Source organism: Parasedimentitalea huanghaiensis (assembly GCF_009753675.1).
GTDB lineage: Bacteria > Pseudomonadota > Alphaproteobacteria > Rhodobacterales > Rhodobacteraceae > Parasedimentitalea > Parasedimentitalea huanghaiensis.
The window spans coordinates 1-57,671 of record NZ_WQLV01000014.1; the positions used below are offsets into that span (position 1 = coordinate 1).

Annotated in this window: 55 protein-coding genes (1 of these 55 running past the window's edge); 20 read left to right on the forward strand and 35 right to left on the reverse strand. The window is 51.2% G+C overall.

Annotated elements, in window-relative coordinates; genetic code table 11:
* Nucleotides 1-241: 241 nt before the first annotated feature.
* A complete protein-coding gene (locus tag GO984_RS18375; protein WP_157024057.1) occupies nt 242-862 on the reverse strand; it encodes a L,D-transpeptidase in 621 nt (206 codons plus the stop codon).
* 167 nt (nt 863-1,029) lie between these two features.
* On the opposite strand from GO984_RS18375, the gene dalA reads away from it, so the two are divergent.
* Nucleotides 1,030-1,527 (forward strand): divisome-associated lipoprotein DalA, encoded by a 498-nt coding sequence (dalA, locus tag GO984_RS18380; protein ID WP_157024058.1) that lies wholly within the window; start codon nt 1,030-1,032, stop codon nt 1,525-1,527.
* A 113-nt stretch (nt 1,528-1,640) separates the two neighbouring features.
* Here the strand turns inward: dalA and GO984_RS18385 are convergent, their stop codons facing one another.
* The 8 genes from GO984_RS18385 to hslO form a co-directional block, all read right to left on the reverse strand.
* On the reverse strand, nt 1,641-2,159 hold the full coding sequence (locus GO984_RS18385; protein WP_157024059.1) for a L,D-transpeptidase family protein: 519 nt from the start codon (nt 2,157-2,159) through the stop codon (nt 1,641-1,643).
* Nucleotides 2,160-2,230: 71 nt separating this feature from the next.
* A complete protein-coding gene (locus GO984_RS18390; protein ID WP_157024060.1) occupies nt 2,231-3,022 on the reverse strand; it encodes an ion transporter in 792 nt (263 codons plus the stop codon).
* A gap of 22 nt (nt 3,023-3,044) precedes the next feature.
* Entirely contained in the window at nt 3,045-4,292 is a 1,248-nt protein-coding gene (locus GO984_RS18395) for a class I SAM-dependent RNA methyltransferase (RefSeq protein WP_157024061.1), read from the reverse strand.
* Nucleotides 4,293-4,333: 41 nt separating this feature from the next.
* Nucleotides 4,334-6,178: an ABC transporter ATP-binding protein gene (locus GO984_RS18400; RefSeq protein ID WP_157024062.1), complete on the reverse strand. Its 1,845-nt coding sequence runs from the start codon at nt 6,176-6,178 to the stop codon at nt 4,334-4,336.
* Entirely contained in the window at nt 6,175-8,013 is a 1,839-nt protein-coding gene (locus GO984_RS18405) for an ABC transporter ATP-binding protein (protein ID WP_157024063.1), read from the reverse strand. The genes GO984_RS18400 and GO984_RS18405 overlap by 4 nt, the downstream gene beginning before the upstream one ends.
* A 201-nt stretch (nt 8,014-8,214) precedes the next feature.
* Nucleotides 8,215-9,369, reverse strand: coding sequence for a CCA tRNA nucleotidyltransferase (locus GO984_RS18410; protein ID WP_157024064.1), 1,155 nt, complete (start codon nt 9,367-9,369; stop codon nt 8,215-8,217).
* Nucleotides 9,369-9,962 (reverse strand): CoA pyrophosphatase, encoded by a 594-nt coding sequence (locus tag GO984_RS18415; protein WP_157024065.1) that lies wholly within the window; start codon nt 9,960-9,962, stop codon nt 9,369-9,371. Before GO984_RS18415 ends, GO984_RS18410 begins: the two co-directional genes overlap by 1 nt.
* Nucleotides 9,955-10,941, reverse strand: a complete 987-nt coding sequence (hslO, locus tag GO984_RS18420; RefSeq protein WP_157024066.1) for an Hsp33 family molecular chaperone HslO — start codon at nt 10,939-10,941, stop codon at nt 9,955-9,957. The genes GO984_RS18415 and hslO overlap by 8 nt, the downstream gene beginning before the upstream one ends.
* 77 nt (nt 10,942-11,018) lie before the next feature.
* On the opposite strand from hslO, the gene GO984_RS18425 reads away from it, so the two are divergent.
* Nucleotides 11,019-11,471: an NUDIX domain-containing protein gene (locus GO984_RS18425; protein ID WP_167740413.1), complete on the forward strand. Its 453-nt coding sequence runs from the start codon at nt 11,019-11,021 to the stop codon at nt 11,469-11,471.
* A 53-nt stretch (nt 11,472-11,524) separates the two neighbouring features.
* On the opposite strand, the gene GO984_RS18430 is transcribed toward GO984_RS18425, so the two are convergent.
* The gene (locus GO984_RS18430; protein ID WP_138163008.1) at nt 11,525-12,796 is read right to left on the reverse strand and encodes a PP2C family protein-serine/threonine phosphatase; all 1,272 of its coding nucleotides are present in this window, start codon (nt 12,794-12,796) and stop codon (nt 11,525-11,527) included.
* 172 nt (nt 12,797-12,968) lie between these two features.
* On the opposite strand from GO984_RS18430, the gene GO984_RS18435 reads away from it, so the two are divergent.
* The gene (locus tag GO984_RS18435; protein ID WP_138162730.1) at nt 12,969-13,295 is read left to right on the forward strand and encodes an Hpt domain-containing protein; all 327 of its coding nucleotides are present in this window, start codon (nt 12,969-12,971) and stop codon (nt 13,293-13,295) included.
* A gap of 87 nt (nt 13,296-13,382) precedes the next feature.
* On the opposite strand, the gene ilvA is transcribed toward GO984_RS18435, so the two are convergent.
* Both ilvA and GO984_RS18445 read right to left on the reverse strand, forming a co-directional pair.
* Nucleotides 13,383-14,609, reverse strand: coding sequence for a threonine ammonia-lyase IlvA (gene ilvA / locus GO984_RS18440; RefSeq protein WP_157024069.1), 1,227 nt, complete (start codon nt 14,607-14,609; stop codon nt 13,383-13,385).
* 71 nt (nt 14,610-14,680) lie between these two features.
* Entirely contained in the window at nt 14,681-15,466 is a 786-nt protein-coding gene (locus GO984_RS18445) for a hypothetical protein (protein WP_157024070.1), read from the reverse strand.
* 137 nt (nt 15,467-15,603) lie between these two features.
* Between GO984_RS18445 and GO984_RS18450 the strand changes: the two genes are divergently transcribed.
* The 3 genes from GO984_RS18450 (at nt 15,604) to msrA (ending at nt 18,070) form a co-directional block, all read left to right on the forward strand.
* Nucleotides 15,604-16,827 (forward strand): argininosuccinate synthase, encoded by a 1,224-nt coding sequence (locus tag GO984_RS18450; protein ID WP_157024071.1) that lies wholly within the window; start codon nt 15,604-15,606, stop codon nt 16,825-16,827.
* The gene (locus GO984_RS18455; RefSeq protein ID WP_157024072.1) at nt 16,827-17,264 is read left to right on the forward strand and encodes a DUF1810 domain-containing protein; all 438 of its coding nucleotides are present in this window, start codon (nt 16,827-16,829) and stop codon (nt 17,262-17,264) included. The genes GO984_RS18450 and GO984_RS18455 overlap by 1 nt, the downstream gene beginning before the upstream one ends.
* Nucleotides 17,265-17,404: 140 nt before the next feature.
* Nucleotides 17,405-18,070, forward strand: a complete 666-nt coding sequence (gene msrA / locus GO984_RS18460; protein ID WP_157024073.1) for a peptide-methionine (S)-S-oxide reductase MsrA — start codon at nt 17,405-17,407, stop codon at nt 18,068-18,070.
* Nucleotides 18,071-18,123: 53 nt separating this feature from the next.
* Here the strand turns inward: msrA and GO984_RS18465 are convergent, their stop codons facing one another.
* Both GO984_RS18465 and GO984_RS18470 read right to left on the reverse strand, forming a co-directional pair.
* Nucleotides 18,124-18,996 carry a ribokinase gene (locus GO984_RS18465; protein WP_157024074.1) on the reverse strand — a complete coding sequence of 291 codons (873 nt, stop codon included), beginning with the start codon at nt 18,994-18,996 and terminating at the stop codon, nt 18,124-18,126.
* Between the two features lie 5 nt (nt 18,997-19,001).
* Complete coding sequence (locus GO984_RS18470; protein ID WP_157024075.1) at nt 19,002-21,257, reverse strand: NADP-dependent malic enzyme; 2,256 nt, start codon at nt 21,255-21,257, stop codon at nt 19,002-19,004.
* Between the two features lie 170 nt (nt 21,258-21,427).
* On the opposite strand from GO984_RS18470, the gene mutS reads away from it, so the two are divergent.
* A complete protein-coding gene (gene mutS, locus GO984_RS18475; RefSeq protein ID WP_209279441.1) occupies nt 21,428-24,046 on the forward strand; it encodes a DNA mismatch repair protein MutS in 2,619 nt (872 codons plus the stop codon).
* Between the two features lie 60 nt (nt 24,047-24,106).
* Here the strand turns inward: mutS and GO984_RS18480 are convergent, their stop codons facing one another.
* Genes GO984_RS18480 through hrcA form a run of 3 tightly spaced genes read right to left on the reverse strand, consistent with a single transcriptional unit; the run spans nt 24,107 to nt 26,848 of the window.
* Nucleotides 24,107-25,159 carry a TPM domain-containing protein gene (locus tag GO984_RS18480; RefSeq protein WP_157024077.1) on the reverse strand — a complete coding sequence of 351 codons (1,053 nt, stop codon included), beginning with the start codon at nt 25,157-25,159 and terminating at the stop codon, nt 24,107-24,109.
* A gap of 54 nt (nt 25,160-25,213) precedes the next feature.
* Entirely contained in the window at nt 25,214-25,774 is a 561-nt protein-coding gene (locus GO984_RS18485) for a nucleotide exchange factor GrpE (RefSeq protein WP_138162720.1), read from the reverse strand.
* Between the two features lie 9 nt (nt 25,775-25,783).
* The gene (hrcA, locus tag GO984_RS18490; RefSeq protein ID WP_138162719.1) at nt 25,784-26,848 is read right to left on the reverse strand and encodes a heat-inducible transcriptional repressor HrcA; all 1,065 of its coding nucleotides are present in this window, start codon (nt 26,846-26,848) and stop codon (nt 25,784-25,786) included.
* Nucleotides 26,849-26,992: 144 nt separating this feature from the next.
* Here hrcA and rph point away from each other — a divergent pair, with 144 nt between their 5' ends.
* From rph to GO984_RS18510, 4 genes are read left to right on the forward strand one after another with little or no spacing between them, the layout of a single operon-like run.
* The gene (gene rph / locus GO984_RS18495) at nt 26,993-27,706 is read left to right on the forward strand and encodes a ribonuclease PH (protein WP_157024078.1); all 714 of its coding nucleotides are present in this window, start codon (nt 26,993-26,995) and stop codon (nt 27,704-27,706) included.
* Nucleotides 27,703-28,317, forward strand: coding sequence for an RdgB/HAM1 family non-canonical purine NTP pyrophosphatase (gene rdgB / locus GO984_RS18500; protein WP_157024079.1), 615 nt, complete (start codon nt 27,703-27,705; stop codon nt 28,315-28,317). Before rph ends, rdgB begins: the two co-directional genes overlap by 4 nt.
* Complete coding sequence (gene hemW, locus GO984_RS18505) at nt 28,310-29,464, forward strand: radical SAM family heme chaperone HemW (protein WP_167740421.1); 1,155 nt, start codon at nt 28,310-28,312, stop codon at nt 29,462-29,464. Before rdgB ends, hemW begins: the two co-directional genes overlap by 8 nt.
* 6 nt (nt 29,465-29,470) lie before the next feature.
* Complete coding sequence (locus GO984_RS18510) at nt 29,471-29,824, forward strand: YbaN family protein (RefSeq protein WP_157024081.1); 354 nt, start codon at nt 29,471-29,473, stop codon at nt 29,822-29,824.
* On the opposite strand, the gene GO984_RS18515 is transcribed toward GO984_RS18510, so the two are convergent.
* The 7 genes from GO984_RS18515 to GO984_RS18545 form a co-directional block, all read right to left on the reverse strand.
* The gene (locus GO984_RS18515) at nt 29,814-30,707 is read right to left on the reverse strand and encodes a ParB/RepB/Spo0J family partition protein (protein WP_157024082.1); all 894 of its coding nucleotides are present in this window, start codon (nt 30,705-30,707) and stop codon (nt 29,814-29,816) included. The genes GO984_RS18510 and GO984_RS18515 overlap by 11 nt on opposite strands.
* A gap of 17 nt (nt 30,708-30,724) precedes the next feature.
* Nucleotides 30,725-31,534 (reverse strand): AAA family ATPase, encoded by an 810-nt coding sequence (locus GO984_RS18520; RefSeq protein ID WP_167740414.1) that lies wholly within the window; start codon nt 31,532-31,534, stop codon nt 30,725-30,727.
* A complete protein-coding gene (gene rsmG, locus GO984_RS18525) occupies nt 31,527-32,144 on the reverse strand; it encodes a 16S rRNA (guanine(527)-N(7))-methyltransferase RsmG (RefSeq protein WP_425339662.1) in 618 nt (205 codons plus the stop codon). The genes GO984_RS18520 and rsmG overlap by 8 nt, the downstream gene beginning before the upstream one ends.
* Nucleotides 32,141-34,015: a tRNA uridine-5-carboxymethylaminomethyl(34) synthesis enzyme MnmG gene (gene mnmG, locus GO984_RS18530; RefSeq protein WP_167740415.1), complete on the reverse strand. Its 1,875-nt coding sequence runs from the start codon at nt 34,013-34,015 to the stop codon at nt 32,141-32,143. The genes rsmG and mnmG overlap by 4 nt, the downstream gene beginning before the upstream one ends.
* A 12-nt stretch (nt 34,016-34,027) precedes the next feature.
* Nucleotides 34,028-35,314 (reverse strand): tRNA uridine-5-carboxymethylaminomethyl(34) synthesis GTPase MnmE, encoded by a 1,287-nt coding sequence (mnmE, locus tag GO984_RS18535; RefSeq protein ID WP_157024083.1) that lies wholly within the window; start codon nt 35,312-35,314, stop codon nt 34,028-34,030.
* 28 nt (nt 35,315-35,342) lie between these two features.
* On the reverse strand, nt 35,343-36,614 hold the full coding sequence (rho, locus tag GO984_RS18540) for a transcription termination factor Rho (protein ID WP_138162710.1): 1,272 nt from the start codon (nt 36,612-36,614) through the stop codon (nt 35,343-35,345).
* 145 nt (nt 36,615-36,759) lie between these two features.
* The gene (locus tag GO984_RS18545) at nt 36,760-37,197 is read right to left on the reverse strand and encodes a CopD family protein (RefSeq protein WP_425339663.1); all 438 of its coding nucleotides are present in this window, start codon (nt 37,195-37,197) and stop codon (nt 36,760-36,762) included.
* 417 nt (nt 37,198-37,614) lie between these two features.
* Between GO984_RS18545 and GO984_RS18550 the strand changes: the two genes are divergently transcribed.
* From GO984_RS18550 to dnaQ, 4 genes are read left to right on the forward strand one after another with little or no spacing between them, the layout of a single operon-like run.
* The gene (locus GO984_RS18550) at nt 37,615-38,214 is read left to right on the forward strand and encodes a Maf family protein (protein ID WP_157024085.1); all 600 of its coding nucleotides are present in this window, start codon (nt 37,615-37,617) and stop codon (nt 38,212-38,214) included.
* Nucleotides 38,211-39,044, forward strand: a complete 834-nt coding sequence (locus tag GO984_RS18555; RefSeq protein WP_157024086.1) for a shikimate dehydrogenase — start codon at nt 38,211-38,213, stop codon at nt 39,042-39,044. Before GO984_RS18550 ends, GO984_RS18555 begins: the two co-directional genes overlap by 4 nt.
* Nucleotides 39,041-39,634, forward strand: a complete 594-nt coding sequence (gene coaE, locus GO984_RS18560) for a dephospho-CoA kinase (RefSeq protein WP_157024087.1) — start codon at nt 39,041-39,043, stop codon at nt 39,632-39,634. The genes GO984_RS18555 and coaE overlap by 4 nt, the downstream gene beginning before the upstream one ends.
* Nucleotides 39,627-40,349 (forward strand): DNA polymerase III subunit epsilon, encoded by a 723-nt coding sequence (gene dnaQ / locus GO984_RS18565; protein WP_157024088.1) that lies wholly within the window; start codon nt 39,627-39,629, stop codon nt 40,347-40,349. The genes coaE and dnaQ overlap by 8 nt, the downstream gene beginning before the upstream one ends.
* Before the next feature lie 59 nt (nt 40,350-40,408).
* On the opposite strand, the gene secB is transcribed toward dnaQ, so the two are convergent.
* Both secB and GO984_RS18575 read right to left on the reverse strand, forming a co-directional pair.
* The gene (secB, locus tag GO984_RS18570) at nt 40,409-40,900 is read right to left on the reverse strand and encodes a protein-export chaperone SecB (protein ID WP_157024089.1); all 492 of its coding nucleotides are present in this window, start codon (nt 40,898-40,900) and stop codon (nt 40,409-40,411) included.
* Nucleotides 40,901-40,968: 68 nt separating this feature from the next.
* Entirely contained in the window at nt 40,969-41,475 is a 507-nt protein-coding gene (locus GO984_RS18575) for an FxsA family protein (protein ID WP_157024090.1), read from the reverse strand.
* Between the two features lie 109 nt (nt 41,476-41,584).
* Here GO984_RS18575 and GO984_RS18580 point away from each other — a divergent pair, with 109 nt between their 5' ends.
* The 3 genes from GO984_RS18580 to GO984_RS18590 are packed head-to-tail and all read left to right on the forward strand — an operon-like array spanning nt 41,585 to nt 43,877.
* Nucleotides 41,585-42,241 (forward strand): Tim44/TimA family putative adaptor protein, encoded by a 657-nt coding sequence (locus tag GO984_RS18580; protein WP_138162702.1) that lies wholly within the window; start codon nt 41,585-41,587, stop codon nt 42,239-42,241.
* Nucleotides 42,238-43,290, forward strand: a complete 1,053-nt coding sequence (gene mltA, locus GO984_RS18585) for a murein transglycosylase A (protein ID WP_157024091.1) — start codon at nt 42,238-42,240, stop codon at nt 43,288-43,290. The genes GO984_RS18580 and mltA overlap by 4 nt, the downstream gene beginning before the upstream one ends.
* Nucleotides 43,290-43,877, forward strand: coding sequence for a Smr/MutS family protein (locus GO984_RS18590; RefSeq protein ID WP_157024092.1), 588 nt, complete (start codon nt 43,290-43,292; stop codon nt 43,875-43,877). The genes mltA and GO984_RS18590 overlap by 1 nt, the downstream gene beginning before the upstream one ends.
* An 11-nt stretch (nt 43,878-43,888) precedes the next feature.
* Here the strand turns inward: GO984_RS18590 and GO984_RS18595 are convergent, their stop codons facing one another.
* The 4 genes from GO984_RS18595 to hslV all read right to left on the reverse strand — a co-directional run bounded on the left by GO984_RS18595 (nt 43,889) and on the right by hslV (nt 48,024).
* Nucleotides 43,889-45,007: an alpha/beta hydrolase gene (locus GO984_RS18595; RefSeq protein WP_157024093.1), complete on the reverse strand. Its 1,119-nt coding sequence runs from the start codon at nt 45,005-45,007 to the stop codon at nt 43,889-43,891.
* Between the two features lie 79 nt (nt 45,008-45,086).
* Nucleotides 45,087-46,394 carry an ATP-dependent protease ATPase subunit HslU gene (gene hslU / locus GO984_RS18600; protein WP_157024094.1) on the reverse strand — a complete coding sequence of 436 codons (1,308 nt, stop codon included), beginning with the start codon at nt 46,392-46,394 and terminating at the stop codon, nt 45,087-45,089.
* An 11-nt stretch (nt 46,395-46,405) separates the two neighbouring features.
* Nucleotides 46,406-47,470 carry a hypothetical protein gene (locus tag GO984_RS18605; protein ID WP_157024095.1) on the reverse strand — a complete coding sequence of 355 codons (1,065 nt, stop codon included), beginning with the start codon at nt 47,468-47,470 and terminating at the stop codon, nt 46,406-46,408.
* Entirely contained in the window at nt 47,467-48,024 is a 558-nt protein-coding gene (gene hslV / locus GO984_RS18610; protein ID WP_157024096.1) for an ATP-dependent protease subunit HslV, read from the reverse strand. The genes GO984_RS18605 and hslV overlap by 4 nt, the downstream gene beginning before the upstream one ends.
* A gap of 98 nt (nt 48,025-48,122) precedes the next feature.
* Between hslV and GO984_RS18615 the strand changes: the two genes are divergently transcribed.
* Nucleotides 48,123-48,842, forward strand: a complete 720-nt coding sequence (locus GO984_RS18615; RefSeq protein ID WP_157024097.1) for a hypothetical protein — start codon at nt 48,123-48,125, stop codon at nt 48,840-48,842.
* 340 nt (nt 48,843-49,182) lie between these two features.
* Nucleotides 49,183-49,374, forward strand: coding sequence for a DUF1127 domain-containing protein (locus GO984_RS18620; protein WP_157024098.1), 192 nt, complete (start codon nt 49,183-49,185; stop codon nt 49,372-49,374).
* Between the two features lie 156 nt (nt 49,375-49,530).
* On the opposite strand, the gene trxA is transcribed toward GO984_RS18620, so the two are convergent.
* The 5 genes in view from trxA to GO984_RS18645 are tightly spaced (at most 60 nt apart) and all read right to left on the reverse strand, a layout consistent with a single transcriptional unit that may run on beyond the window.
* Entirely contained in the window at nt 49,531-49,851 is a 321-nt protein-coding gene (gene trxA, locus GO984_RS18625) for a thioredoxin (protein WP_138162693.1), read from the reverse strand.
* 60 nt (nt 49,852-49,911) lie between these two features.
* Nucleotides 49,912-53,280: a double-strand break repair helicase AddA gene (gene addA, locus GO984_RS18630; RefSeq protein ID WP_157024099.1), complete on the reverse strand. Its 3,369-nt coding sequence runs from the start codon at nt 53,278-53,280 to the stop codon at nt 49,912-49,914.
* Nucleotides 53,277-56,207 (reverse strand): double-strand break repair protein AddB, encoded by a 2,931-nt coding sequence (addB, locus tag GO984_RS18635; RefSeq protein WP_157024100.1) that lies wholly within the window; start codon nt 56,205-56,207, stop codon nt 53,277-53,279. The genes addA and addB overlap by 4 nt, the downstream gene beginning before the upstream one ends.
* Nucleotides 56,200-56,895 (reverse strand): nucleotidyltransferase family protein, encoded by a 696-nt coding sequence (locus GO984_RS18640; RefSeq protein WP_245231172.1) that lies wholly within the window; start codon nt 56,893-56,895, stop codon nt 56,200-56,202. Before GO984_RS18640 ends, addB begins: the two co-directional genes overlap by 8 nt.
* Nucleotides 56,892-57,671: the 3' portion of an aminoglycoside phosphotransferase family protein gene (locus tag GO984_RS18645; RefSeq protein ID WP_157024101.1), read on the reverse strand. Its footprint extends 210 nt past the window's final position; only the last 780 of its 990 coding nucleotides appear in the window; its start codon lies off the right edge, out of view; its stop codon occupies nt 56,892-56,894. Before GO984_RS18645 ends, GO984_RS18640 begins: the two co-directional genes overlap by 4 nt.

Below are 57,671 nucleotides of genomic sequence, written 5' to 3' on the forward strand. Positions count from 1 at the left end.
TCGATGATTACGGGTGGCTCAACGATGGGCTCAGCGTAGCTACCCGCAAATGCGGTCGAAGCAGCAGCGGACAGAGCAGCGGCGAGAACGAGTTTTTTCATATTAACCTCCAGAAAAAGGCGCGACCATTCAAATATGGTCTACGCAGCCAAGACATACCTCGTGTTTTTTTCTAACCAGTAAAAACCCGAGATTGCAAACGCTTGTTGAGAGAAACCGGCTTAGCCGGGAGACAATGTGGTCAAATAAGCAACACTTGGGTGCCTATCTTAGCCATCCCGAAAAGCTGCGCAATATGTTCATTATAAAGGCCAATACAGCCATTGGAAGACTTTCGTCCAATTTTACGCGTATCATGGGTTCCGTGAATCCGATAATACTTCCAGCTGAGATACAATGCATGGCTTCCCAAGGGATTGTCCGGACCCGGTGGAACATAAGACGGCCACTCTGGATTGCGTTTTCGCATATTGGGCGTAGGCGACCAAGACGGGCCTTCGACTTTACGTATAATGCTAGTGCGGCCACGGCGGGTCAAATCATCAGACACAGGCACTGACGATGGGAACAGTTTGTAAGTTGCCCCATCTGCGGACCAGTAATGTAATGCGCGACTGTCGATGTCGACCAAAATCGCGCCACCTTTCAGGTTGTCGAAATAAGGCTGCCAGCTCTTGGCCCGAAACGCAGAAATGTTGCGGCGCACAGGGGCTTCTGCTTCTGCGGCTGGCCGCAATGGATCGATAACGGGTTCAGCATCGGGGTCGGCAGTGACTTGCGCCAAAGCTGGGGCCCCCAGAAGTGCCGCTGAGCCGGTTAAAAACAACCTGCGGGACGGAGTTTGGAATGGCTTAGAAGACATGAACGTCATTACCTGCACAAATGGAATCTATCATGGCGCATATTATGGCGTGAATGCCTCAGTCGCAAATCAATCCCTTGTCACCACGAGCATTTTACCGCCAGCACGTTTGCGCCAATGCCACACTAAGGCTAAGTGCTGTAGCTAGATATTAGACAAGGTGCAAAATGAAGCGTGTATTATTGATTGTTGTCGCAGCCGTGCTGACCCTAGCTGTCGCCTGTACCCCAGTGCCCAATGGCGGTTCAAGTGGTAGTGGCAAGGCATATCGAATCCGCAATGCAGACAAGGTTCAGTTCCGCATGCTTGATTCGGTAAATGCGTTGCGACAGGCCTCTGGCAACCCAGTGGTGCAGCTGAACGGTCAGCTAAACGCTGCGGCCGCTACACATTCTCGTGACATGTCCGTGCAGAACAGACCGTGGCATTTTGGATCTGACGGGTCTTCGCCTTTGGACCGTGTTGCCCGTACCGGATACACTGGCACCATGCTTGGAGAAGCCATTTCTGAAACCTATGAAGGCGAATTGGAAACTCTTTCAGCCTGGATGGAAGACCCCGGTACCCGCGCAGTCATCATGGATCCCAAGGCAGTCAATTTGGGTTTCTCTTGGTTTCAGGAAAGTAACGGCAAAATTTGGTGGACGCTGGTTATGGGCGGGTAATTCTACAGACCAGCAAGCACCTACAAAGGCGGCCCTGAGCCGCCTTTAGTTGTTTCTGGCAATGTGAAATTCTGAGATTTTAAACCGCAAACATTTGTTGTTTGCCGCCAGACTTACAGCCGCAGGGTAATCGTGGTGCCATTGCCGACCATGGAATAGATCTCTTCGATCTCATCGTTTGACACGGCAATACAGCCTGCAGTCCAATCATCCACCCGTGCAGCTCTTCGACGAGCCTTTGCGTCATTGGGTTGTCCGTGAATGAAAATCTCACCACCGGGCCGTTTGCCCAGAGCATTGGCTTCAGCAACGTCTTGACTATTGGGATACGAGATACCTACTGACAAATGATAGGAACTATTGGGATTGCGGCGGTCAATCACATAAGTACCTTCAGGCGTTTTCCCATCGCCCTCTATCGTTTTGGCCCCTGAAGGCGCAAAACCCAAATCGACTTTATATTCACGCAGCACTTCTTCATTGTGCAACAGGTACATTTTGCGTGCACCCTTGTTGATCACCACTGAGGTAACTTCGGGGCCATGGTAACTTTTGAATTTGTTGGATGCATTGCCACAGCCAGCTACGGATAATGTAGCAGCTGCGCCCAACCCAAATGCTCGTCTGTTCATTTTGATAGCTCTGGTTTCTGCTCGTTTTTGGCTTTTTGCCAGAATACCCCTAAACACTTCGTTAACCAAAATCACTTCTTAGCAATTTGTTCATTTTGCGCGGGCAACCGCCGCTCGATAGCTTCGAGCCGGGCCAGAACCTGATCACGATAGGCGTCAGTACGTACGGTGTCCTCGACGCTGTGGGCGTCTTGCATCGAATTCACAATCAGACCCACGAGCAAGTTCACTACCGCAAAGGTGGTGACCATGATGAAGGGCACAAAGAACACCCAAGCATAGGGGAACACCACCATTACCGGCCGTACAATCCCCATTGACCAGCTTTCTAGCGTCATGATTTGGAACAAGGAGTAGGCGCTGTGCCCTAACGTACCAAACCATTCTGGAAACGTTCCGCCAAACAGTTTGGTCGCAATCACCGAGCCAATATAGAAAATGATCGCCATCAATAAAAACACCGAGCCCATTCCGGGCAAGGCCGTAATAAATCCTTCGACAACCCGGCGCAGGCTGGGCGCAACTGAAATCACGCGTAGTACCCGAAGGATTCGCAAGGCACGCAAAACTGAAAGTCCCTGTGCGCCAGGCACCAACGCTATTCCAACAATGATAAAATCAAATATATTCCAGCCACTAAAAAAGAATCTGTGTCGCCGCACCATTAGTTTAGCCAAAATTTCGAGAACAAAAATAGCCAGACACATCTCGTCGATCAGTGTAATGACACCACCGGCTCGTGCCATAATGGATGGAGCGGTCTCCAAACCCAATGTCACTGCATTCACCAGAATGACCGCGGTAATGAAGTGGCCAAACCGTGCGCTATCCAGGATGACCGTAAGGCGTTGAATAATATTCATAATGGGGTTTCCGGATTTGGAATCAATCGGCAAGGGTGAAGGATGCAACCAGTTCGGTATGGGATGACCAGCGAAACTGGTCAACAACCTGAACCCAGTTCAGCTGATAGCCGGCCTCGACCAATACCTTAGCATCACGTGCAAAACTGACCGGATTACATGACACATAGGCGATGGTCTTGGTACGGGCCTCAATCAGCTCAGCCACCTGTGCCTCGGCACCGGCGCGGGGTGGATCGAGAACTGCGGCCTCGTAAAAGGCTCCAAAAGGATTCAGCTCATCCGGCATCATTGGACGGCGGTACAAGTCTCGAGCAACCGCTTTGACCAGTTTCAAACCCTTGGCCTGACGCCATCCGGCCTCTAGTGCCTGGATCATTTCCGGGTCGCCTTCAACTGCTAGCACCTCAGCCTGCTCTGCCAAAGGCAGCGCAAAGGTGCCACAGCCTGCGAACAAATCAACAATGCGCTTAGCGCCCTGAACGATGTCTTGCACTGCTGCAAGCAGTGCCGCTTCACCATCGCGGGTGGCCTGCAAAAAGCTACCCGGTGGCGGACAGACCTTTGCATTGCCAAATGTTTGGGTGGGCGGCTGGGTCATTGCGATCTGTTCATCATCCCAAGTCAAACGGGTAATACCCAGTTTTTCAACAGATTGAGCCAGCGACAATCGCAATGGGCCATCCAAGGGTTTGCCGTTTTTGACCAGCACATCCAAACCAATGTCAGACAGGGTCACGGTGACCGCCAGTGGTGTTTTGCGACTGGCACCGATCAATGCCAAATTTTCAGCCATCGGAATCGCGGCCAACAGGTCTGGATCCAATAAGTGACAATCCGGGATTTGTGTAATCACGCCTGAGGCACGGCCGTGAAATCCTGCCATTGCACCTTTTTTAGTACGTCGCACCGCCAGTGTCGCGCGGCGGCGAGAGTGCGGCGGAGAGGTATGAATAGGGCGAAACTCAGTTTCCAACCCCTGCGCCGTCAATGCATTGTACACGATGCCCTGTTTCCACTCAGCCACGAACCCATCATCCGCGTGTTGCAACTGGCAACCGCCACAGGATTTATAGTGGCGACAAGGCGCCTGCACCCGGTGATCCGACGGCGTTTCAATACGAATGTCGCCCAGCGCACTGCCATCGACAGTGCCAGTAATCACCTCACCCGGCAGGGTACGAGGGGCAAATAGCGGACCTTCGGCGACTCCGTCACCTTGGTGTCCGAGACGAGTGATGCTGGCGGTGGTTCTGGCTGATGTACTCATAAGCGCCCTGATACAGTCCGCAGAGCGCTTTGGCAAAAGCCTTATTCCGCTGCCTCGGCCTCTGTCTCAGTTCGAATGAACCCACCCGACTGTCGGGCCCAAAATTGCGCATACAAACCACCCTCGGCCAGTAGCTGATCGTGGCTACCACTTTCCGCAATGCGGCCCTGATCCATTACAACGATGCGATCCATTTCGCTGAGCGTCGACAATCGGTGTGCAATTGCCAAAACGGTTTTACCCTCCATCACCCGGTGCAGGGCGGATTGGATCGCTGCCTCGACTTCGGAATCCAGGGCCGAAGTAGCTTCGTCCAACACGAGAATTGGGGCATCTTTTAGGATTGCGCGGGCAAGAGCAATACGCTGACGCTGCCCACCAGACAGCTTAACACCGCGTTCACCCAGATGGGCATCATATCCCTGCCGCCCCTGGCCATCCTGCAGCAAGGCAATGAAATCGTCCGCTTCAGCTTTACTGGCCGCATCAATCAGTTCGGCTTCGCTGGCATTCGGGCTTCCATACAAGATGTTATCGCGTGCTGAGCGGTTGAACATCGCGGTTTCCTGCGTGACCATGCCAATCTGACGACGCAAAGAGTTTTGGCAAACATTTGAGATATCTTGACCGTCAATCAAAATACGGCCCGATTCGCCGTCATAGAGCCGCATGAGCAGTGAAACCAAGGTGGATTTCCCAGCACCCGAAGCGCCAACGATGCCTAGTTTTTCGCCTGGCTTGATCGTCAGAGAAATGCCTTGAATGCCCCCAATATCACGACCGTAAGCAAATCCGGCATTGTCAAAAACAATCTCACCACGGGGGACAACAAGATCCACCGCATCATTTGCATCTTCGACACGATTTCGCACGGTCAGTGTTTTCATACCGTTTTCGATTTCACCGATGTTGGAATAGATCCCCATCAAGGTGAAGCTAACCCAACCGGTCATCTGAGCAATCCGGATCGACACCGCACCTGCTGCAACAATATCGCCTTCGGTCGCTTGCCCCGACTGCCAGAGTAGCAGTGTCGCTCCGATCAGCAGTACCGGTAGCAACCCAGCCAGTGTCATCAGGGCGAACCGAAAACCCGCCGCAAGATAGCCAAAGCTCAGCGCCTTAGTTCGGAAATCACCCATAGCATCTTGAGCAGTCTTTTCCTCATGATCAGCATGGGCAAACAGCTTAACCGTTTTGATGTTGGTGATCGAATCCACAACCTGCCCAGTAACCATCGCTTTGGCCCCGGCCCGTGTACCGGCCCGTATACGCACCCGTGGCAAGAACCAGCTAATCACCGCAAAATAGCCAACCAACCAGACGAGAAACAGTACCGTAATACGCAGATCAATTGCGCCAAGCAGCGCCATTGTGCCAATCATCGAGGCCAGAGCAAATGCTACAACATTGATGACCTCTGACGCGACAGAGGTCACCGCACTGGCAGTTTGCATTTGTTTTTGCGCAATGCGACCGGCAAAATCGTCATCAAAAAAGCTAACCGACTGCCCTAAGACCCATCGATTCAACCGGGACAGAACCATTGGGTTTACGTTTGGCTGCACGATGATCGAATTCGACACCGCAGACAAAGTGAACAGAACTGGGCGAATGATCAGAAAGAAACCGATAGCTCCGGCTATTATCAGTAGGTTTTGAGGTGTGAAAAATACCTGTGGACCGCTGGACACGGCAGTATCAATGACAAGACCAAGGATATAAGCGGTTCCAGCCTCCATCCCGCCTGCCAATGCCGAAAACAAAGCTGCCAAGATCAACATTGGCCAAGCCCCGGACAGGCTCCAGCGCAAGAAAGGCCAAAGAGTTTGCGGCGGCGGCCCTACTGCAGGGCGAAATGCGTCGATCCAATTTCCAATATTCATTCTGCTGCCTCGATATTCAGGAAACCACCCGACTGCCGCGCCCAAAATTGGGCATATTGCCCCTGCGCAGCCAGTAGATCATCGTGACTACCTTGTTCCACTATCCGACCCTGGTCCAGCACCAGAATTCGATCCATCTGTGCGATGGTGGACAGCCTATGTGCAATCGCGATCACGGTCTTGCCCTCCATCATGCCATACAAGGTTTTCTGGATCACCGCTTCCACCTCGCTGTCCAGCGCACTTGTCGCCTCGTCCAACAACAGGATTGGTGCGTTTTTGAGTATAACACGGGCCAAAGTGACACGCTGACGCTGGCCGCCCGACAGTTTCACACCTCGTTCACCAACGTGTGCATCATACCCTTTGCGCCCTTGCGGGTCTTCGAGATCCAGAATGAAATCATGAGCTTCAGCTTGCTTGGCCGCTTTGATCATTTGCTCTTCGGTTGCATCTGGGCGCCCATACAACAAGTTATCACGCACCGAGCGATGCAGCAGTGAGCTGTCTTGTTGTACCATACCGATATTGCTGCGCAGGCTATCCTGAGACACCGAGCGAATATCCTGACCATCAATCAAAATTTGCCCGCGTTCAGTGTCGTAAAACCGCAAGAGCAACTTAACCAAAGATGATTTGCCCGCACCGGAACGGCCAATCAAACCAATTTTTTCACCCGGCCGAATGGTAAGATTCACTTTATCAAGACCACCGGTTTCTCGCCCGTAGTGATGCGATAGGTTCTTAAGTTGAATCTGACCACTGGTTAGTTGCAAAGGGGCCGCATTGGCGGCATCCACCAGATCAATCGGCTGAGCAATCGTTTGCATGCCTTCGGAAACCACACCCAATTCACGGAAGAACGAATTCAAAGCCCACATAATCCAGCCAGTCATCGCATTTAGACGCAAGGTTAGCGTGGTCGCTGCCGCGACGACACCAACTGAAGCCTGATCCAATGACCAAAGATACATAGCCCAGCCCACCACTCCAACGATCAGCACGCCATTCAATGTAACCAAGACGCCATCAACAATGGTGAAAATCCGCATCTCTGCCTGAAAGGTCTTGCGCGTTTTCTCAATCACACCCTTGGCAACCGCCATTTCGTGGTTGTGATGTGCAAACATCTTGACCGAATGAATATTGGAATAGCTGTCCACTACGGCTCCGGTCACTGCCGAACGCGCGTCAGATGAAGCCTGAGATGCTGGGCCAACCCGCTTGATCATCCAGCGCACCAACAAACCGTATAATGCAAACCAAATAATCAGGGGCAACAGTAAGCGTGGATCAGCTGCCATCAGTAAAATGGCAGCGCCAATCAGGTAAGCAAGCGAGAAAGAAATCGCGTCGAAGACCTGAAATACCACTTCACCTGCGGCTGGTGGTGTCTGCATGATCCGGTTGGCAATACGGCCCGCAAAATCGTTTTCAAACCAGCCAACCGATTGACGTAAAACATGTTTATGAGCCCGCCAGCGGATCAACGTGCCAAAATTGGGAAGAACCGCATTATTCAAAATCAGTACATCCACCAACTGAAGTGCGGGACGGATCAATAAGATAAAGGCAGCAACAAGAATCAGTTCAGTACCGTGGTTCTCCCACAAGTGGGCAGGTCCATTGCCCAACAGGTCCACAATCCGACCCATATAATAAATGAGTCCAATTTCAATCGTTGCTACGATGACGGACATGACAGCTGCCCAAAAGAATATTCTTTTAAACGGCTGGGAGTAGCTACGCATAAACGGCCACAACCGCGTTGGTGGCGTATCCTGTTCCGCATAGTCGCAATAAGGGTCTACAAGATTTTCAAAGTATCGAAACATGGGGGGGTGCTCCAGTTGAGCAATAGCAATTACAAATGCAGACAACGGTGCCAAGGCACCCTAGTCAATCAGACAGGATATCGGTTTTAAATGAACCAGATCCCACGATACATTTGTATTCCTCCGTCATTTGACAGGTTATTGATGGCCTACAGTTAGGACAGATTTTTATCTTTGTCACGCGCTTTGGTTGTGCTGTCGCTATTTTCGATTGGCCAACAGCGCCTCACGGGTCAGCGTAAACCCTGAGGTGATCCAGTCAGACTCAAGTTGTTTCAACGTTTCTCCCAATTGTTTACCCGTAATTTCTGGCATCAAATCACGCGCCGACAGTGGAAATTTCGCAGATCCACCAAAGGCAATTTCAGTCTCTAAATTGGGAAAAAGGGGTTGTTCCAACAATGCTGATCTCAATAGCAGCACATCCCTCGCCTTGGTGACGCCAAACCTATATCCCAGTTCAGATGGAGATGTCGTTCCCTCAGCCTGATCGCGCAAAGTGATCCAATTGACAACCTGCGCCTTGCTTAGCCGCAAGTGTTCCCCAATATCTGCACCGCCCAGCGCGGCCAATCGACGTATAGGATCAGGTGCATGCCCTGCTTCAAGACAGATCAGTGGCGCCAGCGCACGGTCATCCGCTCCGGGGAGCAAGCGCAAAAGCACGCCTGACTGCCGCATTGCTGCGACTGCCGGGGCCGGATCATCAGCTGACAGAAGCTTAAGAAACTCAGCGCCAACCCTTTCACGCGACAATTGATCCAGACCATCCAGATTGCCTGCAATCGCCGCCAAAGCATCGGGGTCAAACCCAGCATCGGGGTCACCATACCAAGCATGAAATCGGAAATACCGCAGTGATCGCAGATAGTCCTCGCGAATGCGGTTTTGTGCCGTACCAATAAATCGCACCTGACGAGCCTTCAGGTCTGCCATGCCGCCCAGAGGATCAACCACTGTTCCATCAGGACGTGCATACAGGGCGTTCATCGTGAAATCGCGCCGAGCAGCATCATCAGCGATGTCACTGGAAAATGCCACAGTAGCGCGGCGACCATCAGTCGCTACATCCTTGCGAAAGGTGGTGATTTCAAAGGGTGTACCACCACCAACGAGCGTAACGGTCCCATGATCAATCCCAGTTGGAATCGCCTTGATCCCTGCCCGTTTGGCCAATTTCATTACCGTTTCAGGCTGTGCATCCGTAGCCAAATCCAGATCCGAAACCGCGACACCCAAAAGCGCATTGCGGACACATCCGCCAACAAAGAGCAGCTGCGCCCCATCGGCACAGATGGCATCACAAACCGTTTGAGTGTTGGGATCACTTAGCCAAGGTTGATCAATTCGGGTCATCATTGCATCCGATCTGCTAGCCCACGCAGCATTCGTGCAGTGGCACCCCATATATAGTAGGGACCATAAGGAACCGTAAAATAGAGCCGCCGTTCGCGCCGCCAATACCTTGATTCAACGACATAGTTTTCGGGGTTTAGCAGGTGGTTGAGAGGAACGGAAAACACCTCGTCGACCTCGCCCGGTTCGGGCTGTAACTGAAAATCACGGTCAATTATTGCTACGACGGGTGTGACCCGGAATCCAGTAACGGTTTCATGTTCGGGTAATTGGCCGATAACCTGTGGAAGATCACTCGGCAGACCGACTTCCTCCCAGGCCTCGCGCAGGGCAGCAGCGGTAACATCGGCATCGCCTTCATCCTGCTTGCCGCCCGGAAATGCGATTTGGCCCGGGTGATGCTTCAGTGCCGATGACCGCTTGGTGAGAATTACATGTGGTTCGCCACTAGTGGTAGAAATAGGCACCAATACGCCAGCAGGACGCAACTTGCGCCCTGCTGCCAGTTCAATATTCGGGTTCAAATCAAAATCCGACGAACCCGTTCCGGATCGCTCCAAAGCCGTTCGAAGGGTTTCGATCAGGTCAGGCATTCGGCGGATTTTCCGCGTCAAACCCAACCGTTTTAGGGTCTAGGTCATAATGGGAACTGCAAAACTGGCAGTCAGCAGTAATACGCCCGTCATCGGTGGTCATTTTTTGGAGGTCCTGAGCGGAATAGATAGACAGGCTTTGACGCACACGCTCTTCAGAACATGTACAGCCAAATGTGACGCTCTGTGGATCGAACACGCGTGGCTCTTCTTCATGGAAGAGGCGCAGCAAGAGGTCGGTTGGAGGAACCGAGGGGCCAATCAATTCAAGGTCCTCGACTGTGTCCAGCAGGATATTGACCCGATTCCAATTTTCGCCCTCTTCACCATCCACTAGATCAGCAGCGGTTAAGATCTCACCGTCACCTTCAGCTTGGGCGACAAAAGGGGATGCCTTGGGCATATGCTGCAACATGATACCGCCCGCCCGCCAATGCTCCGCACTTCCGGGTGTTGAGGATTTACCAAAACTGAGGCTAAACCGGGTTGGTAATTGTTCAGATTGAGCAAAATAGGCTTCGGCACAGGCCGACAGAGATTCGCCATCCAGCGAGGTGATACCCTGATATGGTGTGTTACCTTCACCCTGATCTATCAGAACTGCGAAATATCCATCACCCACCTGATCAAATGGCGTGCGATCATCCAGCCGGTCAGCGTCATAGCTGGCATAAGCACGAATTCTAGCCGGTTCGCCCTCAACCTGTGGCGCATAATAGTCGGTTGCTATCATCCGAACCGGGCCTTTGGATTGTACCTGCAGTGACAGTTTCCAGCGCAATTTGATGGTCTGGCCGATCAACGCGGTCAACAATGCCATTTCGGCCACTAGGGCTTCGACTTGTGGCGGGTATTCATGTTGTTTCAGGATACCATCCAACACGCCATCCAGCCGCGCCACGCGGCCACGCATGTCGACAACATCAAGTTGAAATGGCAGGACTGTATCGTCCCAAGCGATTTGTGTTCCAAGAGTCATGGGGTTTCCTTACACGCCCGAGGTTGGCATATCGAGCCTATATAGGTGTATCACATTTGGATGAAAGGGGTTGCAGCGTGATCAGACGATTTGGAGAGCCACCAGAGCCGGGTCGCCACTATCACCGCAGGCCTGGTGTTTATGCGTTATTGCCTCGAAATGGTCAATTCCTACTCACCTGCCAATATGATCCTGACCCTGACATTCAATTGCCCGGTGGAGGCATTGACCCGGGTGAATCTCCTCTCCCAGCGCTGCACCGTGAGGTTCATGAGGAAACTGGTTGGAGTATTTCCACTCCGCAAAAATTTGGAATTTTCCGACGGTTTGTTTATATGCCAGAGTACGATTTGTGGGCAGAAAAACTATGCCACATATACGTTGCTCGTCCAGTGCAACGCATTGCTCCACCTAGGGAAAAAAACCATGAAGCCATTTGGACGGACGCATCAGATGCTGTCAGTCAGCTAGGCAATCCCGGAGACCGGTTTTTTGCTGCTCAATTGAATAGATTAAAACAGCATCGTTGAGAAATATCATTCTGAGGTCATCCCCTCACGCCCAACAATGGCAGATCTACAAATCACGGTCCATTGTACTCAAACACAGTGGCTGAAACGTCATCTTCCAGACCAAATTCTGGCGACATCACTTGTGTAAGGTGCCAATATAGATCGTCCAAAAATTCCTGACCACTTTGTCGGGAATCACACTTTTCAATCAGATCTAACAGTCCTTCAGGTTCTAGCATCTCGCCATTCACCAGCCGTGCTTCGGTAAAACCATCCGAATAGAGCAGTAGTCTATCACCCGGCTCCATCACCGTTTCCACCTGCGTATAGGGGATATCAGGTATCAATCCTACGGGTACACCGCCTTCACCCAAGAACTCTGTCGACCCATCTTTGCGTAAGACCAATGGGTGTGGATGACCCGCCTGGACCAGTTTGAGAATGCCGCTGCGTAGATCCACAATGCAGTAAGCCATAGTGAAGTATTCTTCGATTCCTGTATCAGCAATCAATCGAGCGTTCAGTAGGCTGGCCACTTCCTCGGGCTGGCGCAATGCATAGAACCGATTAAAGCGTTTTTCCATCGCGACGTTCTGATCAAAATAGTTTGTCGACAAATAGCCACCCAGACGGGCCGTCATCATTGCCGACGTGATACCATGGCCAGACACATCTATCGAATAGAACCCCAACCGGTTCACACCTGGCGAGAACATCCCAACAAGATCCCCACCAATATGACCGCAGGGCTTTAGCAGCAAGCTGACTGAAGACGACCCAAATTTGCGCGACAGTTCCGGCACCAGAGATTGTTGGATTTTTCGTGCTTGAACCAAGTCTTTGTCAATTGCGTCATAGACACGCTGCAGTTCACCCAAAGTATCGGAAACAATACGATTTTTTTCGGACAGTTCACGCTGCATTCGCAGAATACGTTCACCCGCCGAAATACGGGCTCGCAGCTCATTCGAACTTACGGGCTTAGTTAGAAAATCGTCAGCGCCAGCATCGAGACCTTCCGCGACTTCGTTCTTTTCACTTTTTGAAGTCAGCAGGATAAAATAGCTGTAGCTTTCCTTGGAATACTCACGAAATGCCCGGCAGAAATCTAAGCCACTCATTCCAGGCATCATCCAGTCACTGAGAATCAAGTCCGGCGGGTCCAAACTGCAAATTTCCATTGCAGCCTCACCGCTTTCAGCTTCGGTAACCTCGAATCCCCACTTTTTCAGCGACGCCACAAGAATGCGCCTCTGGAGCCGACTGTCGTCCACGACCAGAACCCGTCGAATCGACCCATTGTCGATTTGCTCGTCCTTATCAAATGTACTGTCTGGCAACACCGAATGCACCTCGTTAATGTCAGCCGAAAATCTAGTAACCGGTGGCAATATCACTCCTGCCACTTAACAAGCCATGAACCTTAAAATTTAACGTATACTTCCTCATTCATCATAATTTTACGGTTTCAGCGTACATGTAGCAGAATTAAGAACGAGTAACAGGATTTCCGCCATGATTGACTGGCCTAGAGTAAAAGAATTGCGTGAAGAAGTAGGCGCCGAAGACTTTGGGGAAGTTGTCGATCTGTTTCTAGAAGAAGTAGAAGAAGTTATTGGCAAGCTCAGCAAACTCTCTGATCGTACGCAGCTGGAGCAAGATTTACATTTTCTGAAGGGTAGCGCTTTGAGCCTAGGGTTTCAGGGGTTTTCTTCACTGTGCCAAGATGGGGAACGGAAATCCGCACAGGGTAGTGCAGACACTGTAGATGTTCCGGCGATCATCGCGACGTATCAATCTTCTAAAGCCACGTTCATCAACGAATTGCCCAATCGGTTTTGAGAAAAGCCTGATCTATCCATAGTTTTAACGCTCCCAATGTCCGAGTTGCATTCCTCAGGTGAATGCAATCCCCGAATGGTTCCGACTCTAAATCACAAATTGCGCCAAAGTTTCATCACTGGTTATGTCACTGTAAGTGAACCCTGCTTCGTCGAGTCGGGAAAATAGCTTTGGAAAATTCTCTGGTCGCTTGGTTTCAATGCCAATCAAAACCGAACCAAAGTTGCGAGCAGATTTTTTCATATACTCAAACCGGGCAATGTCATCTTCTGGTCCCAGAATGCCCAGGAACTCTTTCAACGCTCCGGGACGTTGTGGGAGTCGTAGCAGGAAGTATTTTTTTACGCCCGAGTAACGTTGCGCACGTTCCTTGACCTCTGGCAGGCGTTCGAAGTCAAAATTTCCGCCTGAGGTGATACAAACAACCGTCTTTCCCCGTATCCACGAGCGAACATCGCCCAGCGCTTCCACTGCAAGCGCGCCGGCTGGCTCCAAAACGATGCCTTCGACGTTCAACATCTCGATCATCGTTGTACAGATCCGGTCCTCAGAAATAGTCAGCACATCAGGCAGTGGAACATGTTGCAACAAAGCAAATGGTTGCACCCCAATACGCCCAACAGCGGCACCATCGACAAAAGTATCAACACGATCAAGAGAAACCGGATGCCCTGCTTTTAGCGCCGCTTTCAGACAGGCCCCACCCTCAGGCTCAACAAACAAACAATGAATCTGATCACCAAACCAACTTGCCACCCCAGAGGACATTCCTCCTCCGCCTACAGGCAGGATCACGTGATCAGGGACTTTACCCAGTTGCGCCTCGATCTCGACCGCAATTGAGCTTTGACCTTCAATTACATCCGCATCATCAAATGGCGACAAAAAATGGCCGCCTTCACGCTGACACCATTCCTGTGCCGCTGTCAGAGTGTCATCAAAATAGTCGCCGACAAGATGGACCTCGATCTGGTCACCACCAAACATCCGGGTTTTCTGGATTTTTTGCTGTGGCGTGGTCACAGGCATAAAAATCACGCCTTTAACCCCCATGTGACTGCACATATAGGCAACGCCTTGGGCATGATTGCCAGCGCTGGCGCAGACAAACAGATCCTGATCCGGTTGTTTACGCATCGCGTTGAATGCACCGCGAATTTTGTAAGATCGCACTGGGCTCAGATCTTCTCGCTTGAGATAAATCTCGGCACCAAAACGCTCTGACAGATGCGCATTGCGCTGCAGCGGTGTGGCTGGGAATACATCGCGCATAGCGGCTTCGGAGGCACGGGCCTGGGTCTGAAAATCAGTCATGCCTTATTGAGTGGCCTATGCCTGCCCTCAAGGCAAGGGGCAGGCAAATATTCATGGAAGTCCGAAGGAGATCAATCAATCTCGCGCTCTTCGACATAGTGGCCGTAGATTGTTGTCAAAATACTGACATTTACCAAGGACATCACCAGGGCAATCAATAATTGAAAAGCTATTCCGAACGGAGGGAACACCACCATAGACAATCCGGCAACATACTGGAGCAAAAACTGAACAACCGCAGTCGAAATACCGGTAACCAGCAAGGGACCGCTTGCCCCTGCTGTAAAGACCCAAGCTTCTCCTAGCTTTAGGGAATCTCCAACTGCAGCCGCGGGCAGAACTGGCGAAAGTCGATAAAAAATGAGATATGCAAGCGTCATTGTGACCAAAGGAATAAACTGTGCAACCATTGGCAAGGCCGATGAAAAGCCTGCAGCGGCAACACCAACAATCATTCCAAGCGGAAGCATGGACACAACAACAACGAGTCCAATTAGCAGGCCGCTGCCAAAGTAGGCCACGATCCGGTCAATACGAAATTCAGGTATCCAGCCACTTGGGTACTCCTCGAGCAAAATAAAACGGTGCCAAGAAACAAAAATCCACAGTTGGATAACTACGAACAAAATCAAAAACGATAAGATCGGCAAGAGCCGAGCTCCAACACCAACATCTCGGACCAATAACTCGACCGAACCTTGAGTGTTGAACGTATCAAAAGTTAATCCGGTTATCAGCAGTAACGCAGCAAACAAACCAAACCCGATCAACACAGGCACCAGTGCAATCTTCATGGCTTCGGACAAATTGCGCGTCACCATCCCCACTGAATGAGCAAATATGCTCCAACCTTTCATAATTCGTCCTTCCAAATACCAAATCAAATTTGCTGCGGACCCTAGACGGAGCTAGTCATCGCGAAAACCCCAGAAATCCTTGCTCTCTCTCGCGAAAAGCGATATCGGCCAATCGTTCTGCTGAAGAGGAAATTCCAATGTCCGCGCCCAAAAAAGTTGTTCTGGCCTATTCCGGTGGCCTTGATACCTCGATCATCCTGAAATGGCTGCAGACCGAGTACGGTTGTGAGGTTGTCACCTTTACCGCCGATCTGGGTCAGGGCGAAGAGCTGGAGCCCGCCCGCGCCAAAGCGGAACTGCTGGGAATTGCACCGGAAAACATCTTTATCGAAGATGTTCGTGAAGAATTTGTCCGCGACTTTGTTTTCCCGATGTTCCGCGCCAACGCGGTATACGAAGGCTTGTATCTGCTGGGTACTTCAATTGCCCGCCCGCTGATCTCCAAACGTCTTGTTGAGATCGCAGAAGCTACCGGCGCTGACGCTGTTGCACACGGTGCTACCGGCAAAGGCAACGACCAGGTTCGGTTCGAACTGGCCGCATACGCATTGAACCCCGACATCAAGGTAATTGCACCTTGGCGTGAGTGGGATCTGACCTCACGTACTCGTCTGCTGGAGTTTGCTGAAGCCAACCAAATCCCGGTTGCCAAGGACAAACGTGGCGAGGCCCCCTTCTCGGTTGACGCCAACCTGCTGCACACCTCGTCCGAGGGCAAAGTGCTGGAAGATCCCGCTGTTATGGCACCCGATTACGTCTATCAGCGCACTGTTCACCCCGAAGACGCACCGAATGAGCCTGAGTTCATCGAAATCGGTTTTGATAAAGGCGATGCAGTTTCGATCAATGGCGAATCAATGTCGCCAGCCACTATCCTCACCAAGCTCAACGAGTTGGGTGGCAAGCATGGCTGTGGCCGTCTCGACCTTGTTGAGGGTCGCTTTGTTGGCATGAAATCGCGTGGCATCTACGAAACACCGGGCGGCACACTGCTGCTAGAAGCACACCGTGGTATCGAATCGATCACCATGGACCGCGGCGCGATGCACCTCAAAGATGAGCTGATGCCAAAATATGCAGAGCTGATCTACAACGGGTTCTGGTATTCGCCTGAGCGTGAAATGCTGCAAGCCGCCATCGACGCGAGCCAAACCCATGTCACCGGCACCGTACGTTTAAAACTGTATAAAGGATCTGCCACCTGTGTTGGCCGCTGGTCCGAGCATTCGTTGTATTCCGAAGAGCACGTCACATTTGAAGATGACGCCGGCGCATACGATCAAAAAGACGCGGCTGGATTTATTCAGTTGCAAGCCCTACGTTTGAAATTGATCGCGATGCGCAACAAACGGGTTAAGTAATGGAAGATGAAGACTTCTCTGATGAGTTAGAGATGTTTGTCGAGGCTCAGGACACCGTGTGGAACGATGTCCTGAGTGAACTCGCTGCCGGGCAAAAGAACAGCCACTGGATGTGGTTTGTTTTTCCGCAACTGGCCGAACTGGGTAAATCCCATATGGCCCAGCTCTACGGCATCGAGGATTTGACAGAAGCAACTGCCTATTTGAATCACACTGAGCTAAGTAGTCGATTGATCGAAGTCAGCCGTCTTATGCTGACTCATACATCCATTCCTGCTGATCAGATTCTTGGGCCAGTTGACGCTAAAAAGCTCCGTTCTAGCATGACCTTGTTTAGCGCAGTCCCCAACGCTCCAGTTGAATTTCAACAGATTTTGGGACAGTTTTTTGAAAACGACCCCTGTCCCCTAACCAAGGCAGCGTTGATTGGAAACTGACCCTTACTGGCGCAGAGCGCTAGTAAGGGAACTTCGACTTCTCCTAGGCTATAAAGTTCCCTCACCTCTCTGTGACAAATGATGTCAGCATATTGAGGCGAATTAAGACGCACGTCAGGGTAAGGGAAATGGAGGTAACTATGCGCCTAATTGACAACCTGAAGCCCGTTGCGTTGACCGTACTGATGTTGGTAGTGGCACTGTTACGTGGCCATGAAGCCCATGCTGAAACACGCGAAGTTCTGGTAGTTGCAGGAGGCTGCTTTTGGTGTGTCGAAAGTGATTTTGAATCTGTTCCGGGAGTGTCCAACGCGGTTTCAGGATACATCGGCGGCACCAGCAAACATCCGACCTATAAACAAGTCAGCAAGGGTGGAACCGGACACTACGAAGCAGTCCAGATCTTTTTTGATTCTGAAAAAGTCAGCCGCGAAACTCTGCTAATGATGTTTTTTCGCTCAGTAGATCCAACCGATGCTGGAGGGCAATTTTGCGATCGTGGTGACAGCTACCGTACAGCCCTATTCGTCTCTAACACGGGCGAAAGGACACTAGCAGAACAGGTCAAGGTGGAAGCGCAAATGGCATTGCAGCAAACGATTGTAACCCCGATACTGGAAATGACTCCGTTTTATCCAGCAGAAGCCTATCACCAAGATTACTACAAAGGTCGAAACCTGGTATTCACTCGGTTTGGTCCCAAACGACAGGCCGAGGCTTATAAACGTTATCGCCAAGCCTGCGGCCGAGATGAACGAGTAGCAGAGCTATGGGGGGATGCAGCGCCGTTTGCCAACAAGCATTAAGGGCGAAGGAACTCCGCCCTATCTGTATCCCCAACCAAATACCCAAATTGACGCTAGAACTGAGCGTCTTGGGTTTCTTTTAGATCAGGGATGACATCAGCTGTACCTGGCCGCGTGACCATCAGTGCGGCCGCGCGTGTCGCAAGCATCATTGCTTGCGGCATAGGCAGTCCCCGATCAAGTCCCGAAAGAACATAGCCAGTAAAAGTGTCGCCAGCGCCCGTTGTATCGACGGCTGTAACAGGTAATGCAGGAATGTCCAAAATCTCTCCCGTTCCCATACTAAAATGGCGCGCGCCTTTAGCTCCCAAAGTGATAATCACATCTGAGACGCCTAATTCGGTGGCGGGCTTTCCTGTTGCATGCTCCAACTGCTGAGCTTCAACCTCGTTTAGGAACAACAGATCTAGAAATGGCAAAACCGCCTGCACAGCTTCGGCATCGAACGGTGCAGCCGCGTAGCAAACTCGTAAGCCCAGTTCGCGACCCATTTTTGCAGCCTCCCCCTGCATATTCGTTTCGTTCTGCAAAACGAGAATATCGCCCGACCCAGCCTGTGACACAGCCAGCCCCAGTTGATCATTGGTCAACTCTCTATTGGCCCCGGGGAACAAGATGATTTGGTTTTCACCCTGGCGATCAACAGCGATGATCGCGTGGCCGGTTGGCGTGTCAATCTGGTCAATATAGCGGGTGTCTACGCCATATTCCATCAACCTATCGACTGCCCATTTTCCATCAGGGCCCACCGCACCAATGTGACAGACATGCGAGCCGGCACGAGCGGCAGCGACCGACATATTGGCCCCCTTGCCGCCCAGAAATTGCTGCAAATCCAGCGCCGCCAGTGTTTCACCAGGCGTCGGCAAATGCGGTAGCGCATAAACCATATCAGCGTTGATAGAGCCGAGATTCCATATTGCCATGGTATTTACCCGATGTCGCAGGCAGCCAGCACTGCCATGTTTAGAATGTCATTGGCGGTTGCTGTCGTTGAACAAATCTGAATCGGTTTATCTACTCCACTCAGAATTGGGCCAACCACAGTGGCGCCCCCCATTTCCTGCATCAGTTTCACCGAGATCGAGGCTGAGTGACGGGCAGGAACGATCAGGATATTGGCTGGGCCAGTCAGGCGTGAGAAGGGATAGGCGTCTTGCGACGCTGCATTCAAAGCTACGTCAACCGTCATTTCGCCCTCATATTCAAAGGAGACGCCGCGTTGGTCCAGCACTGCCGGCGCCAGATGCATTTTCTCTGCACGTTCTGACACTGGGTACCCAAATGTGGAAAAGCTGACAAAGGCAACGCGTGGATCCAGTCCCATGTGACGGGCAACACCAGCGGCACGTTCGGCAATGTTTGCCAGATCGTTTTCATCTGGCCACTCATGTACCAGAGTATCACCAATCAGAACAATCCGCCCTTTGTGCAACAACGCCGTGACCCCTGCCGCACCGTGCGCAGCATCGGCGTCAAATACATGGTTAACACGATCCAGCACATGCGCAGATTTGCGGGTGGCACCTGTAACAAGACCATCACCGTGCCCATGGGCCAGCATCAAAGAGGAAAATACATGCCGATCGCGCGCGGCCAACCGGTGTACATCCTTGAGATCAAACCCTTTGCGCTGCAGGCGTGAATAAAGGAAATCTTTGTAAGTATCCAAATGTGGAGTGATGGCAGCGTTGATCACTTCCAATTCGCCAACCGCATCACCAAGGCCGGCCTCTTCTAGCTTTTGCTTCACGTCGTCCTGACGGCCAACAACAAGTGCCTTACCAAAACCCGAGCGCTGATAGGTAACCGCAGCGCGCAATACACGCTGGTCGTCGCCTTCGGCAAAAATCATCCGGCTCTGCGCTGTACGCGCGCGCGCATTCAGGCCTCGCAAGATCGACGCAGTAGGATCCATACGGCTTTTTAGGCTCAGTTCGTAGGTTTCCATGTCAATAATTGGCCGTCGCGCAGCACCAGTATCCATGCCTGCTTTGGCCACTGCCACTGGAATCCGGTGGATCAAACGAGGATCAAACGGTGTCGGAATGATGTAATCACGACCAAATGACAGGCTTTTGCCATAGGCCAGCGCAACCTCATCCGGGACATCCTCACGTGCGAGTGCAGCCAGTGCATGGGCACACGCAATTTTCATTTCATCGTTGATAGCGCGTGCATGAATATCAAGCGCACCGCGGAATAGATAAGGAAAGCCCAGCACGTTATTGACCTGGTTCGGATAATCCGAACGACCAGTAGCAACGATGGCGTCTTCCCGAACCTCATGGGCCTCTTCCGGCGTGATTTCTGGATCAGGGTTCGCCATAGCAAAAATCACCGGATTGGGTGCCATCGCTAAAACCATGTCCTGAGTCACTGCACCCTTGGCAGAAACACCAAGGAACACATCAGCACCCTTCATAGCTTCTTCCAATGTGCGCAGATCAGTAGGCACGGCATGAGCTGATTTCCACTGGTTCATACCCGCGGAACGACCTTGATAAATCACACCCTTAGTATCACAAATAATGCAATGTTCGTGTCGCGCACCCATAGCTTTCAGCAACTCGATACAGGCAATTCCTGCAGCGCCGGCGCCGTTTAGAACAATTTTTACATCTTCGATTTTTTTACCAGAAATATGCAGCGCATTGATCAAACCTGCTGCACAAATCACCGCAGTGCCGTGCTGGTCGTCATGGAATACAGGAATGTCCATTTCTTCCTTCAGGCGTTGCTCAATAATGAAACATTCCGGTGCCTTGATATCTTCAAGGTTGATCCCACCAAAGGTTGGCTCCATCAACTTTACCGCGTTGATAAAGGCCTCAGGGTCTTCGGTGTCCAGCTCGATATCAATCGAGTTGACGTCCGCAAAGCGTTTGAACAGAACCGCTTTGCCCTCCATGACCGGCTTAGACCCAAGCGCACCCAAATTGCCCAAACCCAAAACCGCGGTCCCGTTCGAGATGACAGCAACCAGATTGCCCTTGTTGGTATAGTCATAGGCCAGTGCAGGGTTTTCAGCGATCGCCTCGCAGGGGACTGCAACGCCCGGCGAATAGGCAAGTGACAGATCACGCTGAGTGGTCATCGGTACCGTGGCCGCGATCTCAAATTTGCCGGGTGTTGGCTCTAAATGAAAGGCCAGGGCTTCTTCATTGGTGATTTTAGCTTTGGTCATTGCGTCTGTTTCCTGATCGGTGCCTCTTGGCGTCATATCGCAGGCAGCGCATGTTCTCAACGCTTATACGTTTTGACCTTTCGCCACAGGCGGCTGGTTTGTAAGGTCGCGCCGACTTGACCCCACCAGAATACAGACACGGAGACCTGACTTTGGCCACTGTCACGCCCATGATGGCGCAATATCTCGACATCAAGGCGCAATACCCCGACGCGCTGCTGTTCTACCGTATGGGCGATTTCTACGAGATGTTCTTTGATGATGCGGTCGCAGCAGCCGAAGCACTGGACATATCGTTAACCAAACGTGGCAAGCACAATGGCAATGACATTCCAATGTGCGGAGTGCCGTTTCACGCCGCCGAAGGCTATCTGCTGACATTGATCCGCAAGGGATTTCGGGTTGCTGTGGGTGAACAGTTGGAAACCCCTGCAGAGGCCAAGAAACGTGGTGGCAAAACAGTCGTCAAACGGGATGTGGTACGCTTGGTTACACCCGGCACCCTGACCGAAGACTCCCTTCTTGAAGCTCGCCGCCACAATTTTTTAGTTTCCTATTCTGAGATGCGCGAACAAGCGGCCTTGGCATGGGCGGACATTTCAACGGGTGCATTTCATGTGAAGCCAGTGGCGCGCGTTCGATTGTCGCCAGAGCTGGCACGCCTAGGTCCATCTGAATTGATCGTCGCAGATGGACCGGCTTTTGATCATATCCGGCCCTTGGCTGAAGAGTATAAATTCCCACTGACACCACTGGGCAAAGCCAGCTTTGACAGCACAGCCGCAGAAAAACGCCTGTGCACTCAATTCAAAGTTGCGGCACTCGATGGGTTCGGCACATTTTCACGCGCCGAAATTTCAGCAATGGGCGCTTTGATCGATTACCTTGAAATCACGCAAAAGGGAAAACTTCCCTTGCTGCAGGTGCCCGAGCAGGAAGCCGAAAACCGAGTTATGCAGATTGATGCAGCGACACGGCGAAATCTGGAGCTAACCCGGTCTTTGTCCGGTGATCGCTCTGGCTCCCTGCTAGCTGTTATTGATCGCACCGTCACCCCAGGCGGTGGCCGTCTGTTGGAGCAACGTCTATCCAACCCTTCCCGCAGTCTGGACGTCATTCATTCACGCCTGACGGCGCTAGATTTTTCTTTTGACCACAGTCAACTCTCCGAACAATTACGTGATGCCCTGCGTCGAACTCCAGATCTGGACCGGGCACTGTCCCGATTGGCTTTGGAACGAGGTGGGCCACGCGACCTTGCCGCCATCCGAAACGGACTAGCGGAAGCGGAGGCCATTGCCGAATTGTGCAAGGATCTCGACCTGCCGGAGCTGACCGCACTGGCAGTCACCAGTTTGCAGGGGTTTGATGACCTGCTGGAGCTGCTGGATGCGGCTCTGGTAGCCGAGCCTCCGTTGCTGGCCCGTGACGGTAGTTTTATCGCGTCGGGCTATAACAGCGAACTGGATGAAGCACGCACCCTACGCGACGAAGGCAGAACGGTTATTGCTGCCATGCAAAAGCAATACGCTGAGCACACCGGTATCAACTCGCTGAAGATCAAGCATAACAACGTGCTTGGATACTTCATTGAAACCACCGCGACACATGCCGAGAAAATGCTGTCTGCGCCCTTATCCGAAAGCTACATTCACCGACAGACAACCGCCAATCAAGTGAGGTTCACCACGGTTGAACTAAGCGAAATCGAAACCAAAATCCTGAATGCAGGAAATCAGGCGCTTGAGATCGAAAAGCGGCTCTATTTAGACCTTTCAGCCTCTATTATGGCTGTATCTGCCAAGCTCAGCAGTGCCGCACGGGGTTTGGCTGAGCTGGACCTGATAACTGCCCTGGCAGATCTGGCCAAGGGTGAAAACTGGAACCGCCCACAAGTCGATGCCAGCCGCGCTTTTGAGATCAGTGGCGGCCGTCATCCTGTGGTAGAACAGGCGTTGCGTAGACAGGGTGGCGAGATATTCGTCGCCAACGACTGTGACCTGACTGCAAGCGATGGCGCAGCAGTTTGGTTACTCACCGGCCCCAACATGGCCGGTAAATCAACATTCCTTCGGCAAAATGCATTGATTGCGCTACTCGCACAGATTGGCAGCTACGTACCAGCTGACAGTGCACATATCGGCGTGGTCAGCCAACTGTTCAGTCGCGTTGGCGCCTCTGACGATTTGGCCCGTGGCCGATCAACATTTATGGTCGAAATGGTCGAAACAGCAGCTATTCTAAATCAGGCTGACGACCGTGCACTGGTTATCTTAGATGAAATTGGCCGTGGTACGGCCACCTACGACGGGTTGTCCATTGCCTGGGCAACCCTGGAACACCTTCACGAAACTAATAGATCCCGCGCGTTATTTGCGACCCATTATCACGAACTTACCCAACTGGCTGCAACACTGGCCGGTGTTGATAATGCAACTGTCACGGTCAAGGAATGGGAGGGCGAAGTAATTTTCCTCCACGAAGTGCGCAAAGGAGCTGCAGATCGGTCTTATGGAGTGCAGGTCGCACAGCTGGCCGGTCTTCCTGCCACTGTTGTGGCGCGTGCACGTGACGTGCTGGATATGCTGGAAAAAAGCAGCCGTAACGGTGGGGGTGGAAGCATCCAGATTGATGATCTTCCATTGTTTGCCGCAGCGCCTCCACCGCAAGCTGCTGCCCCAAAAGGCCCTTCACCTCTTGAGGAGTTACTGGCCAGTGTCCATCCAGACGACCTATCTCCACGTGAAGCGCTCGAGATGCTGTATCGTCTGAAGGACGCAGGTCAATAACATCAAAAAGTGGCTCTTCACAAAGCCACTTCTTACTCCAGATTACTTCGCTTTGAGGATCTACCAACTCCCGCTGGCACCACCGCCAGAAGACGATCCACCACCAAAAGAGCTGCTGGAAGAAGAGCTACTGGATTTCTTTGGAATTGTTTTTGTCGCCGAATATTTGTCAGCGCAATGATGACAGTGATAATCAATCCGCTTGAGGCCGGTCGAAGAGGTCGTTGCATGTATGAGGATAGTGGTGTCACCTTGTAAGGTTTTGTAACCGCAGCTTCGACAGCCTCCCATACGTGAAAACCAGCCTCGGTAGCCCTCGATGGTTACATGATTGCAGTTAGGGCAATCCCACACGTCGTAATCTTTGCTCTTCAACCTTTCTTCGGTCTGTTGACCATCGTCCAAATGTGCATCTTCCAGTTGCTCGGTTAGACGGATCATTTTGTTCCTGTCAACCGGACAGTAACGAGGGCGATTTCGGAACCACCATCGACCCGCCGATACCAGAAACAGCCCGACCCCAGAAATGGCTACCAATACCGCAATCACATTTCGTTCTGCAAACCTCTCCAGCTTCTTCCACGCGCGTCCCAGCGCATTGCTGTCACTTTCATTTGGGTAAGCCCCGGTGAGTTCGTTGATCACCTCATCCACACCCTTGAGGATACCCGCAGCATAATTGTCCTTGCGGAATTCGGGCAGTATTACATCTTGGATGATCTCAGCCATTGCAGCGTTTTTGCTGGTTCCATAACCTGAACCGACTTCGATCCGCATCTTCCGATCATAGCGTGCAACAAGTAGCATTACCCCGTCATCGCGTACTACATTCCCAACTCCCCAATGATTGAAAAGACCTGTGGCAAAGGGTTCGATCGGACCGCTATGCCCATAATCCGACATTCTATTGATGGTGACGGTGGTAAACTCGATATCATGTACAGCACGCAATGTTTGTAGCTTACTTCTAAGCCTCTGTGTTTCCTCTGTAGAAAGGATCCCAACATAGTCGTTGACGAATACTTCTTGGTAATTTGGATAAGACTGAGCGTGTGCAGAATTTCCTGCCGCCATCACCGCAACAGCCAGAATAAGTAATTTTAAGATTTTCAAAACAAAAAAGCTCCCAATATTAGGGAGCTTTCTAACAGCAATCAGGCTGTTTGTTTAGGCAGGCGTCGAAGACACGCCAACTTGGGCTGGGCGCAACAAGCGGTCATGCAACATAAATCCTTCAGCTGATACCTGAATGATATCGCCGGCGCGCGTACCTGGAAGTGGTGCTTCAAACATCGCTTCGTGCATCTGCGGGTCAAATCGGTCACCAACTTGCGGTGCAATATTTTGAATACCGTGTTTGCTGAACACGCCCAACAGTGCACGCATAGTCAGCTCAATCCCTTCGATCATCGCTGCTGAGGCTGCTTTCTGCTCATCGGTTACGCTGTCCAACGCACGCTTCATGTTGTCGTAGACAGGCAACATATCACGGGCGAGTTTAGAGCCACCATATTGTTCAGCATCGCGGCGTGCGCGGTCACCCCGTTTACGGGAGTTTTCAGCATCAGCCAGAGCGCGCATAAACCGGTCTTTCAACTGATCCCGCTCGGCCCGAAGCTCGTCCAGCTCCATCGCTTCATCATCGATCTCAGCGAATTCCTCCGCTAACTCTTCCGCTTCAGCGGTATCAATATCATCCAGAAAATCTTCGTTCTTCGGCTCTGCCATGTTTCACCTCTAACTCCGATCAGAAATCAGCTTTCCAACCAGTTGTGCCGTGTAGTCCACAATCGGCACAATCCGTCCGTAGTTCAGCCGGGTGGGGCCAATCACCCCAACCGCGCCAATGATCTTTCGATCCGAGTTCATATAGGGAGACACCACCAAAGAGGAACCCGAAAGTGAGAAAAGTTTGTTCTCGGAACCAATAAAAATGCGCACACCGTCGCCGTCTTCTGTCAGTTGCAAAAATTCGGCAATGTCTCGCTTACGTTCCAGGTCGTCAAACAGGCTTCGAATACGGTCCAGCCCCTCATCTGGCTCACCGCCTTCCAAAAGATTCGCCCGCCCGCGTACGATCAACCGCGCCGAATCCTCGCCTTCATCCTGCCAAAGTGCCAAGCCGCTTTCGATCATATCCTGTGCTAAAAGATCGATCTCCTGACGCCGGCTTGCAATTTCAGTCTGAATAACCCCACGCAGCTGGGATAGCGTTTTTCCTTCGATCAAAGCATTCAAGAAGTTTGCCGCCTCGCGCATAGAGCTGGGTGTCTGTCCGGGTGGCGGTGTGAATACGCGATTTTCAACCTGTCCATCAGAAAACACCAGAACCACCAACGCCCTGTCAGGAGCGAGCGAAACAAACTCGATATGCCGGATTTCAGCCTCGTGTTTTGGTGTAAGAACCAGGGATGCGCCTTGGGTCACCCCTGACAGTGCAGACCCAACCCGGTCAAGCATTCCGCCAACATCAGCCGAAGTGTCGCCCAACGTTGCATCTATCTTTTCTCTGTCTCCGGCGTTGAGATCTTCGACCTCTAGTAACCCATCAACAAACATCCGCAGGCCCAACTGCGTAGGCACCCGGCCGGCGCTAATATGCGGGCTGTCAAGCAGGCCCAAATGTTCCAGATCCTGCATCACGTTTCTGATCGTTGCTGCGCTGACCTTTTCGCTCAGGCTGCGTGTCAGGGTCCGGCTGCCCACAGGGCCGCCACGGTCCATGTAGTTTTCGACCACAGCGCGGAATACCTCGCGTGAGCGGTTATTCATGTCTTTTAGGATATTGCTTGCGTCGCTCATCTGGTTCCCGGCAATCTTAGACCCCATATCAATCGTAACCGGGGTTGGTACGCCATTAAATCGGCTCTGAGCAAAAGGTCAATCAGGCTTGCATCACAACGGTGCCGGCGGCTATCCCAAGGCCAACAAACAAAGGACACTCCCATGCGACCTTCCGGACGAGAACTGAACCAAATGCGCCCTGTCTCTATCGAGACTGGATTCACCAAGCACGCCGAGGGCTCTTGCCTAATCAAAATGGGTGAAACCCACGTACTGTGCACTGCTTCGATTGAGCCACGCGTGCCGTCGTTTATCAAGGGATCTGGTTTGGGTTGGGTCACAGCAGAGTATGGCATGCTGCCCCGTGCCACAAATACACGGATGCGTCGCGAAGCTGCCTCCGGCAAGCAAGGTGGCCGTACAGTTGAAATTCAGCGTTTGATCGGTCGCGCACTGCGGGCCGGTGTGGATCGCGTAGCATTGGGTGAACGTCAGATCACAGTTGATTGCGACGTGTTGCAAGCCGATGGAGGCACCCGTTGTGCCTCTATTACCGGCGGTTGGGTCGCTCTTCGCTTGGCCGTTAACAAGTTGATGAAGGCCGGCGATGTGAAGATGGATCCCTTGGTTGATCCCGTGGCAGCTATTTCATGTGGTATCTATGCTGGGCAAGTCGTGCTTGATCTAGACTATCCAGAAGATTCCGAAGCCGGCGTTGACGGGAATTTCATTATGACAGGTTCGGGTAAACTGATCGAAGTTCAGATGTCAGCCGAAGGTTCAGTATTTTCACGCGATCAGATGAACCAATTGATGGATCTCGCTGAAAAGGGAACATCCGAGTTGGCTGCAATGCAAAAGGCAGCCTGCGCATGACCCGTAAATTCGCCGGCGGCAAACTGCTGCTCGCCACTCATAACAAGGGTAAACTGGAGGAGATGACTCATCTCCTCGGCCCTTATGGTGTCACTGTGGTTAGTGCTGGTGAAATGGATCTGCCAGAACCCGATGAAACCGAAGACACATTTGTCGGCAACGCCCGCATCAAGGCGCATGCTGCCGCCAAGGCCACAGGATTGCCGGCATTGTCGGATGACTCCGGCATTACAATTGATGCATTGGACGGCGCACCTGGTGTCTACACTGCTGACTGGGCAGAAACTGGAAATGGCCGTGATTTCATGATGGCCATGACACGGGCAAACACTGAACTTGATGCCATCAACGCCCCTGCCCCACGTAGAGCACAGTTTCGCTGTACTTTGGTTTTGGCTTGGCCCGATGGCCACGATGAAGTGTTTGAGGGCGTGATGCCCGGTCAACTCGTCTGGCCAATTCGCGGAGAAAATGGATTTGGCTACGACCCAATGTTCCAACCTGAGGGTTTGGACATAACCTGCGCACAGATGTTGCCGGTAGAGAAACACAAGATAAGTCACCGTGGTCAGGCAGTTTCTCAATTTGTCCAGGCTTGTTTCGGTGGATGATTGGCGCAATGGGGGCTTTGGTCTGTATGTCCATTGGCCATTTTGCCAGGCCAAGTGCCCCTACTGCGATTTTAACAGCCATGTAACATCAAAAATTGATCAAAAAGAATGGGTTAAGGCTTATTTGAGTGAGCTAAAGAGACACTCTGAATTGGTGCCAAACCGAGTACTAAACGCGATATTTTTTGGTGGCGGAACTCCCTCGCTTATGTTGCCGGAAACAGTCGCAGCAGTGATAGAAGAAGCCCGCCAAATTTGGCCTTTTGCCAACGACATTGAAATCACGCTGGAGGCTAATCCCGGATCGGTTGAAGCCGGCCGGTTTGCTGGGTATCGCGATGTCGGCGTCAATCGTATTTCAATGGGCATTCAGGCACTGAACGACGAAGACCTTCGACGTCTTGGCCGAATTCACACCGTGGCAGAGGCCCAAGCCGCCTTTGACGTAGCCCGCAACTGTTTTGACCGTGTTAGCTTCGACCTCATCTATGCGCGACAAGGACAAACGTTAGCTGATTGGCAAGATGAACTAAATCGGGCCTTATCAATGGCAATCGATCACTTGTCATTATATCAGCTAACCATCGAAGAGGGCACCGCCTTTGGTGACCGCTATGCACGCGGAAAGCTCCGTAACCTACCTACTGATGACACAGCCGCCGATATGTATCAGGCAACGCAGGATATCTGTGAAAATCATGGGATGCCAGCGTACGAAGTTTCCAACCACGCCCGTATTGGTGCTGAATCCCGTCACAACCTTATCTATTGGCGTTATGGCGACTATGTCGGCATTGGCCCCGGTGCGCATGGCCGTCTATCCCTGAACGGTGGACGTTTCGCCACCGAAAGTATTCGGGCTCCGGGTGCTTGGTTAAAAGCCGTCTCTAAAGGATCAGGAGATTGCGTCAACAGTCGCTTGACTGCCGAAGAATTTAGCGCAGAACATCTGATGATGGGAATGCGGCTTGTGGAGGGAATTGATATGGCGCGCTTTCAGCAGTTAGCTGGCCACCCCCTACCCCAAGATAAAATATGCGACTTGATACAGTTGGGCATGGTATCGAGATCTGGATCTATCTTGCAGGCCACAGATCAGGGTCGTGCTGTTCTAAATGCAGTGTTACGTGAACTATTAGCGGATTAGCTTCGAATGAGATTTTTGTATGCAGGTTTAGGGCTACTCTGTGTGGCATTTGCGGTTATCGGCGTTGTTCTACCATTACTCCCCACAGTTCCATTCTTACTGCTGGCCGCCTTCTTCTTTGCCAATTCCTCCGAAAGGCTCCACAACTGGATTCTAGCCCATAACCTATTTGGGCCGATGATACAGGATTGGAATGATAACCGCGCCATTCGTCCAGGCGCGAAAAAGGCAGCAACCGTATCGATTGCCGCCGTATTTTCGTTGTCTCTTATTCTTGGCGCCCCAGGTCACATTTTGGTTATTCAATCTCTGGTCCTTAGCTGCGTCCTTATTTTCATATGGACACGCTCTAACGGCTAAGCACACCGCACAACTCATCCAATTGGTCTAGGGTATCATAAGAAATCGTCACAGAACCGGATTCACCTCCTGTTCTGTGGTCAATTGATATCGACATACGCAATATTGCTGACAGGTCATTCTCCAAAGCCCGAGTGTCAGCATCTTTTTCAACCAGAGTTTTGGGTACACGCGGAGCTCGTGGCTGATCTCCCGCCGCGTCCTTCTTTACGAGCACTTCAGTAGCCCGAACGGATAGACCACCTTTAACAATTTTCTTGGCTAGTTCCGACGCATTATCGGATGTGATCAGGGCGCGCGCGTGGCCAGCAGATAGTTTTCGCTCCTGAACAAGAACTTGGACGTCGTCAGGAAGATGCAACAAACGTACCAGATTAGCGATGTGGCTGCGGCTCTTACCCAGTGCCTCAGCCATTTTTTCCTGTGTATGGCCAAATTTTTCCATAAGAAGCTTATAGCTCTGCGCTTCTTCCAACGCATTTAGATCTGCTCTCTGGATGTTCTCAATCAGCGCAACTTCCATAACTTCAACGTCAGAGTAATCACGCACAAGAACTGGAACTTCATGCAGCTGAGCTGCTTGAGAAGCACGCCAACGTCGCTCACCAGCAACAATTTCAAATAGCCCGCCGTCTCTGGGTCGTACGATTAACGGCTGAAGAACACCCTTTTCCTTAATTGAAGCAGTCAGGTCATCCAAATCAACCTGCACAAACTGGCGTCGTGGTTGGTCTGGATTTGCGATAACCTTTTCAATTGGAACCATAACTTCAGCGTTACGAGGTGTCTTTCCACCCGTTCCTACAGGTTCAGCACTGACATCTGCCATTAGGGCAGATAACCCACGTCCCAGGCCGCGAGGTTTAGTCTTTTTGTTCGCCATATTCTATTCTCCCCTGGTTACGCTGCAAGTCGTTGGTGTTTGTTGACCAATTCGTTTGCCAAGGCGCGGTAAGCAATCGCCCCCTGAGAATTGGGATCGTATTGGATTACTGGTAATGCATAGGACGGCGCTTCGCTGACCCGCACATTACGCGGAATTTTGGTTTCAAACACCAAGTCACCCAGATTATCGCGTGCATCCTGTTCCACTTGTTGCGAAAGATTGTTTCGCTTGTCATACATGGTCAAAACGATGCCCTCTATTCTCAGATCAGCATTTGCAGTTTGTCGCACCTCTCGGATCGTCATCATCAACTGGGATACTCCTTCTAAAGCAAAAAATTCACTTTGGAGTGGGATCAGCACCGAGTGAGAGGCAATCATTGCATTCACCGTCAACAGATTGAGAGAGGGTGGACAGTCGATTAGCACATAATCCCAGTCATATTCATCCATCTCCGTCTGTCGGAGCGCATCGTGCAAAAGAAAACTACGTCGTTCGTTGGCAATCAATTCTATATCAGCTGAGCTTAGATCAACCGTTGCAGGGACGATGCCCAAATCCTCAATTTCTGTAGCGCGGATGACGTCCTGCAAGGCGGTTTCACCAATCAGTAAGTCATAAGTCGTAAATACACGGTCCGACGCTTCGATGCCCAGTCCCGTTGACGCATTTCCCTGAGGATCAAGATCAACAACCAAAACTCGTAGACCCGTTTCAACCAGCGCTGATGCCAAATTGATTGTGGTGGTTGTTTTACCAACCCCCCCTTTTTGGTTAGCAACAGCAATAATTCGAGGTCCACTTGGGCGAGACAAATCAGACACGGGCCACTCCCTGTAGTTTTAAGATGACAGCATCAGGTTCAGTCAAACTTGAAATTGGTTCAGCTTCAAAATGCCAACTCTGACATGCATCTTCCACTTCTTTTTTCCATGTCACGCCTTTCGGAAGCAAGACCGTACCATTTGTGCCAAGATGCCGATGTACATAACCTAACAAAACATTAAGATCCGCCAACGCTCGTGCCGACACAATATTTGCATTTTGCGGTTCTACTTTTTCAATCCGATCGCTGATTACTTGTACCCTAACACCGCATTCCCGTGCCGCTGTTCTTAAGAAAGCTGATTTTCTCTGATCGCTTTCGATCAAAGTAACAGCCAACTCTGGGGCCTCATCTGCAGCAAGTAGGGCAACAATGAGCCCTGGAAATCCACCCCCACTACCAATGTCGACCCAAGTCTTTGCAGAGGGTGCGCTCCGGTAAACTTGAATTGAATCTATTATGTGTCGTGTCCAGAGGAATTTTAGACTGTTCTTCGATACCAAGTTGATCTTAGGGTTCCATTTTCGAATAACTTCCGAAAACACTTCTAGTCGTTTCATTGTTTCACGTGAAACATTCAACTGGTCCAACAGCTCACGTTCCATCATGCTTCTCGCGTTTTATGGTTGGTATCTCTTCGCAAACGTGCCAACAGCAAAGCCAAAGCCGCAGGAGTCATACCGTCAATCCGCGCTGCTTGAGCTAAATCGTGTGGTCGAGTATCGAAAAGTTTGGACTGAAGTTCATTGGAAAGGCCCGAAATGCTGGCAAAATCCAGGTCAGCTGGGATCAAATGCCCTTCATCACGCTTCATCGCCTCGATCTCTCGATTTTGCCGCTCGATATAGGTGGCATATAGGGCATCTCTCTCTACCTGACGCCTGATTTCGACCGTCGTTTGCTCGAGAACTGGAACCAGAGTAAGTAGATCTTCGAAGCCAACATCAGGAAATGCCAAGACATCCATTCCGGTGCGACGATTTCCATCTTGGCTAACTTGGATACCAGCTGATAGAAGTTGCTTTGGCGTATACTTGGAATTCTCCAACACAGTCTTCGTGGATTCCATCTGCTCCATTTTTGAAAGAAATATCTTCTGACGTGCCTGACTACAACACCCAATCGAGATCGAGATCGGAGTTAGACGTTGATCTGCATTGTCAGCGCGAAGGGACAGTCTAAATTCCGCCCTGGAAGTAAACATTCGGTAGGGTTCGGTTACTCCGTTGGTAGTAAGATCATCGATCATCACACCAATGTAGCTATTCGAGCGACTAAAAATCACTGGTTCCTTGTCAAGACAGCTAGCGGCAGCATTTAGACCTGCGACCATCCCTTGCGCAGCAGCCTCCTCATAGCCAGTCGTGCCATTAATTTGCCCAGCTAAATACAGCCCCTCAACCCCCCTAAGTGACAAATCTAGCGATAACGACCTAGGATCAACATAGTCGTACTCAATTGCATATCCTGGTTGGAGAATCACAGCATTTTCGAGCCCGAATATGGAATGTACGTAGTCTGCTTGTACATCCTCCGGCAGACTGGTGGATATCCCATTTGGGTAGATAGTATGATCCTTGGCGCCCTCAGGTTCCAGGAAAATTTGATGAGACGATTTGTCGGAAAATCGAACCACTTTATCCTCAATTGATGGGCAGTACCGTGGGCCCACCCCATCAATTTGGCCCCCATACATCGCCGATCGAAATAGATTTTTTTGGATGATATCATGGGTTCGTTCGTTGGTGTGGGTAATGCCACAGGATACTTGTGGGGCAGATGTCCGACTATTCAAAAACGAAAATAGGGTCGGATCATCATCGCCTGGCTGCAATTCTAACCCTGACCAGTCTATTGTTCTGCCATCCAAACGAGGAGGTGTTCCAGTTTTCAATCTACCAAAAGGTACCTCGAATTCATCCATTCGTTCCGCCAGTTTGACAGAAGGTCTATCGCCCATGCGTCCGCCGGGCCGTGATATATCCCCAATGTGGATCACACCGCGCAAGAAGGTTCCCGAAGTCAAAATTACTTTACGTCCTTGGACCTCAGCTCCGTCAGACAACACAACGCCACTGATGCAATTGTTGTTCATCAAGAAGTCTACTGCTTCGCCTTCCACGATTTGAAGATTTTCCTGGGCTTCTGTCAGTTTGAGCATTTCAGTGCGATAGATGGATCGATCGGCTTGCGCCCTAGGACCTTGTACTGCTGGACCCTTGCGCCGATTGAGAAGCCGAAACTGGATACCAGCTTTATCAGCTACTCGTCCCATAACTCCATCGAGCGCATCAATTTCGCGCACCAAATGACCTTTTCCGAGGCCACCTATAGCTGGGTTGCAGGACATGACTCCGATGTCACGGCGGTGTAGGGTTAGTAACGCTGTTTTGACACCCATGCGCGCTGCAGCATGGGCTGCTTCTGTTCCCGCATGGCCACCGCCAACAACAATTACATCAAACATCGAATGTTTCACGTGAAACACTCCTCATTTTCCAAGGCAAAAACTTGAGAAGATTTCATCTAACAGATCTTCAACACCAACTCGACCCACTAACATCTCAAGCGATCGAATGGCCGAACGCATTTCTTCAGTAGCAATATCATAGAACTCTGGGCCTTGCAGGAGAATAGTTTGAGCGCTTTTAAGACGATTGTTGGCCGAAATTAGCGTTTCTCTATGCCGAGCATGGGACGCGACTCCAGCACCCGCAGACCGATCCCGAAGTACACCGGTGATGTGAGATATAAGATAGTCGACCCCCTGCCCTGTTTTTCCAGACACAGAAATCTCGTCATCTTCTCGTACGTCTGCCTTTGGTAATAAACGAATATCACCATCTCGCATATCAATTGTCAGGTTTTCATCGTTTTCTACCAGAAATACACGCAGGTCAGCACATTCTGCCCGTTTCCGAGCTAACGAAATCCCGATATTTTCGACGTGGTCATCGGTGTCACGCAGGCCTGCGGTATCAAGAAGAGTTACTGGTAAACCAGCTAGATCCATACGGACTTCGATTACATCGCGTGTTGTTCCCGCATATTCAGATGTAATCGCCGCTTCACGACCAGCCAGCATGTTAAGCAACGTTGATTTTCCAACATTTGGGGCCCCAACAATGGCAACCTCGAATCCATGCCGGATCCTTTCGGCAATACCAACGCCCTCTGCTTCTCTCTGCAAATCCGTTTGAATTCCCGATAAAAGGCTAGAAACTTCTGGTGTGACGTCTACCGGAACATCTTCATCCGCAAAGTCTATTGTAACTTCAATTAGTGAGGCAGCTCGAATTAGATCTCGTCGCCAACGTTCTGCAAGAACTCCTAGCCCACCACTAAGCAGCGCCTGAGCCTGTTTCCGTTGAGCTTCAGTTTCAGCATCAATCAGATCAGCCAAACCTTCTACTTGTGCAAGGTCTAGCTTACCATTTTCCAGCGCGCGTCTTGTAAATTCACCTGGCTCTGCAATTCGTAACCCATCGATCTCAGACAACGATTGCAATACAGCAGAAACAACAGCTATGCTTCCATGTACTTGAAATTCAACGGTATTTTCTCCAGTGAAACTATGTGGACCGGAAAATAAAAGTACCAAAGCCTCATCAAGTGGATTGCCCAATTGGTCTTTAAGAATACGTAACGTTGTTCCCTGCTTTGGCAGAGAGCTTCCAGACAGTTGCAATGCCGCCTGGTGTGCTTGTGGTCCTGATACGCGAATAACCGCGACCCCAGCCTTGCCCTGCGCAGAGGCCAACGCAAAGATTGTATCCATGGGTCGGACTCTCCTACTGCCAGCCTAGTCAGGTGTTCATTGAGTCGAAGAAGTCGCCGTTTGTTTTAGTCTGCTTCAGTTTCGACAATAGGAACTCGATTGCATCAGTAGGTCCCATTGGATTTAGAATTCGACGCAGAACAAACGTCTTAGTCAAATCTACTTTGTCGACTAACAGCTCTTCTTTACGAGTACCGGATTTGAGGATGTCGATGGCTGGATACACACGTTTGTCAGCAATTTTACGATCCAGAACAATTTCGGAGTTACCAGTACCCTTGAATTCTTCAAAGATCACTTCATCCATACGGGAACCAGTGTCGATCAGGGCGGTAGCGATAATAGTCAGCGAACCACCTTCTTCGATGTTTCTAGCGGCACCAAAGAAGCGCTTAGGGCGTTGTAGCGCATTAGCGTCAACACCACCTGTAAGGACTTTACCGGAAGATGGAACAACGGTGTTAAATGCGCGGCCAAGACGGGTGATTGAGTCGAGAAGGATAATGACATCCCGTTTATGTTCGACCAGGCGTTTGGCCTTTTCAATGACCATTTCTGCCACGGCAACGTGACGGGTGGCGGGTTCATCAAAAGTAGATGATACGACTTCACCCTTCACCGAGCGCTGCATGTCTGTAACTTCTTCTGGGCGTTCGTCGATCAACAAAACGATCAAGTAACACTCAGGGTGGTTTTTCTCGATCGAGTGCGCAATATTCTTTAGAATCACGGTCTTACCGGTTCTAGGAGGCGCGACAATTAGGGATCTCTGACCTTTACCAATCGGTGCAACCAAGTCGATAACTCGGGCTGACCTATCCTTACCAACGGGCTCTTCAACTTCCATTTTCAAACGCTCATCCGGATACAGTGGAGTAAGGTTGTCGAATGCGATTTTATGACGAGCCTTTTCCGGCACTTCAAAGTTGATCAAGGTAACTTCTGTTAGAGCAAAGTAGCGTTCGGTATCTTGTGGTGCCTTCATTACGCCGTCGATGCTATCGCCGGTGCGTAGAGAATGCTTACGAATCATTTCGGGCGAAACATAGATATCATCTGGACCCGGCAAATAGTTGGCTTCAGGCGAACGCAGAAAGCCAAACCCATCTTGCAGTAATTCTAAAACGCCATCGCCAGAGATTTCCCAACCTTCGTCTGCGCGTTCACGCAGAATTTGGAACATCATCTCGCCTTTGCGCATGGTCGAGGCGTTTTCGATCTCAAGCTCTTCGGCCATTGCCAACAATGATTTAGGGCTTTTTGCCTTTAAGTTAGCAAGACTTAGAGTTTCGACGGTCATATTGATACAGCCCTTTTGCATCCAAATCTGGATGCGGTGTCACTGAAGAATGGAAAATACGATGACCCGGACGGGTCCGCTTATTGGGTTACATATGGGTTAGGGCAGGGAGAGTCAATTATTGCCTCAGAACTTAAATATTGCCTCAGAACTTAAAAACCACCGAAACAATGATCACGACCATCAAAAGGGTCGGAACCTCATTCATGAGGCGATATTGGCGCCCTGAGAGGGTATTCTGATCCCTGGAGAAGGCTTTGTGACGGATTAGTAGCCAATGATGAAATACGGTCATTGCAATCACAGACGCCCCCTTGGTCCATGGCCAGACATAAGACCAGTCTACAATGCCTGGTGTCAGCACCATAAACAATCCAGCTACCCAGGTTACAATCATTGCTGGACGCATAATTAGGCGAAGTAGCTTGTCTTCCATAGTTAGGAAGATTGGTATGATCTCCCGAACCTTCTCTGCTTGCTCCACGTGATAGACATACAGTCGTGGCAAGTAGAATAATCCCGCCATCCAGCTAAGCACTGCCATGATGTGCAATGCCTTTGCGTATGGGTAAAGCGTGAACATTAGGTCCATCAGGTTTTCCTCAGGTTAGCTTAGTCTCTCTAATAAATAGAATATTTATAAGAAAGGATGATGTTTTTGTAGGGCATCATGATTCTGGTGGATAAGTGAGTCATTCATGTGCTTATCCACACTATGGATAATTTTCGATCTTAGTGGTGCACTGCTGTGAGGGAAATGACGAAGCCCATATTTTTAAGATCATTAAGACTTTGTTTACCAAAGTTACTAAGTGGATAACATCGGGATAAATGTAGGATGGTGGTGATATCCCGTTTTTCAAAGTTATCCTTATCCTGAGAGTACGAATCGTCGAGTATCTTGGCGAAATGTTGGGATTACCCCCAGTGCTTGCTTTGCAGCTAGATTCCATACAAACCATCCCAAAAGGATCAGAAACTTTTCCATGGGGTTTTCCACATGCCTGCCCACATTGTTTTAGCATCAGGATCGATCATTCGGGCTCAATTATTGCGCCAGGCTGGCATTGATTTCGAAGTTGCGCACCCGCGTGTTGATGAGACCGCAGTCAAATCCGCATTGCTGGGCGAGGGGGCTTCACCGCGAGATATCGCAGATACCCTTGCTGAACAAAAGGCTAGGAAAATAAGCAATAAACATCCCGGTTCTCTGGTTTTGGGTTGTGATCAGGTCTTGGACTTTCAAGGCCAGTTGTTGTCAAAACCACAAAATACTGAACAGGCAGTCGAACAATTGTCTGCGATGCGCGGTAAGCGGCATATGTTATTGTCGGCGGCCGTTATCTGTCGTGACGGTGAGCCAATCTGGCGACATATTGGGCAGGTTCGTCTGCGTATGCGGGACAGTTCAGACGCCTATTTGAGTAGCTATGTCAGTCGAAACTGGGACAGTATTAAACACTCCGTCGGTGGATATAAGTTAGAAGAAGAGGGTGTGCGTTTGTTCTCAGATATTGACGGCGACTACTTTAACGTTTTGGGATTGCCCCTATTGGAACTTATTAACTATTTGGCACTGCAGGGGACAATCGAACAATGAGTGAAGAAAAAATTCCGTTGGCAGCAGTGATTGGCTGTCCGGTAGCCCATTCGAAATCACCTAAGTTGCAGCGTCATTGGTTGAATACATACGGAATTTCAGGGCATTATGTCCCGATGCATGTGGAGACGGTTGATCTGGCTGAGGTGATCCGGTCGTTGCCTAAAATGGGTTTCGTTGGAGCAAATGTGACCATCCCACATAAAGAGGCGGTGATGACCATTGCCGATCAGGTTACCGACCGTGCCTCACTAATTGGTGCGGCCAATACACTGATCTTTAGAAAAGACGGTACAATTTTAGCTGACAACACAGACGGCTATGGATTTATCACCAATCTACATCAATCTGCGCCTGATTGGGTTCCTAAATCAGGCGCAGCTGTGGTGCTTGGGGCAGGGGGCGCTTGTCGCGCCGTGGTTGCTTCGTTGCTCGAGGCGGGGGTACCGGAGGTGATGTTGTCCAATCGCACACGATCCCGCGCTGATCAGTTGAGAAAAGAATTTGGAGCCCGCATTCGTGTGGTGGAGTGGGTGCAGGCAGGGAATGTGATCGAAGAGGCCACGCTATTGGTCAACACCACATCTCTAGGCATGGTAGGGAAACCGCGGTTACGGGTTCCATTGGACGGGTTACGACCAGAAACAGTGGTGACCGACCTTATTTATGCGCCTTTGAAAACAGAGTTGTTGAAATATGCCGACGAAATTGGTTGCACCACTGTGGATGGCCTAGGGATGCTCTTGCATCAGGCAGTGCCCGGATTTGAGCGATGGTTTGGTCGACGTCCAGAAGTGGATGGCGACACTCGTGCTGCGGTATTGAAATGACATTTAGTCTTGGGCTTACCGGTTCGATTGGGATGGGCAAAAGCACCACCGCAGCACTATTTTTGGAGGCAGGCTGTGCTGTTTGGGATGCGGACGCAGCTGTTCACCGGTTGTATGACAAGGGTGGGGCTGCTGTTGCAGCGATACAGTCAGTCTATCCTGGTGCGGTTCTAGATGGTCAGGTGAGCCGGGAGGCCTTGAAACAAATCATTGGTAAGGACCCTAAGGCCTTATCTATGATTGAGGCCATTGTTCATCCACTGGTGTCGCAAGACCGCTCCAAATTCCGCTCCGAGGCGAAAAACGACATATTGGTCTTTGATATCCCGCTATTGTTTGAAACTGGTAGCGACAGCGAAATGGATGCAGTTGCCTGTGTTATGATCGATGCAGAAACCCAGAAAGACCGGGTGTTGGCACGTGAAACTATGACTGTGGAGCAATTCTCTCAAATCTTGGGTAAGCAGTTGCCCATTGAAGAAAAATCGGCACGTTCTGACTATGTGATAGTCACTGATACCGTTGACCATGCACGGGCACAGGTGGATGTGATCCTTGCAGATATCAAAGGGAAGATGGCAAATGCGTGAAATCGTTTTGGACACCGAAACCACTGGTTTTGACCCGGAAAGTGGTGACCGAATTGTCGAAATTGGTGCGATTGAGCTGTTTAATCACATGCCAACCGGCAAAACTTTTCACGAATATATCAACCCTGAAAGATCAATGCCTGAAGGAGCATTTGGGGTGCATGGAATTGGGCCAGATCTGCTCGAGCCACCTCAGGAGCCAAAGCCGGGTGCTGTGACGCTGAAAGACAAACAGGTATTTGCGCGCGTTGGGCAAAAATTTCTGAATTTTGTTGGGGATTCCGTAATGGTCATTCACAACGCGTCGTTTGATATGAAGTTTTTGAATGCTGAATTGCGTTGGATGGGGTTGCCACAACTTCCGATGAGCCAGGCAATCGATACTTTGGCGATGGCAAGAAAGAAATTTCCGGGTTCTCCTGCTACTTTGGATGCCCTGTGCCGTCGGTTCTACATCGATAATTCGTCACGTACCCTTCATGGGGCTTTGCTCGATTCGGAAATACTGGCCGAAGTATATCTGGAACTGATCGGTGGGAGGCAACCAGACTTTGGCTTGGCAACCGTAGCCACCTCGGGCTCGGGTAATGCTACTGATGACTGGCGACCAGCCCCGCGTTCCAATCCATTACCCAACCGGTTGACTGATGATGAACAGGCGGCCCACGACGCGTTTGTCAAAAAAATGGGTGATGATGCGTTGTGGAATAGCTAGCCCAAAAAAACGCCGCTGTTTGATCAGCGGCGTTTTGTAGCTTTGTAGCGAATGTAAAATTACTGGGTCGGTTGCGAAGCTGGGGCTTCGGCCTGCCGACGGGCCAGTTCGTTGCGATAGATCGCAACAAAATCAATGTTATCCAGGTTAAGTGGTGGGAAACCACCATCGCGAGTTACATCAGATACGATACGACGCAGGAACGGGAACAACATCCGTGGGCATTCGATCAGTAGGAACGGGTGAAGTTGATCTTCTGGCACACCTGCGATGTTGAAAATACCCACATATTCCAGCTCAAAAACAAACAGTACATCGCCGGTTTCTTTGACTTTGGACTCGATAATCAGCTTGGTCAGAACTTCGTACTGATTTTCAGTGGAACGTTTCTTGGCATCAAGGTTCACCTGAACGCTGACATCGGGCTGCGCGTCGCTGCCTGTGCCTTTTTGCGCCATCACGTTTTCGAACGACATGTCGCGGATAAACTGGCCCAGAACATTCATCTGGATTTGCGGTTGTCCGCCTTCGGTCGCGCCGTTTTCGGCCATGGAACTACTCCTGAAATAAAATTTGTGCCGTGCATATCAGCTTGGCACTTGCACCTCAACGGGTCAGGTCAACCTTGATCGGGCCCATCAACCCAACCGGACGGTTTATTTGGAGTTTGTCGGGGAGAAACCTCTTCAAATTCACCGTCGATAATGTCGCTTTGGCGACTTTGGCTGTTGGGGTGGCTGCGTGACGCTGTGGAATTCGGACCCATATGGAACTGCGCCACGCTAACGCGTGCACGTAGAAATCGATAAACCGCCATTCTTACCGGAGGCATTAGCAAAGAAAATCCAACGGCGTCAGTAAAGAAGCCCGGCGTTAACAACAACGCTCCAGCAACCAGGATCATCGCACCGTGGGCTAGTGGCTCAGTTGGGTCGTCCAGTTTCTGAAATGAATTTTGCAATTGCCCTAACGCAATTCGTCCCTGAGACTTAACCAACCAGGTTCCCAGAACCGCAGTCAAAACCACAATGGTCAAAGTTGGCCACAGACCAATAAGCCCACCGACCTGAATAAACAGGGCAATTTCGACAATTGGCACCAATAGAAAGGCCAGAAGCAGGTACATGAATGGTTTCCTTGTTACATTTGTGGAACGGTGGACTTGATCCCGCCCGTCACCTACATAAGTGCTGAGAGCTTTGGTTTCAAAGCCTAGTCTTTAATAAGAGGTCCAAATGGAGTCCCCCTTGATCCAGCTTCTGGTACTAGCCGGCATCGCCGTCTTTTTGATCCTTCGCCTGAAAAATGTGCTGGGCACCCGCGAGGGCTTTGAAAAGCCACCACTTCCTAAATCGAACGGGCGCGCAGACCGTGCCGGTTTCGAAGTAATCGAGGGCGGTCCAGATCAGGACATAACTGATCACGTAGACGAAAGCAGTCCGCAGGCAAAAGCGTTGAGTGCGATGAAACGTGTAGAGCAGTCGTTTTCAGTCAGCGATTTCGTACAGGGCTCGCGCGGCGCTTATGAAATGATTCTGATGGGTTTTGAAAAAGGTGAATTGGATAATATCCAGCCGTTTATGTCGGAAGAAATATTCGACAGTTTTGTTGATGCAGTCGCACATCGTGAAGACCAGGGATTGACCATCGAGGCCGAGTTTATCGGCGTTCGTGAAACAACTGTTGTTGATGCCCAATTTGACGAAGCGCAAAGCCGCGCCGAGATCACAATGCGTTTTGTCGCTGAACTGACGTCGGTCGTTCGGGATCGCGGTGGGGATATTGTCGAAGGTGATGCTAAAAAGGTTAAACGTCAGAAAGACACATGGACCTTTGCGCGCAATATGGGCACCGATGATCCGAACTGGCATCTCGTCGCCACAGACGCATGATAGCGGCACTTCGGTGGGCTTTTGGCGTTGCTTGCCTGATAGGGATCGCCATGAGCGCAACCGGAGCGCAATCAGAAACCAACTACAAAATGTTGGACTTTTCCCAGCTTGACGGCTGGGACGCGGATGATCATTCCGCTGCTTTAGAAGTCTTTCTAGGGACGTGCAGAGATTTCGATGACTCAGATTGGCAGTCTTTGTGTGCAGTGGCGCAGCAGCAAAAGCCCGGTTCCGCTCGTGCATTTTTTGAACTTTTGTTCCGTCCCATATTGATCGAAGATGGGAACGAAGGGCTGTTTACCGGTTACTTCGAACCTGAACTTGATGGCTCGAGATATCGCAGTGCGCGTTTCAAGTACCCGATCTATAAGATGCCACCTGAGGCTCGTAGCGCTAATCAGTGGCTGTCCAGACGTGATATACTAACCAGCGGCGTTATGGATGGCAGGGGTCTCGAGATTGCCTGGGTGGATGACTCGGTTGAATTGTTTTTCCTACAAATTCAAGGATCTGGACGAGTGAAATTGCCTGATGGTTCGTTTTTGCGGGTCGGCTATGGTGGTGCAAACGGTCATAACTACCGCTCGATCGGTACAGAATTGGTGCGACGCGGTATATACAATGCGCATCAGGTCAGCGCTCAAGTGATAAAAAACTGGGTGAGACGCAACCCGTCAGATGGTCGTGAGTTGCTACTGCATAATCCGTCGTATGTATTTTTCCGAGAGGTTAGCAAAGTACCATCGTCAGCGGGCCCTTTAGGGGCGATGAACCGTTCTGTTACGGCGCTCCGTAGCCTTGCTGTGGACCCTAGATATACTCCGCTGGGCGCGCCAGTTTGGCTTGAAAAAGATGGTGCAGGAAAAATGCGTCGTCTGATGGTTGCACAGGACACTGGCTCGGCTATCAAGGGCGCACAGCGAGCAGACATCTTCTATGGTACGGGCGACGAAGCAGGGCAGGCGGCAGGGCGGTTGCGTGATCCGGGGAGGATGGTTGTGTTGTTGCCAATCCAACGGGCCTATGCGTTGTTACCGGAAGACATCTAATGACACGGCGTAAATTAACGGCAGATGAAATCGACCTCTGGCAAGAGGTTGTGAAAAAGGCCGAGCGTCTGCATCCTGGCACTCATAGCACGCCACCGGCACTACCATTGCCAAAACCGAAACCGACAAAGCAGATCATTCCGCGGATCGATAGTTTTGAACTCGGTAGCCGAGCGCGCAAAAAACCTACCAAGCATGATTTGAAGCCTGCGATCTCGGATAGGCTATTTAGCACGCCCGTGCAGATGGACCAAAAAGCTTTTACTCGCATGAAGCGCGGTAAGCTGCGGCCTGAGGGAAAGCTGGACCTGCATGGCATGCGAATAGATTCAGCCCACCCGGCGTTGATCCGCTTTATCCTGACGGCACAAGCGTCGGGAAAGCGGTTGGTATTGGTGGTAACCGGTAAGGGTAAGGACCGTGATGAGCCGGGACCAATACCAACGCCGCGTGGAGTGTTGCGTCATCAAGTGCCCCAATGGTTGCTCTTGGCGCCGCTGGCTCAGGCTGTTCTACAGGTGACACCTGCTCATGTTAGCCATGGAGGTGGAGGTGCGTATTATGTCTATCTTCGTCGAACCCGCTGATCCTCCCACTTTTACCTGACCTCAGAGGGAGTATTCAGCAAACTGATCTCGGTCGTGCCATTGGAGGTAGTAATCCGTCCTGGCAGCAGATTTCCAATTTGAGCAGAATCCTTTCCAAAAGCATCAGCTGTTTTGCGAGCGGCATTCAACATCGCAATTAAGGCTGGCGAGGTTCCGGCGACTAGATGTGCAGAGGCGGCATCATCCGAAAACGCTGTAGTGTCAACAATCCGGATCGGCAGACCGGAAACCGCGTCCAAAGAGGAAATACTCCCTAGCCGTTCACTGCTGTGAGTACCACGTAAGCGGCTAGATATATTCAATAATTTGTCTTTGCTGGATACAAAAACGATGAAGGGTTGTGGAACATTTTCAATCCGCCGCATTTGACTTCGAAATACTTCTACATCCAGATCCGGAGACATCAGAACCACGCCATTTAAGTTGGCTGCCGACCAACCGGGAGTTTGTATTTCGATTTGACGTAGGGTCTCCATGACCAGTTGGGACCCCATTGAGTGAGCAACCAAAACTATACGACCCACACCGGCCGAGCGAATTTGCCGTAACATCCGCTCTAACCCATCGCGCGCAAACAACACGCTGTCGCCATCGTATGCATAGCCTAGTGGATTACCCTGGCTGGGCCACGAGTAGATCATCGTTGCCCCTGGCAACTGAATATCTTGCGCCAATTGTGCAGCTCGAAACGCTGTTTCGGATTGGGTAGAATTGAACCCATGTACAAAAACAGTCACTTCCTGTTCGGTCCCGGGAATATTTCTGACTTCTTCTTTTAACCGTGCCTTGAATTCAGTTGGGCCATCTAGAAGCTGCCGATTAGCCATGGTGAATTGAGTTTGTGGGTCGGGATTGGCATAGCCAAAATTCAATTCCCCTGGACGATGGCTTGGCGGAATTGAAACGGTCAACTCGAGCAGGTTGTAGTTGTCTGACCTGCCTGGACCAAAACTACCGTCTGGCTCGGGTTCTCTAATTGTGGCGGCAAAAATGGTTTTTGGGGTGCCGACCAGCAACGCCTCAGGCATGACTGGAGTGTATGAACGGTCGGTACAGGCAGTCAATCCAACCACAACCAATCCCAAGACAGCTCGTACGAGTATATGCATTACCGCAGTGACCTTGTTTATTTTTGGCGAGTAAACAAGGCCACTGGCATTGTCTTGCGAAAGGATACCTGAAGAGTCGTCACAGGACGTAACGGCTGATATCGGCAGACTTGGTCAAAGCGCCAAGGTTTGACTCAACAAACTCAGCATCGACAGTGACTTCATCACCCTGACGGTCCGGCGCGGTGAATGACAGTTCCTCGAACACGCGTTCCATCACAGTGTATAGCCGTCTTGCACCGATGTTTTCGACGGTATGATTGACCTCGGCGGCGATCTTGGCCAATGCAGCGATCCCGTCCTTGGTAAAGGTGACTGTGACCTCTTCCGTGCCCATAAGCGCTGTGTATTGCAGCGTCAGGGCATTGTCAGTTTCGGTCAAAATCCGAACAAAGTCGTTTTCGGTCAGCGCGCGCAGTTCTACCCGTATGGGCAGGCGGCCCTGTAGTTCAGGTAATAAGTCGGATGGCTTGGCAATGTGAAAAGCGCCTGAAGCAATGAAAAGAATATGGTCAGTTTTGATCGGCCCATGTTTGGTCGATACAGTGGTTCCTTCGATCAACGGAAGTAGGTCACGCTGAACACCTTCACGGCTGACATCACCGCCGCGTGCATCGCTACGGGCGCAGACTTTGTCGATCTCATCCAGAAACACGATGCCATTTTGTTCAACTGAATCCAGTGCAGTACGGGCTACGGTTTCATCATCAAGAAGTTTGTCCGCTTCTTCACCGATCAAAATTTCATAGCTTTCCGAGACAGTCATTTTGCGTCGTACGCTGCGTCCACCCATTGCCTTACCGAACAGATCGCCAAGGTTCATCATCCCCATGTTCGATCCAGGCTGTCCTGGAATTTCAAATGACCCCATTGGGTTAGAGGTGTCTGCTAGATCCAGTTCAATCTCTGTGTCGTCGAGCTCACCTGACTTCAGTTTCTTACGAAACATCTCACGGGTGGCATCTCGCGCGTCTTCTCCGACTATCGCCGCAAGAACCCGTTCTTCAGCTGCGTGGTGAGCCTTGGCCTTGACATCTTCTCGCATCAGCTCGCGCGTTTGTAAGATCGCAGCGTCAGCAAGATCACGAATGATTTGTTCCACATCGCGCCCAACGTAACCAACTTCGGTAAACTTGGTGGCTTCAACTTTGATGAACGGGGCGCGCGCCAGTTTTGCCAACCGACGAGATATTTCGGTTTTACCTACACCTGTGGGGCCAATCATAAGGATATTCTTTGGATACACCTCATCACGCAAATCATCAGCTAACTGCTTGCGCCGCCAGCGGTTACGCAGGGCCACCGCAACGGCGCGCTTCGCGTCGTTTTGGCCGATGATGAAACGATCCAGTTCGGAAACGATCTCGCGTGGTGTTAGGTCTGTCATGGGTCGTCCGATCAGTGGGATGGTGGTAGAAGATGCAGGGGCAGGATGCCGGAAAGAGGTTCTAAAAGGGCCGCACGGATACGCGCCCAGAAGGCCCCCAGCACCACAAGAAAGATACCAAGTACAAAAACAACGATCGCGGTGTTTTCACCGTCAAAAACCGTTCCTGCCAATGTCACGATATAGCCAATAGCAGCTATCAGAAAAGACCGGCGGTCGATGACGATTGCGACAATCGCAAACAAAAGCAAGACGGCGAGCAATATCGCATAGGCGAGTTCGGTTTCGCTGGTGAGTAAAGTTAATGCGATGGTATTCACAAGGGCAGGGGCCGCAACCACATGTAGCCAAAATCCCTGAGCAGACCGACGAGTGACGCGATGCGGGTCCGACATATCAAAAAACATGGCCACAGCAAACACCGCGAGACCAACTGCCAGTGTGATAAAAGCAAATGGCCCATCCGCGGAAAGCAGGAACAGGTCGCTGAAATTATTGGGCGTTCCAGCTTGATTTGCTCCGACCATAATTGTCAAAGAAAACAAACCGAGAGCAATTAGAGCCATAGAAAACGGTACGCGAAAGCGAAACCAGAACAACGCTATGGTTAGCGTGGTCAAGGCGAGGGGTAATGGAAGGCTAGACAGGTCTTCTTGTGCAAGCATAAAAGGTTGGGCAAAATATGCCGTAATACCAGACCCGGCGTTAGCAGTCCAAAGCAGTGACAAAGCGATAGCGGGGGCTATCATCCGACGGCGGCGGATGAAGTATTCCGCCAGGATCCAGATGGCGACTGCAGAGAAAACCGACGTGGAAGCAATTTTCAGTTGGTAGTTGGTGATTTCACCCATCATGGTGATGCCGGCGATTGCAACCCAGCCCGAGGCCAGGATCAAAAGGCCAATAACGATGAAAATCTCATTGAAGCCCTTGAATAGTTCAAAAGGCTCGTCTCCAGGGGCTAGGTTTTCACGAGCGCCGCGACGACTGTCAGCTAAGGCGGCCAAAGACGCAGCCTGAGCTTCTCCGATCAAACCCGATCCGACTGCAGCGCGGAGATCATCGCGGTCGATCATGGCGAAATACTCTCCACAGTTAGGCGTCCATTTGTATAGACACAAATATCAGCAGCGATCGCCATGGCATCGCGGGCGACTTGTTCAGCAGATTTATCGCTGTCCATCATTGCCCGGGCGGCCGCGAGAGCAAAATTACCACCAGAACCGATGGCTGCAACTTCGTGCTCGGGTTCCAATACATCGCCAGCGCCAGTGATCACCAACAGATCGGTACCGTCAGTGACAATCAGCATAGCCTCAAGCTTTTGCAGATACTTATCAGTACGCCAGTCCTTGGCTAATTCAACGCTCGCGCGAGCCAACTGGCCGGGAGTTGCTTCCAACTTGGCCTCAAGCCGCTCCAGCAGGGTAAAGGCATCGGCAGTTGAACCTGCAAACCCCGCAACAACATCATAACCACCAGCAGACAGGCGTCGCACTTTACGAGCAGTACCTTTGATTACGGTTTGGCCCAATGAAACCTGCCCGTCACCCGCAATCACAACTTCATCATCTTTTTTGACGCCAATGATGGTAGTGCCGTGCCAACCAGGGAATTGATTGTCTGCCATGAATGCCTCCATTTAGTTGCCCTATATATGGAAGTATCTTTCCTAACGTACAAGGGAGGTTACTTGATCTTGGACGGCACAATAACTACCGTCAACATATGCCTGAGACACCAATTTTGACCTTCTATTTACACAGACAATTGCGCAAACGCGCAGAAACTGGAAACCATAATTTTATAAATAAGATCAGATGTGTAGTTGAAGAGTCTGGGTTTGAAGTTGCTTTTGAAAATCAGGATGACAGCAGTCTTCGCAAATCAGCGTCTCGGCCAGGATATGCGATGTTTCATATGGGCGATCCATTCCATCAACGCGCTTTGACGATGCGTAGGGCCTATCAATATCCATTTTGGGCTATCGAAAATACATCCAAGCGGTGGGATTGGGACGTTGCGAGAACCAAGTTTTCAGTTTGCGAGGTAAATCGCGAAGAGGCGGAAGGGTTTTACAAATTTTGGCGTAAACGACAATTTGGAGAGGCGGCGGCGAAGGCAAGTCGACAAGGATTTGTATACCTTCCATTACAAGGAAAGTTACAAGACCATCGTTCTTTTCAAACCTGTTCACCGCTTCAAATGGTGGAGCACGTTTTGGAAAATGATCCAATACGTCCTGTTATTGTTAGCCTCCATCCCAGCGAGAGCTATACCTCCTCCGAGCTATCAGCGTTGGAAGAACTTGCCTCCCGATATCCACGCATTTCAATCCGAATGGGGGGGATGGCCGACCTTCTGGCAACTTGCGATTACGTTGTTACGCAGAATTCGTCAGTGGCCTACTTTGGATATTTTTTTGCCAAACCTTCGGTGCTTTTTTGACAGATAGATTTCCATCATATCTCGGCTAATGTTATCGAATTAGGTGTGAAAAATGCAATGGCAATGGGCCCTCAATTAGAGCCGGACTATTCTGGTTACGTGCATTGGTTTTGGCAAAAAATGTGTATCAATGGCGGCCGTGAGGATGCCACGGATAAAATACGCTCAAAGCTACTTGCTGCTGGTTGGCCACTCTGACGTCTTTCACTGATCGTTCACTTGCTATGCACTGGGTGCAAATCGGGGCTGTCGAAAGGGCAATTGTGAGACTCACTTGCTGCGCCTACATCAAGGTCAACAACCGACGCAGTGTCGGCTGATAGATCAAAGGAAGCGTACCATGGCATATGTAGCCTCAAACACCCAAGCTCCTCTGGGAGCAGTCGCCACCCTCCGCGTAGTGGATAGTATATACAACCTGAAGAACTCGGTCGTGGCTTGGAATGAAGCCCGTGTGACACGTAAACTTCTGTCGCGTCTGAGCAACGAGCAATTGCAGGACATCGGCCTGACCCGCGCTGATCTATTCTGATCACACCACATCTTTCAAAGTTTAAGGCCGCTCCTTACGGGGCGGCTTTTCTTTTGGAATGTTGGTTTAAAACCAACACAGTGGCCAACTTCCGTGCAAAATAAAAAGGGCGTCCAATAGAGACGCCCTTTTAAAAACCTTAGTGATCTAAACGGATCAGAGCGCTTCGTCGATCCAGCTTTGCAATGCTGCCTTAGGAGCGGCACCGGCACGGTTCGAAACAACCTGGCCGTCTTTGAAAAGAAACAGGGCTGGAATGCCACGAACACCCATCGCGGCAGCCGCGTTAGGGTTGCTGTCGACATCGACCTTAGCAATTTTAATCTTGCCACCATATTCAGCCGCCAGCTCTTCCAGAGCGGGGCCGATTTGTTTGCAGGGGCCGCACCATTCGGCCCAGAAATCCACCACTACGGGGACATCGGAATTTTTGACTTCGGCGTCGAAAGTGGCATCGGTGACGGCTACGGTGGACATATGAATGTCTCCATGAGTGTGGCAACAGGAGTGAGAACCTATGAACGGATTGCTAACTCGTCAAGGCGCGAGACGTCGCATTAGCGCAGTGGACACAAGATCGTGTGGTAGTGGCATCAGGGTCGCTGTTCGCGTCCAGATCAACGCGGTCTCTATCTGACGATCTGGATAGATTTGCGCCAACGCATGCGCGTAAGCCCCCATTTGGCGCAGTAAACCCTCTGGGCAGTTTTCTGCACTTGTCGGCACGGTTGCATTTGACTTGAAGTCCACGGCCAGCACCTTGTCTTGAGTTACAACCAGTCGATCAATGATCCCATGCAAACGGTCATCTTGCACCTGTGCCGTGATCGAAACTTCAGCAAGCGTTTCAGGGGCGAATATATCTGAGAAGTCTGGATTTTTCAGCACCGCGCTCGCTTCGGCCAATAATTCGTCGAGGTCAGCCGCGCCCTGTAACAAATTTTGTGCAGTTTTTGACCAGTTTGATGGCGATTCTTGCGGTAGGTGTTCTAATAGAAGGTGCAAGCGAGCACCGCGGGCCATCGCAGCTTCTTCATCCAAACCTTGATCCCCCGGTAATGCTTTTGCTCCACCCAGTTCTGACGGGCTAAGTGTTGACTTTGGCGGGATATAGGGAGCTGCTGGGAAAGAAAAAACTTTGGGTAACGCGGATTTTTCCCGAGTCTTTATCTCGTGGTTGTTAAATTCCAATCCATCCCAATCCCCATGTTCCAGTCGCAGTCCCGGGCCGCCTGCGGTTTCTAGGGTCACCGCGCCGGCTTCCCCCAGTGCTGTTTCCACTCTTTGGTACCAGCTATCTCCTTCCTTAGATAGATCACCAGCAGCGGCTACAATCAGCCACTTTTCAGCACGGGTCAGGGCTACGTATAGCAATCGTAGCCTCTCGTTTTGCTGTTTTTCCTGCGCGGCTTCACGGGCAGCCAGCATCGGTGCAGGCATTTGCGCCGTCGGAAGTTTCCAAATTGGGGTGCCATCGGCCAACATAATTTCATCATCGCGGGGCGGTTGCCGTTTGGCTGTGTCGGGTAGGATCACAATCGGTGCTTCCAACCCCTTGGAACCGTGCACCGACATGACTCTGATCATACTTCCGGCTGCACCCATCTGGCGTTTGATTTCCAAATCGTCGGTCTGCATCCAAACCAAAAAGCCAGTCAAACTGGGGATATCGGTGCGTTCATAAGCTAACGATTGGCTGAGTAGCGCATTAATCCCATCCTCAGCTTCTGGACCCAATCTTCCTAGCAAATTTTGCCTGCCAGAATGGCGGGTTAAAATTCGCTCAATTAGATCAAAGGGACGCAGGAAATCGGTCTGATTGCGCAGGTCATTGAGCATCGCCATAGTTTCGGGAAATTCCTCACTCCGGTCGCGCAACGCTTGCCAAAGGAATGGTCGCTCCCGTCTATGCGAAAGGTCGAACAACATTTGTTCAGTCCAGCCAAACAACGGAGACTTTAGTGCACATGCCAGCGAGAGAGAATCTTCGGGCGTGGAGAGGAATGACAAAAGGGCCGCAAGATCTTTTACCGCCAACTCTGCCCCAACTTTAAGCCTGTCGGCACCGGCGATGGGCAGGCGTGCAGTTTTGCAAGCGCGAATTATTTCGGAAAACAGATCTGAGCGACGTTGAACCAAGATAAGGAAATCACCCGCATGCACTGGACGGCGCACAAAGCTACCTCGTGTTGGGCCGTCCTCTGGGATTGTAGCACCGCTGTCGATCATATCCTTGATTGATTGTGCTATGCGTTCGGCCAGAATCACATTGTGATGACGTGCACCTGGCCGGTCCAGCGGGTCGGTCCAGTCTCGATCGTCTTTGTCGTCGACTTTTTCTACTAGCGGCCACAAATCGACCCTACCCGGAAGATCGGATTTGAAGGCGCGGTGAAGAGATTCCTTATGGAATCCAGCGCGAGGCATGTCCTGGAACACCAAGTCGACCAAGCCCAGTATCGCCGCAGATGAACGGAAAGAAAAATCAAGAGACGCATCCTGAAGTGCGCTGCCGGTGTCGTGCAGGCGATTTCCAAACTCCGCTCGCATTCGATCAAAGGCATCTGGGTCAGCACCCTGAAACGAGTAGATCGACTGTTTCTTATCGCCAACCACAAAAATTGTGCGTTCGACATCAGAGCGCGCGCCTTCGCCTGAAGTGAATTCTTGCGCCAGCTTTTCAATCACGTCCCATTGAACCGGGCTGGTGTCCTGCGCTTCGTCGACCAGAATGTGATCAATACCACCGTCCAGCCTGTACAAAACCCAAGCGGCCACCGAAGGATCATTTAGCAATTGTCGTGCTTTGAGGATCAGGTCGTCAAAATCGAGCCATCCACGCAGTTGTTTGCGACGGGCATATTCGGGCAAGAAAGCTGCCGCAAATCGATGCAGGTCATGTGACTTTCGTGCTGCCACCAGCCCTAGCCTTTTGGCGCGCGCATCTTCAATCCGCAACATCAAGGGCTCTAGCTGGTCCATCAACGAAAGATGAGATTCGCGTAGTTTTTTGGTTGGGAAAGATCCTATTTTGGCAGTGAATGGTTCTTTGGCGCCGGCTCCTGTTAGCAATACACTTTCAAGTGCAGGCAGGTCGGAAAGAGTAGGTTGGATTATACCACGTAATTTCTGGGCCGCTTTTTGATCGTTGCTTCCGCCAGTTTCCAGCATATCCCGGGTACGTTGCAGAAGTTCTTTTTCACCACCCAGAAATACAGATGTTTCAAGTGTAACATCGTCAAATTCAAGGGGAAGACCGAATAACTGCAGTAAGTCTTGCCAATCCAAAGGAACTTCGAAACCGGCTCGACGGCGGCTGATTGCGGCGGTCAGATTGTCAAAATCACTATCGGTAACATATCTGGTTAATGCTTCGACCATTGGAGCGTGATAGTCCTGCGCCATGTCCTCGACCACTTCGGCGCGCAGCAATGCGGCGGCGCGGTCTTCCATTTCGGAAAACTGGGGACTGACACCAGCCTCGAGTGGGAAACGCCTTAGCAACGAGGAACAGAACGAGTGAATGGTCTGAATTTTTAGGCCACCAGGGGTTTCCAGCGCGCGGGCAAAAAGGGTGCGTGCCTGTGTTAGACCTTCGTCTGAGATAACGTCCTCTGCGCCCAATTCGGTCAGTGCAGCGATTAGCGGCTTGTCATGCAACATCGCCCATTCACCAAGGCGTTTGAACAATCGGTTTTGCATCTCGCTAGCAGCGGCTTTGGTATAGGTCAGGCATAGGATGTGCTGTGGTTGCACACCTTTGAGCAGCAACCGCGCCACACGATCAGTCAGAACTTTGGTTTTGCCCGACCCAGCATTGGCCGCTAGCCAAGTTGAGGCATCAGGACGGGCCGCGCGAAATTGTGCCTCGGACGCGGCATCGCGCTTGATCTGTCCGTTGCTCATGTCAGATCCTCGGGTTCGGGAGTTGCACTGCGATCCCATTCGCCAAAGCGAGAGAGGTGGTCATAGTCACTATGGTCACTGTCGAGATGCAACATGCGACGACTTGAATACCCTTGATTAGGGTCGAAATAGGCCTCGATTAGCTGTCGAAGTTCGTCCCAGATTTTGGCTGGATACTCAGTACCCAGAGGGGCCTGAACTTCCTTCATTGACGTACCCAAACCAATGAATAGGGCTCGAGCAACTTCGGTTGGCCCAATGTCTTTGAACGCACCCTGTTCAGCCATAGCCGCTTCAATCAACAGTTGTTTATCGAATTTCTTTTGCTGCGCTTCAGAAGGGGGCGCTCCAGTTTTGTAATCGTACAGATGTAGATAACCACGGTCATCAACGTCAATCCGATCGGCGCGGCAGGCAATGGTGAAATCAAGCGGATCAAGTCTGGCCTCGCCCTTGGCTTCAAATGCAATGGGGCGGGCAGTTTGGCGCCGGTTTTGTTCTGCCAATATGAAATCGGAGGCAATGCGATTTATGCGTGACAACCACAAACACCGGGCCACGGGCCACGGTACATGTTCCGTTAATAGCTCGCGAGTTTTTTCCAGCAATATTTCACGGCTCAGCAGTTCGGGCTTATCCAATGACTGCTTGATGAAGTGCTCGAATACTTCATGCACTACAATTCCACGCAACAGCGCATCTGGAATCCTTACAAGCGGGTTCAGTGGCTTTAATCGCAAGACGTGCTTGGCGTAAATCGCGTAGGGGTCTCGGATTAGCCGTGGGATTTCCGTAATAGTCAATCGGCGTGGCCGGGAGGAAACCGGCGGTCGCGGGGAAGGGCGCAGGGCAGGGCGAGCTGCGATCGGTGCTTCCAGCGCTTCAGCCCAATCAAGCCAGGTTTGGCCACGTTCGCGCATTCCAGCCAACACGTCTGGCCCGTTTTTGTCCGGTAACCCGTCCAGCAGATTGCAAAGTCTGTTTAACCAACGCGAAGCAACAGTATCGGAATCATCCGAGCGCACCGCACGGGTGATCCAAACTTTGGGAGCGGCAATGGCTTGCTGAAAATCGTGCGCAGACAATCCGATGCGACGTTCTGGCAGCAGTAGGCCCGCCTGGTTGCGTAATTGACGATTGAGCCAAGGATCAGGTTTGGCGGCTTCAGGCCAACTGCCTTCATTCAAACCGCCCAGGATGACCAGTTCAGCACCTTGCACGCGTGCTTCAAGCGTGCCCCAGATCATGATTTTCCCGTGGGGCGCATCTCGATCACGGACTTCGCCTTGAGAAAGCAGTGCCCCAAGCAGGTCGGCAAAATCCCGAGCGCTCATCTCGCCACCAAAGCTAGCCTCAGCTTCCAACGACTGCATGATTTTCAGGGCTTCTTGTCCAGCCTTCTTGTCCCACAGCGTCCCAGTACCCTTGGATTGGCTACCTGTAGCGATGGCTTCGGCAAGTGTACGTAGGTGGTTGACCCAGTTGGTAAGTGGTAACGAACCAGAGATGGTTTGATCTGCAAAATATGTGGATAGCCATGTGGTCCAGCCTTCCATCACGTCGCGCTTGTTGCCAAAATTTGAAAAGCAGTCTGCGTCAGGGTAGGGTGGGCCATAACTGCGCAGTTGCAATTCCAATTCGCGAGCGTGCCGCAGATGGGTGCCGCGTTCACCACCATCATGAGTAAGAGGGTGCTTTAGCAGGGTCAGTAAGGTGTCACCGGACAAAGGCTTGCAAAATAGCTCTGCCACATGTCGCAGGAACCGGCCTGGGGGTGACAATTGTAGCGGCTGACCGGCGCTGTCGTCGGGCAAAATATCCCAACGATCCAACGCAGCTGAGACTTGTCGGGTCAACATACGATCCGGAGTGATCAGTGCAGCGGTTTGGCCATCTTCAGCGGCTTGACGTAGCCGAAGTGCAATAGCCAAAGCCTCAGCTCTTGGGCTGGAGGCCTCAATCAGAACCATATTGCTGCCGGCATTATCTAAATCTGTTAGCTGAGGTCCTTCGCTCATCCAGGAATCTGTGACTGGGGCAGGACGTAGGGCAAGCGAGACCAACCGGTTGCGAGCTGAAGCCGGCGGCTGAGCATCACTCCACGGCAATATGTCTTTAGGCGACAGATCTAGGTTTCGCATCATTTTGTGAAATCGAAATTGTGGGTGGTCTTCGGATATTAATGGATCATCCAGACCGTCCCAGACCGCTGTCGGTAGATCAAAATCAAACCCCGGCAAAATCACCGCTCCTTGCGGCAGTCGTGAAATAGCCTGCATTAACAGCAAGGTGGTGCCGCGTGATCCTGTTGAACCTGCAAGAATCACAGGATGCGCAGGCGGGTTTTCCTGCCAGGTTTCAATCAGATCTAACACCACCTGACGTTGACGTGCTTGCGCATCCATCGCACCGTCTTGGGTATCGGCAAACTCATCGGCGATACCGATAAAGGCCTGCGCGCGTGCCCAGTGGCCGGACATATCGGACACATCAAGATTGCGGATGGTTTCAGTGCTGACGCCTTCTCCCTGCATCTCGTCGATCAACGCCGCTAGACTATCGGATAGATCATAAAGTGATGACCGGGCAGCCAAATCCGGCTGTGCATCCAGCAATCGCGCTATAAGTTGCGACAGTTCCAACCGTCGTCGCAAGGGGGGCAAGGCTGGCGGTAGCCAGTGCAAAGTGGCGCGCTTTGAAAAATCTCCCAGCAGTGACATCCGCGGCAACAGTAGGGTCGGGCCTGCATCGAAAAGACTGCGTATCCGCCGCGCCATGCGTTGGGTGTTGACGATCAGTTCAACCCTGGCCAAGGCTTCGGGCGGTTGGTTGATACTGCGCTGGATCAGTCCATCGACCAATGCGCGGGGAAAATCAACGCCGCAAGGCAAGGCAAAAAGGCGGGGAAGCTCGCTAGGCTCAAACATTAGGGGATTTCAATAGAGTTTCCGCCAATTCTATACCTTCGGGGTAGCCGACATCACACCAATGCCCGGGGTATTCCAGTGCAAACAACCGATCGACATTGTGGATTTGGTTCCACAATACGTTCAGAGAGAAGGCTTTTTCCTGGATTTGGTGCAGACCTGAAGTTTTTATGATTTGCACACCGCCATATACAAGATCACCGCCCCGGCTGATGCGGCCACTGGCGTCGGCTGTGAAATCTCCAGCACCCTTGCGACCAACAGCGCGAACTAAAGGTACACAGACCAAGAGCGCATCCATTTGCTTTGGGTCCCAAGCCTCCAGCGCCAGTTTCAAAGGATTTGGACCTGTCCAGATTACATCAGAGTTCATTGTGAAGACGGGGTCGTTACCCAATTTTGACAAGGCCTGTCGTAAACCGCCACCGGTGTCCAAAATACTTGGTGCTTCAAGACTGAATTCGACGCCTTTTGGTGCAAGATGAGTTCGCAGTTGCTCTGCTTGGTAATGCAGGTTGGCCACAATGTGTTTAGGTTCAATCTCGTAGGCCAGCTCTAAGGCATAATCGATCAAGGGTTTACCTGCGACTTTGATCAAAGGTTTGGGGCGGTTTTTGGTCAGTGATTTCATCCGCGTACCAAAGCCGGCCGCAAATAGCATGACTGAAGATGGGAGATCTTGGGTCATGATTTTAACTGACTAAGGAACTCTGGCGTTGGGGTCGGCATATTGTCACGGACTATGTCTGCAATAGGTGCCAATGCCGGGTGTTCCAAGCCCCGGATCATGTGGTCCCAGACACGCGGTATTAACTCGACATACTGGGGCTTGCCAAAGTCAAGAGACAGGCGCGCAAATACCCCCAAAATACGTAAGTTCCTCTGGACACCAAGTACTGTATAGGCAGCACGAAACCCAGGCTCATCGACACCGCTCATTGTCACGTATCTATCGATCATTTGCATCTCAACTCCTGCGGGCACATCGCGTCGAGCATCTTGCAGTAGAGAAACCAAATCATACGCACGATGTCCTGCGCGAGCAGCCTGAAAATCCAATAAACCGACACGCGCGACACCTTTGCGGTTGGGAAGCCATAAGAGATTTTCAGCGTGATAGTCACGTTGCACGAGCACAAGGTCGCCGACGACGGTTTGGCGTAAAATATCTTCAAACCGATCGACAAACCGGGTGATTGTACTAGGATTCACATTACGACCGTATTTTTCAAACGCAATTTCAACCAATTCGGCCATCAAGCGAGGGCCAAATGGATTCAGCTCCGGCATCGGAGCGTCATGCAGTGCTACCAGTACATCAGTTGCTGCCTCATACAGTGGCATCTCAAAGGATTGATCTCGCTGGATGATGCGCGCAAAAAGATCATCCCCCAAATCTTCGATCAGTAAAAAGCCGTGCTGGGTATCTTCCACTATTATCCTGGGGGCACTTAGACCTTGGTC

Coding starts and splice junctions, on each gene's coding strand:
- GO984_RS18375 (WP_157024057.1), bottom strand. CDS start 862: ATGTCTTCTAAGCCATTCCAAACTCCGTCCCGCAGGTTGTTTTTAACC.
- dalA (WP_157024058.1), top strand. CDS start 1,030: ATGAAGCGTGTATTATTGATTGTTGTCGCAGCCGTGCTGACCCTAGCT.
- GO984_RS18385 (WP_157024059.1), bottom strand. CDS start 2,159: ATGAACAGACGAGCATTTGGGTTGGGCGCAGCTGCTACATTATCCGTA.
- GO984_RS18390 (WP_157024060.1), bottom strand. CDS start 3,022: ATGAATATTATTCAACGCCTTACGGTCATCCTGGATAGCGCACGGTTT.
- GO984_RS18395 (WP_157024061.1), bottom strand. CDS start 4,292: ATGAGTACATCAGCCAGAACCACCGCCAGCATCACTCGTCTCGGACAC.
- GO984_RS18400 (WP_157024062.1), bottom strand. CDS start 6,178: ATGAATATTGGAAATTGGATCGACGCATTTCGCCCTGCAGTAGGGCCG.
- GO984_RS18405 (WP_157024063.1), bottom strand. CDS start 8,013: ATGTTTCGATACTTTGAAAATCTTGTAGACCCTTATTGCGACTATGCG.
- GO984_RS18410 (WP_157024064.1), bottom strand. CDS start 9,369: ATGACCCGAATTGATCAACCTTGGCTAAGTGATCCCAACACTCAAACG.
- GO984_RS18415 (WP_157024065.1), bottom strand. CDS start 9,962: ATGCCTGACCTGATCGAAACCCTTCGAACGGCTTTGGAGCGATCCGGA.
- hslO (WP_157024066.1), bottom strand. CDS start 10,941: ATGACTCTTGGAACACAAATCGCTTGGGACGATACAGTCCTGCCATTT.
- GO984_RS18435 (WP_138162730.1), top strand. CDS start 12,969: ATGATTGACTGGCCTAGAGTAAAAGAATTGCGTGAAGAAGTAGGCGCC.
- ilvA (WP_157024069.1), bottom strand. CDS start 14,609: ATGACTGATTTTCAGACCCAGGCCCGTGCCTCCGAAGCCGCTATGCGC.
- GO984_RS18445 (WP_157024070.1), bottom strand. CDS start 15,466: ATGAAAGGTTGGAGCATATTTGCTCATTCAGTGGGGATGGTGACGCGC.
- GO984_RS18450 (WP_157024071.1), top strand. CDS start 15,604: ATGTCCGCGCCCAAAAAAGTTGTTCTGGCCTATTCCGGTGGCCTTGAT.
- GO984_RS18455 (WP_157024072.1), top strand. CDS start 16,827: ATGGAAGATGAAGACTTCTCTGATGAGTTAGAGATGTTTGTCGAGGCT.
- msrA (WP_157024073.1), top strand. CDS start 17,405: ATGCGCCTAATTGACAACCTGAAGCCCGTTGCGTTGACCGTACTGATG.
- GO984_RS18465 (WP_157024074.1), bottom strand. CDS start 18,996: ATGGCAATATGGAATCTCGGCTCTATCAACGCTGATATGGTTTATGCG.
- GO984_RS18470 (WP_157024075.1), bottom strand. CDS start 21,257: ATGACCAAAGCTAAAATCACCAATGAAGAAGCCCTGGCCTTTCATTTA.
- mutS (WP_209279441.1), top strand. CDS start 21,428: ATGATGGCGCAATATCTCGACATCAAGGCGCAATACCCCGACGCGCTG.
- GO984_RS18485 (WP_138162720.1), bottom strand. CDS start 25,774: ATGGCAGAGCCGAAGAACGAAGATTTTCTGGATGATATTGATACCGCT.
- hrcA (WP_138162719.1), bottom strand. CDS start 26,848: ATGAGCGACGCAAGCAATATCCTAAAAGACATGAATAACCGCTCACGC.
- rph (WP_157024078.1), top strand. CDS start 26,993: ATGCGACCTTCCGGACGAGAACTGAACCAAATGCGCCCTGTCTCTATC.
- rdgB (WP_157024079.1), top strand. CDS start 27,703: ATGACCCGTAAATTCGCCGGCGGCAAACTGCTGCTCGCCACTCATAAC.
- GO984_RS18510 (WP_157024081.1), top strand. CDS start 29,471: ATGAGATTTTTGTATGCAGGTTTAGGGCTACTCTGTGTGGCATTTGCG.
- GO984_RS18515 (WP_157024082.1), bottom strand. CDS start 30,707: ATGGCGAACAAAAAGACTAAACCTCGCGGCCTGGGACGTGGGTTATCT.
- rsmG (WP_425339662.1), bottom strand. CDS start 32,144: ATGATGGAACGTGAGCTGTTGGACCAGTTGAATGTTTCACGTGAAACA.
- mnmE (WP_157024083.1), bottom strand. CDS start 35,314: ATGGATACAATCTTTGCGTTGGCCTCTGCGCAGGGCAAGGCTGGGGTC.
- rho (WP_138162710.1), bottom strand. CDS start 36,614: ATGACCGTCGAAACTCTAAGTCTTGCTAACTTAAAGGCAAAAAGCCCT.
- GO984_RS18545 (WP_425339663.1), bottom strand. CDS start 37,197: ATGTTCACGCTTTACCCATACGCAAAGGCATTGCACATCATGGCAGTG.
- GO984_RS18550 (WP_157024085.1), top strand. CDS start 37,615: ATGCCTGCCCACATTGTTTTAGCATCAGGATCGATCATTCGGGCTCAA.
- GO984_RS18555 (WP_157024086.1), top strand. CDS start 38,211: ATGAGTGAAGAAAAAATTCCGTTGGCAGCAGTGATTGGCTGTCCGGTA.
- coaE (WP_157024087.1), top strand. CDS start 39,041: ATGACATTTAGTCTTGGGCTTACCGGTTCGATTGGGATGGGCAAAAGC.
- dnaQ (WP_157024088.1), top strand. CDS start 39,627: ATGCGTGAAATCGTTTTGGACACCGAAACCACTGGTTTTGACCCGGAA.
- secB (WP_157024089.1), bottom strand. CDS start 40,900: ATGGCCGAAAACGGCGCGACCGAAGGCGGACAACCGCAAATCCAGATG.
- GO984_RS18575 (WP_157024090.1), bottom strand. CDS start 41,475: ATGTACCTGCTTCTGGCCTTTCTATTGGTGCCAATTGTCGAAATTGCC.
- GO984_RS18580 (WP_138162702.1), top strand. CDS start 41,585: ATGGAGTCCCCCTTGATCCAGCTTCTGGTACTAGCCGGCATCGCCGTC.
- mltA (WP_157024091.1), top strand. CDS start 42,238: ATGATAGCGGCACTTCGGTGGGCTTTTGGCGTTGCTTGCCTGATAGGG.
- GO984_RS18590 (WP_157024092.1), top strand. CDS start 43,290: ATGACACGGCGTAAATTAACGGCAGATGAAATCGACCTCTGGCAAGAG.
- GO984_RS18595 (WP_157024093.1), bottom strand. CDS start 45,007: ATGCATATACTCGTACGAGCTGTCTTGGGATTGGTTGTGGTTGGATTG.
- hslU (WP_157024094.1), bottom strand. CDS start 46,394: ATGACAGACCTAACACCACGCGAGATCGTTTCCGAACTGGATCGTTTC.
- GO984_RS18605 (WP_157024095.1), bottom strand. CDS start 47,470: ATGATCGACCGCGATGATCTCCGCGCTGCAGTCGGATCGGGTTTGATC.
- hslV (WP_157024096.1), bottom strand. CDS start 48,024: ATGGCAGACAATCAATTCCCTGGTTGGCACGGCACTACCATCATTGGC.
- GO984_RS18615 (WP_157024097.1), top strand. CDS start 48,123: ATGCCTGAGACACCAATTTTGACCTTCTATTTACACAGACAATTGCGC.
- GO984_RS18620 (WP_157024098.1), top strand. CDS start 49,183: ATGGCATATGTAGCCTCAAACACCCAAGCTCCTCTGGGAGCAGTCGCC.
- trxA (WP_138162693.1), bottom strand. CDS start 49,851: ATGTCCACCGTAGCCGTCACCGATGCCACTTTCGACGCCGAAGTCAAA.
- addA (WP_157024099.1), bottom strand. CDS start 53,280: ATGAGCAACGGACAGATCAAGCGCGATGCCGCGTCCGAGGCACAATTT.
- addB (WP_157024100.1), bottom strand. CDS start 56,207: ATGTTTGAGCCTAGCGAGCTTCCCCGCCTTTTTGCCTTGCCTTGCGGC.
- GO984_RS18640 (WP_245231172.1), bottom strand. CDS start 56,895: ATGACCCAAGATCTCCCATCTTCAGTCATGCTATTTGCGGCCGGCTTT.